Origin of the sequence: Bradyrhizobium sp. SZCCHNRI3043, assembly GCF_032377735.1 — a bacterium.
Lineage (GTDB): Bacteria > Pseudomonadota > Alphaproteobacteria > Rhizobiales > Xanthobacteraceae > Bradyrhizobium.
In genome coordinates this window covers 454,771-499,148 of sequence record NZ_JAUHID010000003.1, presented here as the reverse complement: position 1 = coordinate 499,148, position 44,378 = coordinate 454,771, and the positions used below count along the sequence as shown (strand labels likewise).

Here is a 44,378-nt window from a genome sequence, read left to right as displayed (position 1 = left end):
TCCCGACCGAGAAAGACGCTAGGATGGAAAACTCCAGCAGAGGCGCTTGACGAGCTGCTGTCACGAATGAAAACACTTGGTGTTGCGACCACCGCTTGAGCCCGCCCCGCCTTTCCACCGCGCTGTGGTGAAGCCGAGCACCTCATGCTTTGTGCCGAAGCCGCTCAGCAGGTCGGAGGCGGCCAACGCCGCCCGGGCCGCCGACAACATCGGCTGTCCGCGCATCGAGCCGGAATGGTCGATCAGCAGCGCCACGACCGTGTTGTCGGCATCGGTTCGGACTGGCTTGCCCGCTGATCGCCTCCGGGCGAGCCCCCGTTCGAGCGCGTACAGCGATGCAGGGTCAGTTGCCGGGAAACGCTGGGCCCAGCGCCGTTCATCCTCGGAGAGCGTCGCCAGGAAAGAGTCAACGTTGTCGGCGTCGATCTCCACGTCGAAGTCTCGCGTGTAGATTCGGTAGGGTCGATTTGGATCGAATTTCACCGGCCGGCGGCGGGCCTTGCGAAGCGAAGACACAAAACTCAACGCCACCAGCGCAACGATCGCCGTCAGGAAAACGTCACGCCAAAACAAGCTATCCCCCAGCACTCAGAACCTTGGCCTTCGCGTTGATCGCCCTTGCTGCCTACGGCTTCCGCAACCCCGGATATCACGGGGGCCAGAACGATTTTCAGAAAAATGCGGTTGTCCGCGCGCCGCAACCCAAGGGTCAGGAGCCAATCGCCAGCAGCCGCGGCACCTGCACCTCAATGTCCGCCGTCACGTCGCGGTCGAGCCTGTCGCGCCAGCGCGCAGGGATGGCCGCCAGCCCATAGGTGGCGCCGGCCAGCATGCCCGCGAGAGCGCCCGTCGTGTCGGCGTCGCCGCCCTGGTTGACGGTCTGCACCAGGCATTCTGTGAACGAGTCGATGGCGAGATAGTGGTGCAGCACGGTCTGCATGGTGTCGACGATGAAGGCCGAGCTCTGTCCGGGGTAGGGGACGAAGCTGAAGGCGCGGTGCTTGCCGATCAGAGCTTCGGCTTCGCGGCGGACGGCGTCCTGGCCCTCACCCTGCAGCAAGGCATGAGTCATGCGCACCAGCGCAACGCAGGCGTCGTCCGACAACGGATGATGGTGCGTGGCGCGCGCCTGCGCCAGCGTCCACGTCTCGGCGTTGTCCGGTGCCTCGAGCGTCGCGAGCGCCACTGGCAGTACGCGCATCGCCGCGCCATTGCCGGCGTCGCCTTCGGCGTAGACACCTTCGACCGTGCCGCGCATGACGTAACGGCGGATGCCGCGGCGGCAGGTGTTGCCGACATCGGCCGGCCCGGTCCGAAGCCATGCCGCGAACTCCTCGCAGACGTCGCGTGCGTCGAAGCCGCCATTGCGGATCAGCGAGCGTCCCAGCGCCAGCGACATCTCGGTGTCGTCGGTGACCTCGCCCGGCTTCAGCTTCAGCCAGCCGCCGCCGATGATGTCGCGATGCACGCCATATTGCGCGGCGATCTCGTCTCGGGTCATGAACTCGACGGTGGCGCCGAGCGCGTCGCCGATGGCAAAGCCGAGATAGGCCGCGAGCGCGCGTTCCTCGACATCGAGTGCGGTCATGCTGCGATCCGCTCACACATAGTCGACGCTCACGCGGTAGTCGCCGCCGATCACGAGGTATTCGCCTTCGCCCTTCAGCGCATGTGATGACAGCAGGCCGTTGAAGAACACGATCTTGCTGACGGGGACGTGCGCGGTGAGGATCATGTCGCCGAAGCAGCCGGCGGTGTCGCGGTCGGAGGAGAACGAGACGAGATTGTTGAGCCGGACCACCGCCTCGCGCCGCGTCGTTCGCTCCACGATCCAATGCTCGTCGAACGAATTGACGCCGCGATGCAGCGTCAGATGCGTCTGGTCGGGGAAGGTGAAGCGGCGCATGGCCCATTGGCAGAATTCGAACAGCAGATCGAGCTGCACCCAGATCGCATTGTTGTGGAAGCGGCTCGACATCTTCTCCTCGACATAGGTCGTCCAGGCCCGGCTTGCCACGGCTTCGATAGCCTCCTTGTGGAACGATGGGCCGAGGCCGAACCGGCTCTCGACCCAGCCCTTGAGCACGGCGCCTTCCGGGCCGTTGCTGTCGAAGCCCCAGCCCTGGATCAGCCGCAGGAAGGACGAGCGGAAACGCCGCTGGCCGCCGGACGTCGCGGCGCGTTGCTCGGGATCGAGGCCGAACATCGCCATCATGTAGGTGGTGAAGGCTTCGCCGGCTTCGGCGAGATGTTCGGCCTGATCGAGCATCGTGAACAGGCTGGGGTTCATCTCAGTGACGCCCCAGATGTGCAGCGGCACCGCCGCCTCGTTGAAGGCAGCGCTCGCCAGCCACTCGGAAGGACGCCCCACGAGGTTGGTCGAATGGCCGATGCCGCGGCGGGCGCGCTGTGCTGCGTCGTTCATGATCGGCATGATGCCGGGTCGCGCAGTGTAAGGGAAGCCGTCGGCACTGACATGGCGCAGAGCTTCTGATTGTCAGCTGCAACCGCCCCAGCCGGTGCTACCGTGACCACCGCAACCCCGCCGCTTGGCGCCTTCGAAATCGCCAGCAGGCAACTGCGTCGCTGTTGCGCTGTCGGAGCGGTTCGTCTGTGAAGTGCATCGAGCGCGCCTGCCGAGAGCGTTGTCTTCGATCTATTCGAAACCGGCTGCTCGATCGCGCGCAGTGTGTCAGCACGGAGGGCAATCAGCACGATCGCGTTGAATTCTTCCCGGCCGTACACTGGTGAGATGCCCGCGTCATCTGCGTCCACTGTAATGCTGCGGTAAGGCCGTGACGCTAGCTTCAATGCGTCCTTACGAGCGGCATCACATCGGTTTCGCCATCGACAGCGTGTCACGATGAGCCATGGCTCGCCGTCTCTCGATGTGGTGTTCGATCGGAAGGACATTGGAGCGCCGCCGCAGACCCGAAAGCCCGGCCTGAATCAGGTCGGCTCCGTCCCACCTGCGGCACCTTCCATCATGATCTGGCGCCGCATGGCTTCGAACGTCGTCGGAGTCCAGTGAGCGGGCCGTTCGGTTTGTGTCCCAGCCCCACACGTCCGAACGGCCTGCCATGATGGACCTCGTGGTGACACTCGCGCTCACATGTTGGTCGCATCGTCTTGCGTCTGTAATGATACGGTAAGCCGCGGCCGCGAGTCTCCCGCAGCGACGGCTGAGCTGATCGCAAGGAGAACCCAATGAAACGAATTTGCGCGCTTATGATCGTGGCCTCGACCATCGCAGGCACGATCGCGACGCCGGCCAATGCCGGTGGCAACCGCGGAGCGGCGGTGGCGGCCGGCGTCGTCGGAGGTCTGGCGGTCGGAGCCCTGATCGGGTCTGCGGCAACCGCCCGTTCCGCGCCCACCTATGTCTACAGCTACGAGGATTATCCGCCGCCGCGGGTCGTCTATCGTCGTCACCGCGTCTATGAGTACGACGCGGAATACGGCAACTATGGCGACGGCTATGTGTCCGGCTACCGGGACGGCTATTCCGACGGATCCTGGGACAACGACTGAGACCGCCGCCCAAGCGCAAGGTCCCGCCGACGCGGGACCTTGTCCTTGATCCGAATGTTCGGATCCGCTGACGAGGCTGCCGCGTCCAGCGTTGCCTCGACCTATGGTTCCTTCGGCCGTGTCACCAGGAATGCCACCACCGTTCGTGTGCATCCTGTCCAGCCGAGCAGCCGGGCCTGCACCGCGAACTCGCGCTTGACGTAGTTGCCGGATCCGGCGGCCGCCGCTTCCGCGGCGGCGATGCAATCCGCCTGGTCGCGGAAGCACAGCGAAATCCAGCCTCCGCTGCCAGAGTCCGCACCGGTCTGGTGGGCTGTGGTGGGCAGACCGTAAGCGGGATGATCGGCACTGTAGAAGGTGGTTGCGAGCGCAAGGCTCTCGGTGCCGCCGACATGCTCGAGCGGCTTCCCCGTCAACTCCCGCCATTGTCGCGTCGCTTCCCGCGCGGTCTGCTGGTAGAAGGTACGACCTTCCTCATAGCCGTGCTTGTTGCGATAGAAGGCGTGGAGCGGCGCCGCAACGATCGCAGCCAGGACGGCGATCCCGGCCGTCAGCACCGCGATGTTGACGGTATGAAAGCGCGCGATCGGATAGCTGGTGGCGCAGACGACGACCACGACGAACAAGAACAGTCCCTGCAGCGCCCATAGCGACGGCAGGTCGGTGCCCATGACCAGCGCGTTGATGACGGGCAGGCCGAGCGTGCCGATGGCGATATATGACAACAGCCGGAGGCCGTCGTTCAGCGTGGCCATCTCCGTGGAGAAAGACCTGATCCTGGCGCCGGCGACGATCAGCCAGGTCGCGGCCGGCACGGCCATCGCGGCCGCGAGCCCCAGCAGGAAGAACAGGGAATCCCGTAACGACGTAGACAGGTTGGACCTGGCGTGCAGCAGCGCGTACTGAATGGGGGCCGCATCGTTGGCGACGAGCCAGTCGAGATGCATCGACAGCGCGGCGAGGCCCACGACGCCGGAGATCCACGGCGATGCCGATGTGAAGTAGGCGCGTCGCTGCGGATGCGCCATGGCGGCGAATGCGAAGCTCATCACCAGAAAGATCGAGTAGTACTTGCCGAGCAGCGCGAGCGCGGCCGTCAGGCCGGCGGCCGCCGCCCAGGGCAGCGTTCGCGTTTCGAACGCGCGCAGGAAGCAGTAGGTGGCGAGCGGCCACGTCGCGAGCTGCACCGAGTTGGCGTTGAAGCGCTGTGCGTGAAACTGATAGGCCGGCGTCAGCATCAGCAGCAGCAGCACGATCACCCGCTTGTCCCCAGTGACGAAACGGCGCGAGACGAGATCGACGCACCACAGCGCCAGCGCCGCATTGGTCATCGCCATCAGGTGGAATGACCAGTCGGAGAGAGGGAAGACGGCGGTCCAGGCGCCGGCGATCCAGCCCATCAGCGGCGGATGCTTGTCGTAGCCCCAGGCGAACTGCCGTCCGAATGTCCAGGTCTCGAGAACGTCGGGATGCAGGCCGGCACCGGCATAGGCGATCGAGAGATAGGCCGTCCACACGGCCACGAAGCACGTCAGCAGCAGCGGCACCGCCCAGCCGGCCTCGATGCCGTCCAGCCAGCGCAGGAATGGAATGCGCCAGGCCGCCGGATGGCTGTCCGACCGTTCGGCGACGGTCGAGAACGCAAACTCATGGAACATGTCGATGTTGATCAATGATGAGGCGACGGATGGGACGCGCGATCGGCGGCCCCGCCGATAAAGGATGGCGGATCGTCCGGTATGTCCGGTCGATCATGCGGCAGGCTCCATGCGAGCGAATCCTCGGCGTTTGTTTGAGTGCGCCAGTCTCGGCCAAGACGATTACGAAAGGCTGACGTCGCCGGCTTGCCGGCCGATGGAAAAACGGATCATCGCGGCGGGGCACGTCATACGACCGCAATCGCGCCAGCCGAGAAGCGGTTCAGCTTGCAATCGGAGATGTCGCGATAGGGCCAGTGCCCGCCAGCAGCGTGGAGTATATGAGCTGCGCGCGATCGGCGCTGGCAGAACGAGTCAACTTCGCTTGCGCGATCAAACAAAAGTATCAGAACACCGCCGACGTAGTCCTATTATAATCCCTCCGTAATGATAGGAACAGCCGATTGTCGATGATGCGGGAGAATCGCGTGCGCGTTCTGGTCGTTGAGGATGACCCCCAGCTGGGGATCTGGCTGCGGGATGCGCTCGCGACGGCGTTCGGCTCGTCGGACATCGTCACGACGCTCGACGAAGGGCGTGCGGCGATCGCCGTGCGCAATTTTGAGCTCGTGGTGATCGACCGCGGCCTCCCGGACGGCGACGGGCTGGCGCTGTTGCCGGATCTGCGGCAGCAGAAGCCGAGCCCGGCGACGGTCGTGCTGACCGCGCTCGATGACCCCGCCGACATCGCGCGTGCGCTCGACGAAGGCGCCGACGACTACGTCGCCAAGCCGTTCGAGCCGATCGAGCTGGTGGCACGGGCGAGGGCGGTGCTGCGCCGGCTGTTTCTCGACCGCGGCGCGACGGTCTCCATCGCCAATCTGAGCTACGACATCGTCAATCGCGCCGTCTGCGTCGAGGACGTGCCCATCGTGGTGCCGCGGCGCGAGCTGGCAATCCTTGAGGCGCTGGTCCGCCGCAGCGGGCGGGTGGTCCTGCGCGAGACGCTCGAAGCCGCGGCCTACGGCTTTGAGGACGAGATCCAGTCGAATGCCATCGAGGCCCACGTCTCGCGGTTGCGCCGCCGGCTGCGCGAGGCCAATTGCAAGGCCGCCATCAGGCCGGTGCGCGGCCTCGGCTATCTCCTCAGCGGCGAGTGACGCAGGTGAGGTGGCAGAAGCTCAGCCGTATCCGCCGCTCGATCACGTTGCTCTCGGCGACGTTGATCGGGGTGGTCACCACCATCATGCTGATCTGCGCGGCCGCCCTGCTGATCCGGTTCGGCGGCGACGATGACGGCACATGGGGCGCCGCCGACGTCGCCGATGCGCTGAAGGAGGCCGTATCCCGCGATGCCGGCGGCCACCTGCTCATCAAGCAGACGTCGCGTCTCGACAAGATCATCCAGGATTTCCCGACATTCTGGTATGTCGTCTCCGACAAGAGCGGCGAGGTCAGCTACGGGCCGATTCCGAAATGGCGTCCGCACAAGCCTCCGTCGTCGCAGGACGGCACCAGCTTTCTGGCCTATGCGATCGATGGCGAGACGCGGAATTTCAAACGCATGACGGCCGTTCGGAATACGCCGGTCGGTGAGGTCTGGATCGAGACCGGCGGCGTCGCCTATACGTCGACGCAGCTGATGCTGGGCACGCTGACCGACGCGACGGTCGTTGCGCTTCCAATCATCCTGGTGCTGGTCGTGACGGTATTCGCGGCCCTGGTGTTCGTGCCGACGCTGATCGCGCGCCCGGTTCGTGCGGTGGCGCGCGCGGCCGAGATGATCGACGGCGTGCCGGACGGCCGACGGCTGCCCGAGCGGGACGCGCCGGCGGAATTGCTGCCGCTGGTCACCGCGTTCAATCGCGCCCTGTCGCGCATCGATCATGCCGCGGAGGCGCAGCGCAACTTCCTGTCCAACGCGGCGCATGAGCTGCGGACGCCGCTGACCAATGCGCGGACCATGCTCGAGGCAATCCCGGATGCTGGCTTGCGGGCACGTCTCGTCGGCGAGAACCAGAAGCTGTCGTCGATCGTCACCATGCTGCTGCAACTGGCGCGCATTTCGATGGAGCCGGTCGAGCTGACCGAGATCGATCTGGTGGCGCTGGCCCGGCGCGTCACGGCCGAGCATGTGCCGATGGCGCTGAAGGCCGGCCTCGAGATCGGCTTCGCCGGATGCGATGCGCCGGTCTCGATCCTCGGCTCGGAGCCCGCGTTGGCGGTCGCGCTCTCCAACCTGATCAGGAACGCCGTCATGCATGCCGGCGCCGGCGGTCCGATTCTCGTCGAGGTCGACGCGTCGGCGCGCCTGAGCGTGATCGATTCGGGGCCCGGCCTGCAGGCCGATCAGCCCGAGCGCCTGCTGCAGCCGTTCGAGCGCGGCCGCGCCCATGGCGATGGCATGGGGCTCGGGCTCTCGATCGTGTCGCAGGTCATGGCGACGCATCACGGCCGCGTGGCGTTGCGTGAGACGCCAGGTGGCGGCACCACGGTCGAGCTCAGCTTCGCGCCTGCCGCGCCTCAGCCGGGCGGTGCACCGGCGGCGGCCGAGGCGGCAATCCCGGCGGTCCGCCGCACAGCCGAGAAGGCCGCGCCGCTGTCGCGCTCCGTTTAACGATTCCGCGGCCCGACCTCGCGAGCCTCGCGCGGCCCGCGCTCAGCGCGGCTCCCTGCTCCGCTGCCACTTCAGGAAGTCGCTGTAGAGTCTCGCGGCCTCGTCCGGCGACATCCGCGCCTGCGCCTTGCGCTCGTCGAGAAACTTGCGGAATTCGGCCGGGTTGGCATCCTGGCCCGGCGACTGCATCGTGCGGGCGCCGTCGAGCCATTCCTGCGCCGCCTTGAAGCGGACCAGGCCCTGCACCGGCGCCGACAGCACGGTGTCGCGCCATTTCGGATGCCGCGGCGGCGATTGCAGCACCTGGATCTTGCCGAACAGCGCGTCGACGAACCGCGCCGTGCGGCGATAGCGCTCGCTGTTCTCCGGCCAATTGTAGACCATCAGCACGGTCGAGGCGGCGACGGTCTCGACCTTGGTGCCGGGCGGCACCAGGTTCGGATATTCCTCGGACGAGAACGACGACGGCAGATAGATGTCCTGCAGCGCGTGGTCATAGGGGATCGTCAGGAGATGCAGCCGGCCGCCCTCGTTCTTGATGCCCTTGATGATCGGCGCGTCCTTCGACACCGAGGCGATCCAGGCATCGCCCTGGCCGTCGATCAGCTTCTGCAGCCCGCCGGTCGGATCAGTCTGGGAGTCGATGTCGGCGCGGATGCCGAGCCGGCGGAAGATCGTGCGCGCCGCCGGCAGGCCGATCGAGCGCTCGGCGAACACCCGCCGTCCATTGAGATCCTCCAGCGAGCGGATCTCGCGCCGCGCGACGATGTGGACGTCGTTGTGGAAGAGCTGCGCGATGTAGCGCACGCGCTGCGCAATGTCTGGAATGTTGTATTCCGTCTTCACGAATTCCAGCGCGTCGGTGGTGACGAAGCCCATGTCGATGTTCTTCAACATGATGATGTCGATGAGGTTCTGCGCCGAGCCCCTGCCGAGGATCGGCAGCACACGCAGGCTCTCGCCCTCGTCGAGCACTGCGGCCATGTCGGAGCCCATGACCGACATCGGCCCGCCGATCGGCGCGGTGATCACGGTGACGGTGCCGGAGTTCAGCGCCTCGCGGTCCGGCAGCGTACCGACGGCGCCGCCGGTCGGCGGGCGCGGCGGCAATTGCTGCGCTCGGGCGCTGCCAGCCAGCGCCACGAGGGATGACAGAACACATGCAAATACGAATGCGCCAACAGCTACGCGCGCGACACGATTCACCGAACGCTTCCTCGATACATTCTAACTTGACAGTGGACTTAGCAGTTCGATCCCGGCCGAAGTTTGGCCGTGAGGTGGCGATCCGCGAGATGCTGCAAAGTCGCCCGGCCTGCTTCACGGCTGTGCTGAAAATGCGGTGCAGGAGCAGCGTGATCAAGTGTCGCGATCAAGGACCGGCGCTGAGCGCGCCGAATCCTCGATCACAGGCCGTGTTCGGTGGAGAACGATCGCACTGCGTGCGTGTCGAAACGTCGCATGCTCGGCGCTGAATGATGGCGCCGCGCGCCGGCGCTCACGCGCTGGCCGCGTCGAGCCGCGCGACCTGATCCGCAGTCAGCGCGAGCTGCGTCGCCGCCACCAGGGTGTCGACGTGCTCGGGCCTGGTGGCGCTGGCGATCGGCGCCGTCACCGACGGCTTCGCCAGCAGCCACGCCAGCGCGATCGAGGCCTGTTGCGCTCCGGTCTCCCTTGCGACCGCGTCCAGCGCGGCGAGGATGCGCATGCCGCGCTCGTTCATGTATTTCGGGATGCCGCGCTGTCCGCGCGGGCTCTTGCCGAAATCGGCCTCCGAGCGATACTTGCCGGTGAGGAAGCCGGCGGCCAGCGAGAAGAAGGTGATGACGCCGACGCCGTAGCTCTCGCAGACGCGTTGCAGCGCGCCTTCGTAGGATGCGCGCTCGGCGAGGCTGTATTCCGGCTGCAGGCTCTCATAGCGCGGCAAGCCGCTCTTCGCCGCCAGCTCGAGCGCGGCCTGCAGCCGCTCTGCCGAGAAGTTCGAGGCGCCGATCACGCGCACCTTGCCGGCCTTGATCAGCCTGTCATAGGCCGCCAGCGTCTCCTCCTGCGGCGTCGTCTCGTCGTCCTTGTGCGACTGATAGAGATCGATCACGTCGGTCTGCAGCCGGCGCAGGCTGTCCTCCACCGCGCGCGCGATGTAGTCGGCCTTCAGCCCGACCTTGCCGTCACCCATGTCCATGCCGACCTTGGTGGCGAGGATGATGCGATCGCGGTTGCCGCGCAGCTTCATCCACTTGCCGATGATGGTCTCGGACTCGCCGCCGCTGTGGCCGGGCACCCAGCGCGAATAGACGTCCGCCGTGTCGAGGAAGTTGATCCCGGACTCCAGCACCTTGTCGAGCAGGCGGAACGAGGCCGCCTCGTCCACCGTCCAGCCGAACACGTTGCAGCCGAAGCAGAGGGGCGGAACGTTGAGGCCGGAACGGCCGAGCGGGCGCATCTTCATGGGAGGCTCTCGATCTGAATGATGTTGGCTGCATCCATCGCGGACGCCTGCCGCAGATTGCCGTCATTCGTCGCGCGAGACCAGCGCGGCAGGAGCATGGCGGGCCCGCCCGGCCGCATCCAAACCGTGGCGCGGCTGCCCCGAAGAGGTTCCGGCAGCGTCAGACTTTTCACTCACTTGCCGACGATGGTTGCGGCCTGCGAACGCCTCGCAGCTGGAGACGCGAGGCCATGAGTGAGGAGTCCGTCTGATGAACACGCTGACCTATGACCAGCTCGGGCTGAGCTCAGATGGCCTCATGATGCCCGATCCGGCCGCGGCGGCGAAGAACACGACGACCAATATGGCTGCGGCCGCCCCGCCGGTCGTGCTGCCGCCCGGCGCGGTGTCGGATCCGGTGGTGCATGCCGACGGCTCCGAGACCGTCTCGGTTCACACCGGCGGTCTCACCTTCAACCTCACCTTCGATGCCGCCGCTGCTGCCGCGCCCGAAAGCTTCCGCGCCGGCGTCGAGCAGGCTGCGGCGATTCTGTCCTCGGCGATCACCGATCAGGCCACGGTCAACCTCGCGATCGATTTCGCCGGCACCGGCGGCGGCGCCGGCGCCAATGTCTCCAATGGCGTCCTCGCCAGCTACGCGCAGCTCCGAACCGATCTGCAGGACCACGCGGCGGCTGGCGACACGGTGTTCGACAACCTGCCGACGGGGCGGGCAGTGCAGGGCCATTCCCAGGTGTTCGTCGCCAACGCCCAGGCCAAGGTGCTCGGGCTCATCGATCCAAACAGCACGACGACGGAGGACGGCTTCGCCGTCTTCAACACCGACATCCCGACGCAGTCGCTGGTCGGCGTCGCACTGCACGAGCTGTCGCATGCGCTGGGACGCGTGCCGTCGCCGGGCAATCTCGACATCTTCGACCTGTTCGACTTCACCAAGCCGGGACAGCATCTGATCAACAACAGCATCAGCTCGGCGCCTCCCGCGTATTTCTCGCTCGACGGCGGGCTCACCAAGATCGCCGATTACGGCCAGATGTCGGACCCGGCCGACTTCCTCAACACCGGCATCCAGGGCGCCCGCGATCCCTTGAACGAGTTCTACAATCCGACCACGTCGCAGACGCTGTCGCCGATCGATCTCGTGGTGCTGGAGACGCTCGGCTACAATATCGCGACCCCCGACACGCAGGCGCTGCTCGCCCAGATCCCGCACGCCGCCGGGGTCGCCGCACCGGTGCAGACGCCGCAGCAGGCCGTCGCGATCGCCTCCACCGTGGCCGCCGAGACGGCCGCCAGCCTCACCAAGCTGGGCGATGCCGCCGGCGCCGCGCAGGTGCTGGCGAATGCCCAGGCCGATGCTGCTGCGCTGAATGGCACCGATGCCGGCGCGAACCATGACCACGCAACGGCCTATGCGTCCTATTCCGCCGAGCCGCACCACGATCCGATGATGCTCGCGATGCATCTGCACGCGATCAGTGCGAACTGAGGCGGTCGCTACCAGCAGAGGATTGATTGGGCGCGAGAAGGTCATCGCGTAGTCGATCTAGGTCATGCCCGCCATTTCATCGTCGTCATGGCCGGGCTTGCCCCGGCCATCTCCGTCACACTCGCCTGAACTGAAAGGCGTGATGTAGCCAAGCGATCGGGCGGATCGGAGGTGCGGTCCGCTCACGATCAATCGCCATGTGTCCGACGCGACAGGTCAGGATCGCTCGCGGTCGCGTTGTCGGTTGAGTTGACGCAAATAGCTCAAACCGCAGACGGTCAGCCGGCCGGGATCATCCACGCCCTGATCGGCCATCCCGCGCATGTGCCGCGCCGGCGCGCGCCGCGTCGCCTGGTCCAGATCGTGTCTGGCCATGCGGCGATAGATCTGCATCGCTCGCGAGAGCGGCTTGGCAAGTTCGATCCGAGGCATCGAAGTCAACGGAAGCCGGCGGCGATCGTTCCGAATGCCGGCCCATCATCGGAGCCAACTGGTGCGCCGCTGATTTCGCTCACGCGCAAACGATGCGGATGGTCCCCGCGTTCGGCTCCTACCGATAGACGACGATCGCTGCTGGCGGGTTGACCTCAACCTCAGTCTCCGACCGCCATGTCAAGACATCTCCGGGGCAAAAGCACCAAGTCTGGACGCGTCGCATATTGCATGGTTCACGGGAACTCGCGTATCCTTCAGGTAGCGTGAAGACGACGGTGATCACTCGGGGCGAGGCGATCGTTGGGCGCTGGGGGACGGTTCATGGGAATGAAGTTCGCTTTGCGTGCGGCGCTGACGGCGGCTGCCATGGCGCTGCTCGGTGGATGTGCGACGTCGCCGGAGGGCCTGAATTCGCGCGACGTTGCCGATAGCAGAAGCTTTTCCGAAAGCTACGAGGAAATCTACCGCCGCTTGATCGAGACCGGCAAGCGCTGCAATCCGCCCGTCCCGGTCTTCAGTCCAGGCAACCCGGCCCAGGGACAGATCGAAGCCGAAGGCGAACTGCACCGCGACCGCGGCTTCGCGGAGTTTCGCCTGGTCGCCGGCAGCTATGGGATCCGGATGAACTACTTCGTCGCGGCGCGCATCGAAAAATCCGGCTCTGGATCCCGCGTGACCATCAAGGTCAGCAACCCGATGGGAGCAGGCCCCCTGAGCAGCCGCATCTATCGCTGGGCCGGTGGGGACTCGAGCTGCTAGCGCGGGCGGCGTGCCTTGATCAGGATCGTTATCAGGATCGTTCGCGGCCGCGTTGGCGGTCGAGCTTGCGCAGATAGCTGAGGCCGCAGACGGTCAGCCGGCCGGGATCATGCACGCCTTGTTCGGCCAGCCCGCGGATATGCCGCGCGAGGGCGCGTCGCGTTCCCTGGTCGAGATCGTGTCCGGCCACGCGGCGATAGATCTGCATCGCGCGAGAGAGCGGCTTTACAAGTTCGATCTGAGGCATCGGGTCCAACGGACGGCGACGGCGATCGTTCCGATACATCAGGGCACAGCCGCCGGCTTGGCTGGGCGCAGCGTGAGAACGATGGGAACGGCGATCGCGTAGATGGCGACGACCGACAGCCAGATCGCCCCGGGCCAATCGTCCCTGACGACGAAGTACAGACTCGAGAAGCCGAGCGGCGCAACGATCGATGCGAGGCTGACCGTGGAGGCGAGCACGCCCTGGAGTTGCCCCTGCAAATCCTCGTCCACCTGCCGGGTGGCGATCGACTGCAGGGCCGGCATGCCCATGCCGCCGAGCGCGAACAGCGGCATGGCGCCAAACACCATCCAGCTCTGGTTGGCGAACGCCATGGCGGTGAGGGCCGTGCAGACACAGGTCACTCCGGTCAGGATGGCGCCGCGCTCGGTCAGCAACCTCACGGCCGGACCGGGAAGGAATATTTGGGCCAGCATCTGGCACACCCCGAAGGTGCCGAGCGACAGGCCGATCCAAAGACCGCTCCAGTGGAAGGTGTCGCCGCCCCACAGCGCCCAGCAGACGCCATAGGCCTCGCCGGTCGCGCTGAACAGGAAGAAGAGGAGAACGACCGGAAGCAGGCTCTTGACGGCGAACACCCAGCGCAGTGGCCGCAGCGGGTTCAGAACTGCGATCTCGATCTTGCTAGGGTCCGGTGGTCGCGATTCCGGCAGCATCAGCAACGCCAGCAGGACGTTGCATCCGTTCAAGGCCGCCGCCACGACGAACGGCAGCCGCAGCCAATGGTCGCCGAGCGCGCCGCCAAGCACGGGCCCGATGATGAATCCCATGCCGAACATCGCATTGAGAAGGCCGAAGCGGCGGGCCCGCTCGTCCTCGCGCGAGACGTCGGTGATGTAGGCCGTGGCCACCGAGACGTTGGCGCTGGTGACGCCGGCGATGGCGCGGCCGAGCAGGAGCATCCAGAGATCGGGTGCAGCGGCCAGGAACAGGTAGTTGACGATGGCGCCGGCCAGCGAGACCAGCAGCAGCGGGCGCCGGCCGAGCCGATCGCTCAGCGAGCCCAGCACCGGGGCGCAGATGAACTGCATCGCGGCGTAGAGCGCCGTCATGACGCCGAGAAGGAACGCCACGTCGCCGGCGTGGGTCACGTCGTGCAGCAGCGACGGCAGGATCGGAAAGATCAGCCCAATGCCGACGGCATCGAGCACGATGGTGAGATAGATGACGGCAACAGCCCTGGTCATGGCGCGCTCCGGTTCACGCGAGCCGATGGCGCAAACACGCGCGACCGCTCGCTGGAGCCTGACGATCTGTCAGGCGATCGATGTGTGGGAGACGCTGGGCCGGTCCATGCCAAAAGGCAGATGGACGGCTTGTACTCGGCCGCAGGCAACGACCGCTTTTCGCGACAGGCGCCGTCTACACGCCGAGATCGGGCGGCGCAAGCCGCTTTTTCCGAACGACGATCGGTGCATTCAATGCATATTCATCGATCCATCGCCGGAGCTCTGGCTCAATCTGCAGACCGACTACGACGTCAGATCGCGAGGCGCGATCTCGGCAAGATTCTCGATCGCATCGAGACGGTGAACAAGCCGCTGGCGGTTTGAGCGGACAGGTCGGGCGATGGCAGGCGGACGTGGATGGGCTGCGCGGGACGTCTCGTGATTCGCCCAGCAATGCGCCGTATCTTCACTGCACTCCTGGCCGGTCATCGAGAGTCCCCGTCCTGCCACCATGCGGCTGCGCGTCGTCACGCGTCCTCGGCTGGACGTCGCGTTGGATCAACGGGGTGAGCAGGTGCTCGGCGAGGTAGAGGGACGCAAGCGGTCGCAGGTGCGCATTATCGAAGCTCACGAGACCCTCGCGCCGGTTGCGATCGAGATAGATGAGGCAGCCTTCTCGATTGCAGAAGAAATCATAAAGGCTCTGGTACTCGAACGGTTCGTTGGCCTGGAGCTCGTTTCGAAACGCCTTGTCGATGCCAAGCGCATGCTGGTCGAGGTGCGTCGAGATTCGTGCCGGTGTGAACTGCCAATAGTGCTGCATGACCACCTTGAAGAGGAACGGCTCCCAATGAGGCGCCAGTCCGAGCACGATCACCCGTTTCACGCCGATCCGTTTGATGTCCCGAGATACCTCGCGCAGGTACTCCGTATCGAAGGAGTTGTTGAATGAGATGACCACGACATCAGGAACGACCTTTTTGATTGTCGACAGCGCAAAGGAGTTGGACATCTCGCAGTAGTCGGTCGTCAGTCGAGTCAGATCGATTGGGTGTGGACGGCACCCCGACGCATAAACGAGCAGCAGGGATGTATCGGACGGAAGCGTCTTCCGTAAGCCGTGGAAGAGATGCGCCGAATGAGAGTCGCCCCAGAGCAGCACCGTTCTGCGAGAGTGGCTGGTGTAGCAGTCCGGGCTGATGCCGTCCCGAGGGACGCGCGTGGGAAGCGCACTCTCGAAGTTGTAGAAGTTGCATTGGTTCTGGTTGATTTCCACCAGCTCTTCCCGAGCCGGCGACACGCCCGTGCGGAATGAGTCGAAATAGGCTGCGTAGCTGTTCAGATCGCCCGGCTTGAAGGTCCAGCCGTAGGTCATGGTCAGGGCGCCGATTCCTGCGAGCGTCGCCGAGGCACCGCAGAGCAGTGGGACCGACCGCAAGGGCGATTGCCCAAACCGGATCGGACGTTCCAGAAATCGATAGGTGATCCAGGCCAAACCGGCGCTTAGCGCGATGACGCCGGATCGAAGCGGTGCGGAACCCGCCTCGCGCATCCAGGCGCGAGTAAGGACGAGCAGAGGCCAATGCCAGAGATAAAGCGGGTAGCTGATCAGCCCGATTCCGACCAGGAAAGGATGCGAAAGAACGTGTCGGGCGACCCAGCTATACGGTCCGGCGCCGACGAGTATGCAGGTCGCTGCGACAGGCAGCAGGGCTGCCCACCCGGGAAATGGAGTACTTCTCGAAATCAGGATCAGGCTCGCCGCCAATAGGACCATTCCTGACGCCGCGAGCCGATCGGAAACGGGTGATCGATGCCCCGTGTCAGGGACAGCGCCTAAGAGCGGCCGGGTGTATGGGGACGACGCGATCGCCAGCAGGCCGCCTGCAAACAGCTCCCATGCTCGCGTAAGCGGGGAGTAGAAGGCCTCGGTCGGGCTGGTGCCCATGGCTTTGATGTTCAGCAGAAATGACCCGACGAGCAGCAGCCCCACGAGGTACGGCAGGGCGCGCTTCCTTGTCCGCCAGCACAGCCACAGCAGCACCGGCCAGAGGATGTAATATTGCTCTTCGATGCCCAGCGACCAGAGGTGAAGCAGCGGCTTCGTTTCCGCGGCCAGGTCGAAATAGTTGGCCTCCTTCCAGAACAGCAGGTTCGCGGCAAATCCGGCGCTCGCCGCAACTTGCTTGCCGAGCTCCTTGTATTCGTCGGTGTAAAGAAGAATGCATCCGAGCAGGAGGGTGACGAGAAGAACCGCGATGAGGGCGGGGAAGATGCGCTTGACGCGACGCGCGTAGAAGGTCCGAAGACGAAATGATCCGTTCGCCAGATCCGCAACGATGATCGAGGTGATCAAGAACCCGGATATGACGAAGAAGATGTCGACTCCGATGAATCCGCCGCGAAGCACATGCGGAAAGGCGTGGAAGGCGACGACGGACATGACTGCGACAGCTCTCAGTCCGTCGATATCCGGCCTGTAGGCCGTGCCGACCACGGGAACCGGTTTCGAGCCGGCCACTGGCGCGTGCATGTGCGCTCTCTCCCCAAAAGAACGTTCGGCTTCTAATCGTCTTGGCTGCAGTCAATTTCGCGAAAATGTCTGTTGTACAATTATGGCGGACAGCGCGTGGCAAACGCAATCATGAATGAGCGTCGTGAGGAGGCGGTCGCCATCGGTGGCGAACGTCGGCCTGTCGGTGCTCATCAGTTCTCTGACGGCCCGACGGGCAATTCCCGCATCCCCATCATGCGCAAATTGCCCGTCGAGCCAGTTTGTCGCACGTCGTTCGGCTTGCATCGTCGGGCAAATCGCGACGATCCTCTCGGCCATCCCGCTCGCGATGAAGAGGGGCGTTTCGGCCGATCGTCACGGAGCGTAGCAGCGGGGAGCGTTGGACGTGTCGGGTTCGGGGCTCTGCGCAAGCGGGCCGACGAATGAACCCGGTGCGTACGGTCAAGTCGCGTGGTCCTGGCCTCCCGATGCTGAGGTCAAGCCGGTTGATGAAGCGGAGACGCGTCTCGCCGGTGATGGGGGCAAGACAAGCCCGGTCCCCAGGGAGATCGCGAAGCAGCCGTTAAAACCAGCGCGCGGGGAAGGCCGGGTCGTCCGGCTGAACTCGTGGTACCTGCCGCCTGCATTTTTTTCTGCAGGCGGGCCACGGGCCTCAGTCGAGGTCCGGTCTTCCCCGCGCCCTCTCGTTTGTCGAGGGCGATGTCGGCAGCATGACCTGGGCGCGAATGGCGTCGCGGGGCTTCGGTGGGCTGTTTGGAGAAAATCGTGCAGTGGATGTGGTGCGTGGGAGCGGATACGTCGCGCTCGCGATGCTCATCACGCCTGTGAGGTGGAACGGCCATGCGACACACTCAGTGTCGTCCCGGCCTTGAGCCGGGACCCATCACCACCGGCGGATGTGTGAGGCACGCAGGTGGCTCAGGATGTGCCAACACGTCTCCCTGTGGTTATGGATCCCGGATCTTCGCGCGCGATGCGCGCTCGTCCGGGACGACGGGGGAGTGTGGGGCGCGGGCTTGCCCTTGACGCCGAGATCGGAGGTCGTCCAGCGCGGACTACTTCCTGATCCGCACACCCTTCGTCGTGAAACGCTGCGGTCGCTGCTCCGGGCGCACCGGCCGCCGTGTCGTTGCGGCCTTGCCGGTGCCCGGCGGCTGATGCGCCGGCACCAGTTGCTCGGGGCGCGAGCCGATCAAATCGCTGCGGCCCATCGCCTTGAGCGCCTCGCGCAGCACCGGCCAATTGTCCGGGTCGTGATAGCGCAGGAACGCCTTGTGCAGGCGGCGCTGGCGCAAGCCCTTGATGGCTTCGACCTTGTCGCTGCCACCATGGCGGACGCCGCGCAGCGGGTTGACGCCGGTGTGGTACATCGCCGTTGCGGTGGCCATCGGCGACGGCAGGAAGGTCTGGACCTGATCGGCGCGGTAGCGGTTCTTCTTCAGCCACAGCGCGAGGTTCATCATGTCCTCGTCGCTGGTGCCGGGATGGGCGGCGATGAAATACGGGATCAGGTAGTACTTCTTGCCGGCCTCCTTGGCGGCGGCGTCGAACATCTGCTTGAAGCGGTCATAGCTGCCGATGCCCGGCTTCATCATCTTGTCGAGCGGGCCGCGCTCGGTATGCTCCGGCGCGATCTTCAGATAGCCGCCGACGTGATGCGTGACCAGCTCCTTGATGTAGGCCGGGCTCTCGACCGCGAGGTCGTAGCGCACGCCGGAGGCGACCATCACGCGCTTCACGCCCTTGACCTCGCGCACCTTGCGATAGAGCCGGATGAGATCGTCATGCGAGGTGTTGAGGTTCGGGCAGATCTCCGGAAACACGCAGCTTGGCCGGCGGCAGGCGGCCTCGACCTTGGGGTCCTTGCACGCCATCCGGTACATGTTGGCGGTGGGGCCGCCGATGTCGGAGATCACGCCGGTGAAGCCCGGCGTCTTGTCCCTGATACGTTCGATCTCCTGCAGGATCGAGCCTTCCGAGCGACTCTGGATGATGCGGCCCTCGTGCTCGGTGATCGAGCAGAAGGTGCAGCCGCCGAAGCAGCCGCGCATGATCGTCACCGAGAACTTGATCATATCCCAGGCCGGGATCTTGGCATCGCCATAGGACGGGTGTGGCGCGCGGGCGTAGGGCAGATCGTAGACGCTATCCATCTCCGCCATGGTCAGCGGGATCGGCGGCGGGTTGAGCCAGAGGTCGCGGTCGCCATGACGCTGCACCAGGGGACGCGCATTGCCCGGATTGCTCTCTCGGTGCAGCACGCGCGAGGCGCGGGCATAGGCTTCCTTGTCGGCCTCGACCTGCTCGCAGGACGGCAGCCGGACCACGACGTCGCCCTTCTCGCGCGCAGCGCCTTCGTCGGCGGAGTCGAGATCGTCGGCATGCAGCTCGACAAAGCCCTCGGGCACTTTGCGGAACAGCGCGGTGCCGCGCACCGACTGGATGTCCTTCGGCGCTTCGCCGCCGGCGATCCGGTGCGCGACCTCGATCACGGCGCGCTCGGCATTGCCGTAGATCAGGATGTCGGCCTTGGCGTCGGCGAGCACGGAGCGGCGAACCTTGTCGGACCAGTAGTCGTAATGCGCGATGCGGCGCAGCGACGCCTCGATGCCGCCGAGCACGACGGGCACGTCCTTGAACGCCTCGCGGCAGCGCTGCGCATAGACCAGCGTGCAGCGATCCGGCCGCCTGCCGCCTTCGCCATTGGGCGTATAGGCGTCGTCGCTGCGGATGCGGCGGTCGGCGGTGTAGCGGTTGACCATGGAGTCCATGTTGCCGCCGGTGACGCCGAAGAACACGCGCGGTTTGCCGAGCGCCTTGAACGGCTCGGCGGAGTGCCAGTCGGGCTGCGAGATGATGCCGACGCGAAAGCCCTGGGCCTCGAGCAGCCGGCCGATGATCGCCATGCCGAAGGAAGGATGGTCGACATAGGCGTCGCCGGTCACCAGCACGATGTCGCAGGCGTCCCAGCCGAGCGCGTCCATCTCCTTGCGGCTCATCGGCAGGAACGGCGCAGGCTTCAGGTCCGCGCGATGGCGCGGCCAGGAACTCAGCGGTGGAGCGGTGAGGGCGATGTTCATCGCCCACGCATAGAGCCGCGGCGCTGCGAGTTCAACCGAAGCTCCGGTCGCAGACGAGGGCAGGTGGTCAATTTGTCCGGAATGGTTCCCGCGGCGTTGCGCGGGCGACCTGACGTCGCAGTTCCTGCCGTCTCAGTTGAGGTGGTGCGACGCGCCGTTGCGGCGCTTGAGCCAGCCGTGCCCGAAATAGGCCAGCAGCGCGGCTGCCGCGAGCATGATCCAGATCGAGGGCATCTTCGAGCGCGGGCTGCCGCCGGCCTCGCCGACCGTGACGGGCTCGGTCATCGACACCAGCCGCAGGCCGGCGGCGTCGGTCGCGCGGCGCATGTCGGCGATGGCGGAGTGGGGCAGCGGGTCGGCGGCGAACAGCCGACCTGTCGCCGGCGCGTCGGACGCGGCGAGGTCGCTCGGCGGCGGCTCCATCGAAGACTGCGCGGCCTGGCTGCCGGAGGGCAGCTGGGCGAAGGAGTTCAGGTTGGCCGGCCGATGCGGCTTCGGTCCGTGCTGCGCCATCCGGTCCGGCTTCTCGGCCTTGTCCATTTTCTTGGGCGTCATGCTCTGCGGCACCGCGACCCGCACTTGAGGCCGCGAATAGGACGCCGGCTGGGTGACGGCCAGCATGCGGTTGGACCAGGCCATATAGGCCTTGCAGAGATCGTTGCAGTACTGGCCGTTGACCAAGTCGCCGTTGGCGGATCCGGCCTGCGCGGCGCCGGGCGCGGCAATGCAGATGACGGAGACCAGCGCGGCGACCGCTCCGAGCCTCGACGATGTCAAAACAGGCAATGCGCTCAACTGGCCGATCATCGCAATTTCCCCCGTCGCGGTTTCACGCCGTTTGGGGAATAACGACAGGCGGAATGGTCGAGAGTTGGATCAGATCGCGTCAACATCCGGATGAGTTGAGGTCAATTTGCTGATGCGAGGCGTTATCAATAAGGGGCGGGCTTTGCTGTTCGACATCGACGGCACGCTCGCCGACACCGATGCGCTGCATCTGCAGGCCTTCAACGCGGTGTTTGGGCCGTATGGCCACGTGTTCGACCGCGCGCGGGCGGCCCGCGAACTGCTCGGCCGCTCCAATCTGTCGATCTCCGCCCAATTTCTGCCGGATGAGGCGCCCGAGCGGCGCGCGGCGGTCATGGCGCAGAAGGAGGAGGTGTTTCGCAGCCTCGCCGCCGGCGCGGTGCAGCCGCTGCCGGGCCTGACGGCGCTGCTCGATCGGGCCGCGGCGGCGGCGATTCCAGTGGTGGCCGTGACCAACGCGCCGCGGGCCAATGCCGAGCTGATCCTGCACGGGCTCGGCGTGATGGACCGGTTTCGCGCCGTGGTCATCGGCGACGAGCTGCCGCACGGCAAGCCGCACCCGCTGCCCTATCTGGAAGGCCTGCGTGCGATCGATGCCGTGCCGGAATGGTCGGTCGCCTTCGAGGATTCCCGCGCCGGCATCGCGGCGGCGACGGCGGCCGGCATCGCGACCGTCGGCATGCGCACCAACCTTGGTCACGACGAACTGATCGCGGCGGGCGCGGCGCTCACTGCGGCGGCGTTCGACGAGGCCGACGTGCTCGATCTGGTGATGGCGCGGCTGGGAGAGAGAATGTGAGCCATGACCCGCTTCCGGCGACGATACCGCCGGCGGCGGAGCTGACATGTCGCTGACATCGGGCAACAGCTTGCGGTCACCGTCCTTGCGCGATGGTCTCGACGAACGCGGCCGTCGGGTTGGCCGTCACGAGATCAAGGTGAGACGCATGCGCAAGTTGTTGATCGCGGCTGGTCCCTCGGAACTGTCGTTCCGGCCGATGCTGCAGGTCGATGAAGAGGGATCCGCGTCCAGTCAGCGCGGCCGGCGCGGCAGCGGAGCCGGGCGAGCCAAGCGCGCCGAGGGCCGCGCCAAGCGGTCGGCCTGGCGGTTTCGCTGGGCGCGGCCGTCGCGCGCAATGGCCGCCATCCTTCGCGGCTTGCGGGCGACGCTGCAGGCTCTCTCTCCCGTGGAGATCCCGAGCGATGTGAGCGTACGGCAGGAGAGCTTGCGGGACATGTCGCCGGTTGTGCCGCGGCTTCGCGTCGTCGGCGGCTGCGGAGGAGCGCGCGAGGCCGCCGCCGTGCCGGCCGCCGCGCCCAATGCGATCTTCTGCGCTGCGGCCACGCCCCGCCATCACGTCCGGTCGATGGACACGCCACGCGCCCAGCGCCGGCGGCTGCGCGCGCGCTGATCGCGTCACCGCATGCGTGCCCTGCATGCTCTGTCCGTCGCACCTTGCTTGTCCGCAGCCCGATGCCGTGATTGAAACGGACGGTGCGCGCCAGGCTCGCTGTGCTCGCCTCGCAGGAGGACGGATCGATCATGTTCGTGGCGCGTGTCCTGTCGGTGGCTGCCGCCCTGCTGCTCGTGACCGCTTGCCTCGCGGCCGACACGCCCGGCGAGACCAGGGGCACGGTGCTGGAGCCATCGTCGGCGAATCTCGCGCTGACCTGGAGCCTGGCCCATCTGGTGTTGCCGGCGGCGCTCGTCGGCGGACGGCGCTGGGAGGGGCATGCGGAGGACGCGCCCGACGTGATCGGGATCGCGCCGCTCGTGATCGTGATGCACGGGTCGAGCGGCGTCGCGCCGGCGGTCAAGGAGTTCCAGGCCTGGCTCGCCGATGAGCTCGGCGTGGCGTCGGTGGCGCCCGACAGCCTCGCGATTCCCGACCGGCTGACCTACGCCTCGCCGGTCGACGTCGCGATCTATGAGCGCGTCCACGCCTTGCGGCTGGCCGAGCTGGAGAACGCGCTGAAGGCGTCGCTTGATTGGAGCTGGGTCGACCGGCTGCGGATCGTGCTGGCGGGCACCAGCGAGGGCGCGGTGGCGGTCGGCCGCTACGCCGGCAAGGATGTGGCGGCGCGGCTGATCTATTCGTGGTCGTGCGAGGACAACTACTTCGTCACCGCGCCCAGGCTCGGCATCGGCCCAAAGGAGCCGGTGCTGAACGCGATCTCGGCGCGCGATCCGTATTTCTCGGCTGCCAATCCCTGGAACAAGGACCGCCCCGTCACCGGATCCTGCGCCGCCGCGCTCAAGGACGATGCGAAGGCGGAGGTGATGGTGATCGATGCCGACGTGCACACGATCCTGAACCGGCCGGAGGTGCGCGAGCGGAGCGCTCGATTCCTGCGCGGCGTGCTGGAGCCCTGATCGGGCGGGCGGAGGATTGACGAGTGCTGAGACTGCTCGTGCTCGAAGGCAACTCGCTGGACGGCCGGCGCCGCTGGGCCGAGGTCGCCGGCGCCACGCCGTCGGAGAGCTACGCGGCCGTGCTGCGCGCGCTGGCGCCGGACGCGGTGATCGACATCGCCGCACCCGCCGATGCCGATGCGCGCCTGCCGCAGCCGATCGAGGCCTATCAGGGCATCGTCATCACGGGATCAGCGCTCAACATCTATCAGCGCGAGCCGGAAGCGCTGCGCCAGATCGAGCTGGTGCGGACGATCTTCGCGCGGGGCGTGCCGATGTTCGGCTCATGCTGGGGACTCCAGCTCGCAACCGTGGCGGCCGGCGGCGAGGTGTCGCTCAATCCGGCCGGCCGCGAGGTCGGCTTTGCGCGCAAGATCGCGCTGACGGATGCGGGCCGCGATCACCCGATGCATGCGGCGCGGAGCGCCGTGTTCGATGCACCGGCGATTCACAGCGACATCGTCACCCGGCTGCCGTCGGATGCGACGATCACCGCGCACAATGCCATGAGCGAGGTGCAGGCCGCGGAGATCCGCAGCGGCCACGGCCGGTTCTGGGGCGTCCAGTATCATCCGGAATTCAGCCTGCAGGACGTTGCCTGGGTGATTCGCCGCATCGGCCAGCCGCTGGTCGAGGAGGGCTTCTTCGTCGATCCGGCGGAGCTCGAGCGCTACGCAGCCGATCTCGCCACCCTGCATCACGACCGCGCCCGGCGCGACATTCTGTGGCGGCTCGGGCTCGACCAGGACGTCGCGAATGACGGGGTCCGGCAGGCCGAGATCAGCAACTGGATCGCCTCGCTCGCGTGACGCTGAGAACGCTACCGCATGAACTGAATGATGAGCGGCGCCAGCGCCACGTTCATCAGCCCGACCAGCACCATCACGAGGCCGGCGATCGCGCCTTCCTCGCGCCCGATCTGGTGGGCGCGCGCGGTGCCCGCACCATGCGCGCCGACGCCGAACAGCGCGCCTCTGGCGAGCGTCGAGCGCAGTGGCAGCCGCGCCAGCACGACGTCGCCGACGGCGGCGCCGATGATGCCGGTGAGCACGACGAACACGGCGGTGAGATCGGGGATGCCGCCGATCTCGCCTGAGACTTCCATCGCGAACGGCGTGCTCATTGAGCGCGGCAACAGGCTCAGACGCAGCTCGCCATCGATGCCGAGGACATAGGCCAGTGCCCAACTGGTCGCCACGGCGGTGAGGCTGCCCGCGACCATGCCGGCCAACAGCAGCGGCCAGCGGCGGCGGATCAGCGCGCGTTGCTCATAGATCGGCACGGCGAAGGCGACGGTGGCCGGGCCGAGCAGCGCCACCAGCCAATGCGTGCCGCGGATGTAGTCGCGATAGGAGACGTTGAGCGCGAGCGCCGCGATCATCAGCAGCGCGGGCGCCACCGCCAGCGGCATCAGCCACCAGCGCGGCCAGCGCCGGTGCACGCGCTTCGCCAGCAGATAGAGCAGGATCGTCGCGAGCGACCAGACCGCCGCCTGGATCAGCGGCTCACGCCACAGCGCGGCGAGGGTCATGACGCTCGGTCCAACGGTAGCAGAGGTCGACGGTGAGCGCGGTCACGCACATCACGGCGGTGGTGCTGACGACGATCAAGGCGAAGATCTTCAGGCCGAGCAGGCCGAACAGTTCGCGATGGTCGAGCAGCGCCAGCACCGCCGGCACGAAGAACAGCAGCATCTCGGCCAGCATCCAATTTGCGCCGCGCTTGATGCTGGCGACCTTCAATCCGCCTGCCAGGACCAGAGTGAGCGCCAGCGCCATTCCGATGATGCCGCCTGGCAGCGGCAGGCCAGTTGCCCGGGCCAGCGCCTCGCCGGCAGCCCAGAACAGGCCGAGCAGACCGATCTGCACCAGCCGGTTGCGGCGGAGCAGGCGATGAACCCCAATGGAAATGCTGCGATGCATCATGTGGCGGCGTCCGTAAGTGATTGCGCGATCAAGGTATGCCGCATCGCAACATGTAGAAAGCGAATTGAATGAATGATATCAAGTCAAAAATCGAATACTGAGCCTGATTATGGAACTTCGAACCCTCAGGACCTTCGTCGAGGTCGTCCGCCAAGGCGGCTTCTCGCAGGCTGCCAAGGTGGTGTTTGCGACCCAGTCGACCGTCAGCAAGGCCGTCAAGCAGCTCGAGGACGAGCTCGGCCTACCCCTTCTGGACCGGCTCGGCCACAAGAGCCGCATGACCGCGGCCGGCGAGATCGTCTATCGCCGCGCGATCCGGCTGCTGGCGGAGCGCGACGACCTGCAGGCAGAGCTTGCCGAACTGCGCGGCCTGAAGCGCGGCGTGCTGCGCCTCGGCCTGCCGCCGATCGGGTCGAGCACGCTGTTCGCGCCGTTGTTCGCGCTCTACCGCCAGCTCTATCCCGAGATCGAGATCCGCCTGGTGGAGCACGGCAGCGACCGGCTCAGCGAATTGCTGGCTGCAGGCGATATCGATTTTGCCGGCCTGCTGCCGCCCATCGCCGATGAGTTTGCCGCGCAGATCGTGCGCCGCGAGCCGCTGATGGCGCTCGTCTCTGTCAATCATTCGCTGGCCCGCCGCAAAACGATCACGCTCGCCGAGCTGCGCGACACGCCGTTCGTGCTGTTCGAAGCCGGCTTCGCGCTCAACCGTATCCTCCGAGAGGCCTGCCGCCGCAATGGCTTCGAGCCGGTGGTTGCTGCACGCAGCACGCAGATCGATTTCATCGCCGAGCTCGCCGGCGCAGGTCTCGGGGTCGCCTTCCTGCCGCGCATGATCGCGACCCAGCGCACGCAGGTGCCGATCAGTCTCGTCCTGCTCGACGAGCCCGGCACCGAATGGACGTTGGCGATGGCCTGGCGTCGTGGCGCCTATCTGTCGCCGGCCGCGGCGGCGTGGCTCCGGTTGGTGCGCGAGCGCGGCGAGGCGTGAGCATGAGTGCGGCGATGTCGCTTCATCTGCGAGGAACGTGCGGCGAGACGGTCGGTGTCGCCATGACGATTGGCGAGGACCTGAGCTCTACGCACAACTCGCAATGATCGAGCACCTGTCGCAACGACGCGAAAGCGGAGCCCGGAGAGGCGATCTCGGACGTGCGGACGGGAACGGCAAGAGCTGACGAAGGTTGCCTTCGCGCGCTGACTCGTTGATCTGCGCGAGAGGACAATCGATGAGTGAGGAAGATCACGAGCACCCAGATCGCAAACCGCGAGATCGCAGGGAGCTGCGCGACGCGGATGCTCCGGCGGCGAAGCGGCCAGGCCCGGAAAGCATGCCTTCGGCTGGCCCACATGCGCGGCCCGACCTGACCGACAAGGACAAGACTCCCGGCACTGGCATGTTGCCGGAGCCGGGCGACGCCAATCCCAGTCCCACAGGCTGACGTCCCGTGCGTGACTGAGTGCGCGGGAACCAGGGGGTGCTTTGACGCGTTTCCGCCTGATCCGAAAGAACGTGACACGCGCAGGCGTGCCGCGCGCTCATTGATTGAACCGGAGGGCAAGGATGTGCCGCTGGATCGCGTACCGCGGTGAGACGACCGCCTTCGAGCACTATGTGACCGAGCCGGAACACTCGCTGGTGACGCAGAGCATCCGCGCGCTGGAATCCACCGCAGGCACAAATGGCGATGGTTTCGGTCTCGGTTGGTACGGCGATCATCCCGAGCCCGGCCTGTATCGCGAGACACGTCCGGCGTGGTCCGATGAGAATCTCCGCTATCTTTGCCGGCACCTGCATTCACATCTGTTCTTCGCGCATGTGCGCGCCGCGACCGGCACGGCCGTGACCCGTCAGAACTGCCATCCGTTTGCCTGCGGCCGCTGGCTGTTCATGCACAACGGCTTCGTCGGGAGCTGGAACAGGCTGCGCCGCAAGATCGAGGCTATGATTCCGGACGCGCTGTATCCATCGCGGCTCGGCACCACCGATTCCGAAGCCGTGTTCCTCGCCATCGTCGGCGCCGGCATCGATCAGGACCCGATCGGTGCGACATCGAACGTGCTACGCGCGCTCCGCCTGCTGGTCAACGAGGACGGCCTGCGCGAACACCTGCGCTTCACGTCCGCCCTGTCGAATGGCCACGATCTCTACGCGTTTCGCTTCGCTGCGAATGATCGCGCCAACTCGCTCTACTACCGGGAAGATGGCGATCAAGTGATCGTCGTCTCCGAGCCTTTTGACAAGGAGCCGGACTGGATCGAGGTTCCGCCCGATCACGTGCTGGTCGCGCGCGCGTCCAGACCCGCCGAAATCGTTCCGCTATTTGCCACAGACTCTGCCGGCTTCGTCGCGGAACGCAAACGATCACAGAGGGTTGTCGGCGGCACATAACACAACAGAAACTGGATGATCCGCGATGTGCGGCATTTGTGGTGAAGTCAGGACTTCCGGACAGCCCGCGCTCGCGGCGCTCGGCCGCATCAACGATGCGATGCAGGCGCGCGGTCCCGACGCCGCCGGCCTCTACGTGCAGGGTGGAATCGCGCTCGGCCACCGTCGTCTCAGCATTCTCGATCTATCAGCCGCCGCGCAGCAGCCGATGATCGATGCCGCGCTCGGTCTCGGCATCGCGTTCAATGGGTGCATCTATAATTTCCGCGAGCTGCGCGCCGAGTTGCAGGCGAAGGGCTATCGCTTCTTCTCCGACGGCGATACCGAGGTGATCCTCAAGGCCTATCATGCCTGGGGCAAGACCTGTGTTCAGCGCTTCAAGGGCATGTTCGCCTTCGCACTGTGGGAGCGCGACGGCGGACGCGTCGTGATCGCGCGCGACCGTCTCGGCATCAAGCCGCTGTACTACACCGAGGGGCCGGGCTTCCTCCGCTTTGCCTCGTCCCTGCCGGCGCTGCTCGCCGGTGGTGATGTCGACACCTCGATCGACCGAACGGCGCTGCATCATTTCTTCAGCTTTCACGCCGCCGTTCCGGCGCCGCGTACGATCCTCAATGGCGTGAAGAAGCTCGAGCCGGCGACGTTGCTGACGATCGAGCCCGATGGAGCGCAGCGCCGCGAACGCTACTGGCAGTTCAGCGTCGGCGCGCCGCGTCCATCCGATCGCGCCATGAGTCAGGAAGAATGGTCGGATGCATTGCTGGACGCGATGACATCGGCGGTGGACCGTCGCCGTGTCGCTGACGTGCCCGTCGGTGTGCTGTTGTCGGGCGGGCTGGATTCGTCGCTGCTGGTCGCGCTGCTGTCCAAGCTGGGACACGAGGACATCCGCACCTTCTCGATCGGCTTCGACGCGGTGGGCAAGCACACCGGCGATGAATTCCACTACTCCGACATCATTGCACGGACGTTCGGCACCAGCCACGAGCAGATCAGGATCGGCGGCAACAGCGCGCTCGACGCCTTGCCCCATGCCATCGCCGCCATGTCTGAGCCGATGGTCAGCCACGACGCGGTCGCGTTCCATCTCCTGTCGTCGGAGGTCGCCAAGCGCGTCAAGGTGGTGCAGAGCGGGCAGGGCGCCGACGAGGTGTTCGGTGGCTACAGCTGGTATCCAGGCTTCCTCTCGGCCAACGATCCCGTTCAGCAATATCAGAATGTCTATTTCGACTGGACGCATTCGGATCTGCAGCGGCTGCTGGCGCCGGAGTTGCTCGGCGACGACGTGAGCCTGGCATTCGTGGAGTGCTTCTTCGGAGATCATGCCGGCGCCTCGGCGGCAGACAAGGTGCTGCAGATCGACACCGAGATCATGCTGGTCGACGACCCCGTGAAGCGGGTCGACAACATGACGATGGCGTTCGGGCTCGAGGCCCGCGTGCCGTTCCTCGATCACGACGTGGTGGAGCTCGCCGCGCGCATGCCCGCCGAGCTGAAGGTGAAGAACGGCGGCAAGCACATTCTCAAGGAGGCGGCACGCCGCTGCGTGCCGGCGGAGGTGATCGACCGCCCCAAGGGATACTTTCCGGTGCCGTCGCTGCGCTATCTGCGCGGCCCGTTCCTCGACTATGTCCGCGACGTGTTCAACGACGAGAAGGCGCGCGCACGCGGTCTCTACCAGCGCGACCTTATTGACCACATGTTGCAAAACCCCGAAGCCGAGATGAGCCCCAAAGGACATTCGCGGCTGTGGCAAGCGGCCCTGCTCGAGGCATGGCTGCAGACTCACGGCATTTGACGTCTGACAGGATTGATCACATGGGATTGGATCCACGCATCTTGGAGAAGCTGCGGCTCGGCCTGAGCGATGACGAGCGTCGTCTGGTGATCCGCTCGGCCAGCGGCAGCGAGGAAGTCACGGAATATTCGTTCGGCATCGAGGAGGAGTACTTTCTCGTCGATTCGCAGACGCACGATGTCGCGATCCGCACGCCCGACGATCTGTTCGAGGCCGCCAACTGGTCGACCGGCGGACAGGCCATGCGCGAGATGCTGCAGGCGCAGCTCGAGGTCGCCACCAACATCCATGTCGATGTCGGCGACGCGCGCGAGGAGATGAAGTTCCTGCGGCGCGAGGTTGCCAGCGTGGCGCGTCAGTATGGCCTGACGATCCTGGCCTGCTCCACGCATCCGACCGCGAGGTGGCGCAGCTCACAGCCGAGTCCCAAGCCGCGCTACGCGGAGATGATGGAGGACCTCCGCATCGTCGGCCAGCGCAACATGCTGTGCGGCATGCATGTGCACGTCCAATTGCCGGACCCCGAGCGGCGGTTCGCGGTCATGCGGGCGATGATCCCGCATATCCCGGTGTTCGTCGCGCTATCTGCGTCCTCTCCGTTCTGGAATTCGCGCGAGACGGGCCTGAAGGGCTATCGGCTCGCCGCCTATGACGAGCTGCCGCGCAGCGGCCTGCCCGAGCTGTTCACCTCGAAGCAGCAATATGATCGCTATGTCGCGGCGCTGACGAAGTCCGGCGTGATGCCGGACGAGAGTCATGTCTGGTGGGCGATGCGGCCGTCGCTGCGGCATCCGACCTTGGAGTTGCGTGCGCCCGACGTCTGCACGTCGGTGGATGACGCCGTGGCGATTGCCTCGCTCTATCGCGCTTTGGCACGCTACCTCTCTCTCAATCCCGATCTTGCGGAGACCGTCGGCAATGTCGAGCGCGCGATCGCGGTCGAGAACAAGTGGCGGGCGCAGCGCGATGGCACCGACTGTCTGTTCGTGACCGAGGACGGTCCCGTGACGGGCCAGGAGATCCTCAACCGCATGATCGCGGATGTCGCACCGCATGCGGAGGCTCTGGGATGTCTCGCCGAGGTCGAGCACTGCCGCATCATCATGCAGTTCGGCAGCTCGGCCGACTATCAGCTGCAGGCCTATCGCGAGTCCGGCGGACAGTTGTCGGCCGTGACGCGCTGGATCGAGGCGGCGACGGTGTCGCGCGCCGAGCCGCCGCGCTCACAGGCACCGGTCGAGCCGGCACAATGACGCGGGCCTAGGTCGGCTGCCTGATCACATGGCCGTCGCGCGCGATGAGGCGGCCGTCCTTGTAGACTGAGCGGCCCTTTGGCACGGCGACGACAGCCTGCGGAACGTGCTCGGCATCGAGGGTGACAAAGTCGGCCCGCGCACCGACGCGCAGGCCGTAGTCCGCAAGCCTCAAGGCCTTGGCGCCGGCCTCGGTGACGAGGTCAAAGGCCATCCGCAGCTCGTCATCGACATAGAAGCCGGAGCGATAGCCGACCATCATGGCGCGGTTCAACAGATCGCCGTCGCCATAGGGCCACCAGGAGTCGCGGATGTTGTCGTTGCCGCTGAACACGGTGACCCCCGCCGCACGCAACAGCGCCACGGGCGGGAAGGGCCGCGCGCCCGGCGCGTTGGTCATGATGGCGACGCCAGACGCCGCCAGGACGTCGGCAATCTTCTTCAGCGGGTCAGCAGGCAGGTCGCCGAGGGCGTAGGCGTGGCTGACCGCGACGCGGCCTTGCATGCCGAGGGCGCGCGTGCGCGCCGCGATCTGCTCCAGCTCGAACAGGCCGAGCATGCCCGGATCGTGCAGATGGATATCGACATCGACGCCGTGCTTGTGGGCTGTGCCGAACACGACGTCGAGATGCCTTTCGACGTCGCGGTCGAAGCTGGCGGGATCGAGCCCGCCGACGAGGTTGGCGCCGAGCCTGATGGCTTCGTCGAGCAGCTCGGGTGTGCCCGGGCTCTTGAGGATGCCGCTCTGCGGAAAGGCGACGAGCTGGATCTCGATCAGCTCGCGATACTCGTCGCGGACGCGCAGGATCGTTTCCAGCGATGTGAGGCCGACGGAGCCGTCGACCATCACATGGCTGCGCATCCGCGTGGTGCCGTGGCCGATGCAGAGATCGAGCTGGTTACGGGCGCGCACGTCCATCGGCGCAGCCGCGGCCATATTCTGCGCCTGGAACGTGACGCGCTCATGCACGTCGAAGCCGTTGGTGCAGGGCTTGTGCGGCTTCCAGGCATCGCCGTAGAAGCTGGTGTCGAGATGGATGTGGCCCTCGACGAAGCCGGGCACGACCAGAGCGCCGCCGAGATCGATCACCTCGCGCGCCTCGGGGCGCTCGGTCTCAGCGAGAAGCCCGCTGATGCGGTCGCCGTCGACCGTAATCGCATGGCGCGCGCTGCGGTCGAGCCGCGCATTGATGAACAGCTTGTCGACGGCCATGCGCAATATCCTTCCCATCTATCCGCCAGCATCGGAGCCTCCGGAGGGCGGTCCGATGCTGGTGCCGACGAGACCACATTCTTGGTCAGGAGCCGCGACAGCCGCAAGCGTCTTCAAGCGGCGATCGCCTGCGGCAATCCGGCGATCCAGTCGCGCGCCAGCGCGATGTCCGCCTGCGACAGCTGGTGACCCGCCGGCAATGTCGTATGGGTCACGTCGGCGCCGGCCTCGGTGAGCTGAGTGCACAGCTTCGCCGAATTGCTGGCAGGTACGATCGAATCAGCGAGCCCCGACAGCATCAGCACCGGCCGGCGCGCGAGCCTGGCGGCCGGCGGCTGTGCCAGCGGAACCATGGCGCGGAACAGCACTGCACCGGTCAGCGCTTCCGGCTGCAGTAGCAGCAGCGCGGCGGCGATGTTGGCGCCGTTGGAGTAGCCGACCGCGAGCGGCGCTTCGATCCCGTAGTGCTGCCGCGCCGCGTCGATGAAGGCGCCGAGCTCCAGAGCGCGCCGGCGGACGTCGTCCTCGTCGAACACGCCCTCGGCAAGCCGGCGGAAGAAGCGCGGCATGCCATGCTCGAGCACTTGGCCGCGTGGCGACAGCAGGGCGGCGCCGGGCGACAGCGTGGCGCCGAGCGGCAGCAGATCGTTCTCGTCGCCGCCGGTGCCGTGCAGGAGCAGCAGTGGGGCTGCTCCCGGCGTGTGTCCGGGCTGGAAGCGGTGGGTGAAGGACAATGCCACGGTCATGATGCGGCCTCTTCGAGGTTGGGCAGCACGCCTTCGATCTGCTTGCGGTGCGATTCGAGGAAGGCGGGCAGCTTCAGGTTTCGTCCGAGCTCGGCGACCGGCTCGTCGACCGCGAAGCCCGGGATATCGGTTGCGATCTCGAACAGCACGCCGCCCGGCTCGCGGAAGTAGATCGAGCGGAAGTAGTTGCGGTCCTTCTGCTCGGTCGGATGCAGGCCGTGACGATCGACCAGCCGCTGTGCCATCACGCCCTGTGCGGCATCGTCGGCGGCGCGGAAGGCGATGTGATGCACCGACCCGGCGCCCTGCGCGCCACGCAGAAAGCCCCTGGCCTCGTAGATGTCGACCACGCTGCCCTCGGCGTCGCCGGGCGCCTTGAAGCGGATCACCGAGCCTTCGCGGCCCGTCTCTTCGAAGCCGAACACGTCGGTCAGCACGGCGGCAGTCCTCTCCGCGGAGTCGAGCAGCAGAGTCACGCCGTGGAAGCCGCGGATCGCGTGCTCCGCCGGGATGTCGCCGTTGCCGTAGCCGGGCTCGTTCTCCGCGCCGGGGACGCCGACCAGCGCCAGCGCCATGCCGTCCGGATCGGTGAACGGCAGCACGGATTCACCAAAGCGCTTCTCCAGCGCCTCATAGGCGATGCCCTTCTCGGTGAGGCGCTGCGTCCAGTAGCTAAGGGAGCGCTGCGGCACCCGGAACGCGGTCTGGTGGGTCTCGCCGACGCCGCGGCGGCCCGGCCGCACGCCGGCCCAGGGGAAGAAGGTCAGGATGGTGCCGGGGCGGCCGGTCTCGTCGCCGTAATAGAAGTGATAGGTGCCGGGATCGTCGAAATTGACCGTCTTCTTGACGAAGCGCAGCCCGAGGTCGCGGGTGTAGAAGCCGAAATTGCGGATCGGATCGCCGGCAATCGCAGTCACGTGGTGCAGTCCGGGCATATGGGTCTCCTGTCGATGGACCCCCGAAAGGGCCGTTGAATTCCTGGGTGCAATATTGGCTCGCTTTGATTTGGAGACAATCCGTGCTCTTGTGACGTCTCTGTCTACGATTTGGCGACAATGGCGGCCCTATGGACAAGCTGAGCAGCCTGCGGGCCTTCGTGAAGGTGGTCGAGAGCGGCAGCTTCGCCGAGGCCGGCCGGCAGCTGCGGCTGTCGCGCTCGGCGATCTCGAAATATATCGGCGAGCTGGAGGCGAGCCTCGGCGTCCAGTTGATCGTCCGCACCACCCGCCATGCCAGCCCGACCGAGACCGGCCAGCTCTATTTCGAGCGTGCAGTCTCGATTCTCGCCGAGCTCGACGCCGCCGATCAGGCCGTCAGCCAGTCGCAGGCCGCGCCGCGCGGGCTCTTGCGCGTCAACGCGCCGATGTCGTTCGGCACCATGCGGCTCGGTCCCGTCGTCGCCGATTTCATGGCCCGCTATCCCGAGCTGCAGTTGCAGATCGTGCTGAGCGACGATCTGCTGGATCCCGTGCAGGACGGCTTCGACGTGACCTTGCGGATCGCTGAGCTGGAATCGTCGAGCCTGGTGGCGCGGCGGATCATGCCGGTGGAGCGCGTGATCTGCGCCGCGCCGGCCTATCTCGCGCGGCACGGCACGCCTGGCAGCCCGGAGGAGCTGCGCCGCCACACCTCTCTCACCTACGGTTTCCTGCTGACCGGCAATCAGTGGAAGCTCACCGGCCGCGACGGCGACCACTGGGTCCAGCCGGCGTGGTCGTTGTGCGTCAACAATGCCGAGGTGCTGCGCGACGTCGCCATCAAGGGACAGGGCATTGCGCTGATCCCGCGCTTCATCGCGGCGGACGCGCTCGAGAGCGGCGCGCTGACCGCGATCCTCGCCGATTACGCCGCGCCGCCGCTCGCGCTCTATGCGATCTATCCGCCGACGCGGCACCTCTCGGTGAAGGTGCGGCTGTTCATCGACTTCCTGGTCGAGCGCTTCGGCAAGGAGCGCGACGTGACCAGACCGTAGGCTGCAACTGAACTGGAAATCGCCTCGAACCTTTAACCGGGCGCTGATAGTGTTCCGAGCCGGCAGCAGAGAGGTAACGATGCATGGGGCGGCTGAGCACGCATATTCTGGATACGGTCAGGGGCAAGCCCGCGGCCGGCGTCGCGATCGATCTCGATGTCCTCGAACCGGACGGCTCCTGGCGCCGCGTCAAGCAGGTCCGGAGCAATGCCGACGGGCGCACCGACCAGCCGATGCTGGCGGACGATGACTTCGCCATCGGCACCTACATGCTGACCTTCCATATGGGCGCTTATTTCAGGACCCACGGCCTCGCCTTGGGCGACCCGCTGTTTCTCGATCTGATCCCGCTCCGCTTTTCCGTCGCCGATGCCAGCGCGCACTACCATGTGCCGCTGCTCGCGACGCCCTGGAGCTACCAGACTTATCGCGGGAGCTGAGCCGGATGAGTGCTGACGTCTATCCCCGCGACATGGTCGGCTACGGCCGCACGCCGCCGCATCCGCGCTGGCCCGGCGATGCCCGCATCGCGGTGCAGTTCGTGATCAACTACGAGGAGGGCGGCGAGAACAACATCCTCCACGGCGACGCCGCGTCCGAAGCCTTCCTGTCCGAGATCGTCGGCGCCCAGCCCTGGCCCGGGCAGCGCCATATGAACATGGAGTCGATCTACGAGTTCGGCTCGCGCGCCGGCTTCTGGCGGCTGTGGCGGATGTTCACCGCGCGCAAGCTGCCGGTCACGGTGTTTGCGATCGCCACCGCGATGGCGCGCAATCCGGACGCCGTGGCTGCGATGAAGGAGGCCGGCTGGGAGATCGCCTCCCACGGCCTGAAATGGATCGACTACCGCGATGTCTCCGAGGCCGACGAGCGCGCCGATATCGAGGAAGCGATCCGCATTCATACGGAGCTCACCGGTGAGCGGCCGCTCGGCATTTACCAGGGCCGTACGTCGGAGCGCACGCTCGACATCGTGTTGAACGAGCAGGGCTTCGTCTACAGCGCCGATTCCTACGCCGATGAGCTGCCGTACTGGATCGCGGGGCCGCACGGCCCGCAACTGATCGTGCCCTATACGCTCGATGCCAACGACATGCGCTTCGCCACGCCGCAGGGCTTCAATTCCGGCGACCAGTTCTTCGCCTATCTGAAGGACAGTTTCGATACGCTCTACGCAGAGGGTGCGGAGAGCCCGCGCATGATGTCGGTCGGGCTGCATTGCCGCCTCGTCGGCCGCCCCGGGCGTGCGGCCGCGCTGGCGCGCTTCCTCGACTACATCACGGCTCATGACAAGGTCTGGGTCGCGACCCGGCTCGACATCGCCCGGCACTGGATCCGGACGCATCCGCCGGCCGGCGTGTGGCGGCCGTCGGAGATGTCGCGCGTGCTGTTCGTGGAGCGCTATGGCGACATCTTCGAGCATTCGCCTGAAATCGCCGAGCGCGCCTATCGCGCCGGCCTCACCGCCTTCGACGACGCGGCGGACGCGCTGCATACGACGCTCATGAACGTCGTCCGCGCCATGAGCCGCGACGAGAAGCTGAAGCTGATCCGCGCCCATCCGGAGCTCGCCGGCCGCGAGGCGCTGGCGGGTGAGATGACGAACGACTCGATCGGCGAGCAGGGCCGGCTCGGCTTCACCTCGCTGTCGCGCTCCGAGTTCGAGCGCGTCGCCGACATCAACCGCCGCTATCGCGACAAGTTCGGCATGCCGCTGATCGTCGCTCTGGCGCTGCACGCCGACCGCCCCTCGGTCATCGCCGAGATGGAGCGTCGCATCGGCAACGACCCGGACACCGAGATCGCCAACGCCATCGACCAGATCGGTCACATCACGCGGGCGAGGTTAGCGAAGAAGTTCGATCAGGACTGAGCGAGGATCTGCTCGGCGTCGGCAGCGACATCGAGCAGCAGGCGGTCGCGGCCGCGGGCCGCGATGAGTTGCAGACCGAATGGCAGTCCATGAACGTTGGTGCCGCAGGGGATCGAGATCGCCGGCACGCCGGCGTGATTGGCGTAAGGCGTGAACACCGCATGCGCGCGTGGGCTCGCCGGCTTGCCGCCGATCTTGGATGGGCCGAGCTGCGTGAATGGCCAGGCGACGCAGGGCACGGTCGGCGCCAGCAGCACGTCGGCCTGCGTGAAGAAGCTTGCGAAGGCCCGCGCGATCTGCGCGCTTGCCTCGAGCGCACGCGCGACGTCGGCGCCGCTAAGGCCGAGCCCGCGCTCGATCTGCTTGGCGATATCGGGATCGAATTGCGCCGGATCATTGTGGAAGGCGTCGCCGTAGAGCGCGGCCAGCCCGGCATGCTGGAGCGGCATGACCGCGTCCTCGGCAAGGCCGGCCGGCCAGACTGGATCCTTGTCGACAATCGGCATGCCGCCGGCGCGGAGGCGGTCGACCGCCCGCTGCAGGCCAGCGCTGATGTCGCCATCGACCGCGACGTCCAGCCCGAGCCGCGGCGAGAACGCCACGCGCAGCGGCGTTGCATGATCCGCCACGGCCACGTCGAACGTATCGGGATCGCGTGGGTCGGCGCCGGCCATGATCTCGAACGCAAGCCTGGCATCGCCGACATCGGTCGCGATCGGCGCGATCACCGAGATGCGCCAGAATGGCTCGGGGAATCCCGGCCCGTAGGGAATGGCACCGAACGACGGCTTGAAGCCGACCACGCCGACATGGGCCGGCGGCCGGCGGCTCGAGCCGCCGGCATCGGTGCCGATCGCGAGCGGCACGAGCCCAGCCGCCACCGCAACGGCGGGACCGCCCGACGAGCCGCCGGGCGTGAGCTGCGGGTCCTGCGGATGAACAGTCGGTCCGAACAGCTGCGAGGTCGTCACGCCCTTGCAGGCGAACTCGGAGGTTGCGCCGACGCCAACGATCACGGCGCCAGCGCGGCGCAGCCGCGCGATCGCGATCGCATCCTCGGGCGCGATGAAATCAGCGAACAGCCGCGAGCCCTGCGTGATGCGCCAGCCGCCGACCCAGATATTGTCCTTGACCACGATCGGCACGCCGGCGAGCGGCATTGCTTCGCCGGCGGCCACGCGCGCATCGACGGCATCGGCCTCGGCGCACGTTCGCGCCGGATCTGTGGTGACGACGGCGTTGAGGTCATGGGCCGCGGCGATGCGCGCCAGCGCTTGCTCGGCCATCTCTCTGGCGGTGCTTTGCCGCGCCAGGACGGCGCGTGCGATGTCACTCGCGCGCATGGGATCGCTCCATCAGCAGCACGGCCGCGCCCGCGGCCGCCGTCAATCCGAGTGCGACGAAGCTGCCGCCGAGGCCGACGCGGGGCGTCAGCAAGGCGACGAGCAGCGGCGCGGCGACGAGGCCGAGAAACGAGGCGGTGAGCACTGCACCTGTCGCCTCGGCAACACGCCCGGGCTTGGCGAGATTGGCGATCTCGGCGATGAACACGCCGTTCCAGCCGCTCGCCGTCAGCCCGAACACGATCGTGAGCAGGACCAGGATCGACCGGCTCAGCAGCGGCCCCCAGAGACCGAGCAGCAGCGCGCAGACGGCCATGCCGACGCCTGCCATCACCAGCACGGCCCGCGCCGAGCGCAGCCGTGTCGCCACAACGCCCCAGCCCAGCCGTCCCGTCAGGCCGGCGCCTTGCGCCGAGGCCAGCACCCAGCGGGCCTCGACATGGCTCAGCCCGAGCTCAGACGTGCCGAAGCTGACGAAGCAGGTGTTGAGGATGACCTGCATGCCACTGAACGGAATCGAGGCGACCGCGAGCGCGGCCATGCGGCGGTCGGCGCTGATCAGTCGCAATCGATCGAACAGGCCGAGCCGCGGCATGGCCGGCGGCGTGATCGCATAGGCCGGCCGCAGACGCTCGAAGCCGGCGAAGGCGATGGCGGCGCAGACGATCACGGCGGCATAGGCGGAGCTCGGTGCCAGCAGCACGGCGATCGGCGGCAGCAGCAGCGAGCCGACGACGGCGCCGATCTGGTTGCCGGTCTGCCGGATCGAAAACACCATCGCGCGCTTCTCGGCCGGCACGAGCCGTCCGAGAAGCGCCGAGCTTGCCGGCGTCTCCGGTCCGACCGCAAGGCCGAGCATCAGCCCGGCCCCGAGCAGCGCCCATCCGCTCTCGAACAGCGCCAGCGACATGCCAGCGCAGACGGCGACCGCGCACAGGGCCGCCACGCGCAGCGAGCCGACGCGCTGGACCAGCGTGCCGCCCCAGAACGAGGAGACGAGGCTGATGGTGAAGGCTGTGGTGGAGAACAGCGACAGTTGCTCGATGCTCAGTCCAGCGCGCGGCGCGACGACGCCCGGCGCGAACAGCGCCAGCGACACCAGGGCCTGCAGCGCGGTCATCGCAGCGACTGCAGGCCACAGCGGCGGCGCTGGCGCTGATGCTTGCTTCGCGGCTATCATGCCGCGACAACCTGATGGCGGAGCACGAAATGGCCGGTGGAATCTCGGTTCATGCGGTTGATGTGGCGAACGGGCGCCCCGCGCGTGGCCTGCGCGTCGCGATCTGGCGCGTGACGCCCGATCGCACGCTGCTCGCGGAGGGACAGCTCGGCGCCGATGGCACTCTGCAGGCGCCGGTCGTCGAGGGCGACGGCGTGACCGCCGGCGAGTATGAGGTGCTGTTTCATGTCGGCGAGTTCTTCGGGACTGGCGCTCAGACGAAATTCCTCACCACAGTGCCGTTTCGCTTCGCGATCGACAAGGTCGAGGAGCACTTTCATCTGCCGCTGAAATTCACCCCCTGGGGCTATTCGATCTTCCGTGGGGCCTGAGGTACAGCTCGCGCCGTCGTACGCTGATGGTTGGACGATCCTGCCTGCCAAGGAAATACTCGTCATGCCCGGGCTTGTCCCGGGCATCCACGTCCATCCACGATCGCCGGCCGACGTGGATGGCCGGGACAAGCCCGGCCATGACGGCTTGGAGTTGGACGGGCACGAACTCCCAATTTCAGGAACGGGCACTCAGCCTCAACCCGTCAGCCGCTTCGACAGTCCGGTGGTGCGCTCCATGATCGCCATCAGCGCGATCGTGGCAATGATCAGCACGCTCGACAGCGCGGCGATGGTGACGTCGAGCTTGCCTTCGAGGTCCTGCCACATGCGGATCGGGAGCATGTCGGTGGCGGCGTCGCGCAGGAACAGCGACACCGGCACGTTGTCGAACGATGACATGAAGGCGATGAAGGCACCGGAGATGATGCCGGGGCGGATCAGCGGCAAGACGATGCGGCGGAACGTGTAGAGCCTGGAGGCGCCGAGGATCGCCGAGCTTTCCAGCAGGGTCGGCTCGAGCTGGGCCAGTGCCGCGACGGTGTTGCGGACGACATAGGGCACGCAGACGATGGTGTGGCCGATCACCAGGGTCAGCAGCGAAACCGGTAGGCCGATCAGCGAGAAGAACATCAGCGCCGCCAAGCCGAAGGCGAGTGCCGGCAGTACCAGCGGCGACATGAACAACGAGTCCAGGAGCTTCGCCGTGAGCGTCTTCGAGCGCGAGATCGCCAGCGCCGCGGCGACGCCGAGCATGATCGACAGACCCGTCGACCATAGCGCGACGACGACGCTGTTGCGTGCGGCGAACTGCAGCTGCCAGGCGTTCCACAATTCGACGTACCAGCGGGTCGAATAGCCCGGCGGCGGGAATTTCAGCGAGAAGCCGGACGTGAAGGAGACGATCACCACGACCAGCGACGGCGACACGATCAGGATCAGCGCCAGCACGGCAACCACCGTCATCACGATCTGGAAGCTCAGCGCTTCCCAGTTGCGCTGGCGCTGGCTCATCTGGCGTCTCCATAGCCGCGGGCACGCCGCCCGAGGGTCGAGAACAGCGCGACGATGGCGAGCACTGCGAACAGGAAGATGATCGAGATCGCCGCCGCGAACGGCCAGTTCTGCAGGGTCGAGGCCTGCTGGTAGAGATACATCGGCATGAACAGCATCTGCCCGCCGCCGACCAGGGACTGCGTGATGAAGGCGGTGATCGCGGCGGCATAAGTCAGGGTGCAGCCGGCGATGATGCCGGGCATCGACAGCGGCAGCATCACCTTGACGAAGGTGCGCCAGCTACCGGCGCCGAGTGAGGCCGAGGCGTCGGAGAGATTGGGATCGATGCGGCCGATCGCGGTGATCAGTGGCAGCACCATCAGCGGCATCTGCACCTGCGCCAGCGCCGCGATCAGTCCGCCCTGGGTGTAGATCATGCGCAGCGGCGTGCCGATCAGGCCGAGCGATTGCAGCACGGAGTTGATGATGCCCTGCCGGCCCAGGATCACGATCCAGGCGAAGGTGCGGACGACGACGCTGGTGAGCAACGGCAGCAGGACGATCATGATGATCAGGGTCTGCACCCGGCTGCCCGAGCGCTGATACAGCCAGGCGATGGGATAGCCGAGCACGAGGCAGGCGAGCGTCACCTCGGCGCCGAGCAGCAAGGTCGAGCCGAGCACGGCGAGGCTGAAGGGGTCGGTCAGGAACTTGATGTACTGGCCGAGCCCCCACACCGTCGCCGCGGTGTCGTTGTGCAGCGAGAGATAGAGCAGTTGCGCCAGCGGCAGCACGAAGAAGATCGCGAACACCAGGCCCAGGGGCAGCGCAAGCCCCAGGCTGAAGCTGGTCACGTCTCCAGGTGCTGTCGTGGCGCTCTTCATCGCGTCAGATCTTGATGTCGCGGTTGAACTTCTCGATCCAGGACGCGCGCTGCTCGTTGATCTTCTTCCAGTCCTGGAACACGAACTTCTTCTTCAGCTCCGCGGTGTCCTTGGCCAGCACCTTGGCGATCTCGCCGGTCATGGCCACCTTGGTGTTGGTCGGCACGATCAGATAGGGCGAGTTCATCAGCGTGGTCTGCACTTCCGGCGACAGCGCCGCCTCGATCAGCTTGAAGGCGAGCTCCTTGTTCGGCGAGTTCTTGACGATGTGGATCGTGGTCTTGAAGGCGATGGCGCCTTCCTTGGGCGCCACGAACTCGACCGGCACGCCACGCGCTTTCAGGATCTGGATGGCGTTGAAATTGCCGGGCGAGATGTCGATCTGGCCTTGCTGGAACAGGGTCGCCAGGGCGCCGGGATTGGCGGCGACCGCGGCGAGGTTCGGCTTCAGCTCCTCCAGCGCCTTGAAGCCCTCGTCGACATTGGCCTCGGAGCCGCCGCGCATGCGCGCGATCTCGACCAGCCAGCCGGTGCCGAGCGTCGAGTTCAGATTGGTGATGCCGACCTTGCCCTTGAACTCGGGCTTCCACAGGTCGGCCCAGGAAGTTGGCGGCGTCTTCACCGTCTCTGGATTGTAGGTGAGGCCGACGACCTGGAAGAACGGCGCCGGGCCCATCGCGTCCTGCGCTTCCGGAATCAGGTCCTTGAAGTACGCGCTCTTGTCGGCCGGGAACGGATCGACGAGATCCTGGCCGATCGCGACCAGCGCCGGACCCGGATCGTGCAGCATGACGTCGATCGGCGGATTGGCCTTGGCCGCATTGACCTTGGCGATCTGATCGACCGACAGCATCGGGTCGAGCACGATGGCGGCATCGGCATTGGCCTTGCGGAACGCCGGCACGAGGACCGCCTTGTGCGCCTCCTCCCAACTGCCGGTGAAGGTCGCGAACACCAGCGGCCGCGCCTGCGCGAGGCTCAGGCCAGGGAAGGCGTGCATGGCTCCCAGCGTCAAGGCGCTGGTCAGGAGCCGGCGGCGATCAAGCATCATGTTTCACTCCGATGTGTCTGTTGGTCTATTGCGGGAAGACGGTGGCGAGGCCGGGTGCGATCGGTGCGACCCGCACCGGCGCGCCGGCATCGCGCAGTGGCGTGTCGCCGGTGCGGGCCTGCGAAATCTTGATGCTCGAGCCGTCGCTGGCCTTGATCTCATGGACCACGGTCGCGCCGAGCGGCAGCGCCATGCCGATCTCGCCGGCAAAGCCGGTGTCGTCGCTGACGAAGGTGAGATGCTCGGGACGCAGGCACACGGTGACCTTGTCTGAGGCACGTACCGGGGTGGGGGCGCGCGCGATGATCTCGCCGCCGGCCTCGAGGCCGACCTTGACGCTATCAGCGTCGGTCGCGATCACCGTCCCCTTCATCTTGTTCGCGGTGCCGACGAAGCTGTTCACGAACAGCGTCTGCGGCTGATCGTAGATCTCGGAGGGCGTGCCGAACTGCTCGAGATGACCATGGCTCAGAACGGCGACGCGGTCGGCCATCGACAGCGCCTCCTCCTGGTCGTGGGTCACGATCAAAGTTGTGATCCCGGCCATGCGCTGCAGCCGCTTGACCTCGATCTGCATGTCCAACCGCAAATTCTTGTCGAGCGCGGCGAACGGCTCGTCGAGCAGCAGGATCGACGGTTTGATCGCGAGCGCGCGAGCCAGGGCCACGCGCTGTTGCTGGCCGCCCGACAATTGCCGCGGCAGCCGCTCACCGAACGGGCCGAGCTGCACCATGTCGAGCAGCCGCTGCGCCTCCCTATTGCGCGTGGCCTTGTCGACGCCGCGCGCGGCGAGGCCGTAGCCGACATTCTCGGTGATCGAGAGATGCGGGAACAGCGCGTAGTTCTGGAACACGATGCCGACCGCGCGCCGGTTGGGCGGCAGCGCATCGACGACGTCGTTGCCGATGATGACGCGCCCCTCGCTCTGGCCGATGAAGCCGGCGATGATGCGCAGCAAGGTTGTCTTGCCGCAGCCGGACGGGCCGAGCAGGGCGATGATCTCGCCGCCTTTCACGTCGAGATTGATATCGGATACGGCCATCGTGCCGCTGGCGAAGCGGTGGGTGATCCGATCCAGAACGAGCGACTTGGCTTCCGATACGCTGGCCATGGGCTTCCTGCTCAACTGATCTGAAAAAGCAAGAAGCGTGCCGCCTTTTCAGGCAACGAAGGCGGCTTGTGTACAGAAGAGGAAGTGGGGGTATGGGAGTATGACGGGGTTCGCCCGAGCTCGCAGCTAACAAGATCTGGCTCGCTCTCTCCCCACGTCATTCCGGGCTCGCGCCGACAGCGTCCCGGAATGACGTGGGGAGAGAGCGTTGCGACTCACACGGCCCAACTACCCGTCGCGATGCTCCAGCCGCGCCGCGAGCGCTTCCGTCAGGCCCGTCGTCGGCTTCGCGGCCGGGCGGCGGAAGGTGCCGGCGGTGGCCTTGCGCATCTTCAACGCCAGCAGTGCCTCGGCCTGCTTCACCGCGGCGATCACCTGATCGACCACGGGCACGGGAATGCGGTGCGCGACGCGGGCCGCGAGCCCGGAGAGCGGTGCGCCGGCGAAGATCAGCACGTCGGCCTCGTTCTCCTCCACCGCGCGCAGCGCCAGCTCGACCAGCAGCTCTTCCTTCTCGTGCTGCACGTCGGAGATCTGCTTGAAGCTGCCGTCGAGCATGCGGATGCCGGCGCAGCGCTCCATCAGGCCGTGCATGCGCACGCACTCCTCGTACCAGGGACCCAGCGCCTGCGCGAAGGTGACGATGGCGAAGCGGCGTCCGGCCATGCAGGCGGTCAGCATCGCCGCCTCGGCAAGCCCGATCACCGGCACGTCGAACAGCTCGCGGGCCGCGAACAGGCCGGGATCGCCGAATGCGGCGATGATCGCGGCGTCGAAGCTGCCGTTGCGCTCCGCCAGCATCTCCAGCGCGACGGCGCCGCCGATCTGCGCCTCCGCGCGGGTCGCGATATAGGGCACACCGCGCGGCGCGGTGCAGGGGATCAGGGTCGTGCCGGGTGCGGCAGCGTCGCGGCCGACCTGCAGCATCAGGTCGGTGATGTCGGTGCGGATGTTGGGATTGAGCAGCAGGATGTTCATCGGGCGCCTGATGGTCGGAAATGCAAGATTGCCGGAAATGCGAGCGCCTTGTCCACGCCCGGCGCAGCCGATCATGTCATCAGGATCAGGCGCGTGGGTCGCTCA

General features: G+C 66.5%; 44 protein-coding genes (1 of these 44 running past the window's edge). 18 read left to right on the top strand and 26 right to left on the bottom strand.

All coding sequences use genetic code 11. From position 1 onward, the window contains the following. Positions 1–60: 60 nt before the first annotated feature. From QX124_RS11075 to QX124_RS11065, 3 genes are all read right to left on the bottom strand, one after another. Positions 61–573 carry a cobaltochelatase CobT-related protein gene (locus QX124_RS11075; protein ID WP_315797155.1) on the bottom strand — a complete coding sequence of 171 codons (513 nt, stop codon included), beginning with the start codon at positions 571–573 and terminating at the stop codon, positions 61–63. Positions 574–709: 136 nt separating this feature from the next. Then, a complete protein-coding gene (gene draG / locus QX124_RS11070; protein WP_315797154.1) occupies positions 710–1,588 on the bottom strand; it encodes an ADP-ribosyl-[dinitrogen reductase] hydrolase in 879 nt (292 codons plus the stop codon). A gap of 12 nt (positions 1,589–1,600) precedes the next feature. Further along, positions 1,601–2,425, bottom strand: coding sequence for an NAD(+)--dinitrogen-reductase ADP-D-ribosyltransferase (locus QX124_RS11065; RefSeq protein WP_315797153.1), 825 nt, complete (start codon positions 2,423–2,425; stop codon positions 1,601–1,603). A gap of 782 nt (positions 2,426–3,207) precedes the next feature. Between QX124_RS11065 and QX124_RS11060 the strand changes: the two genes are divergently transcribed. Next, positions 3,208–3,531, top strand: a complete 324-nt coding sequence (locus tag QX124_RS11060) for a hypothetical protein (RefSeq protein WP_315797152.1) — start codon at positions 3,208–3,210, stop codon at positions 3,529–3,531. Positions 3,532–3,632: 101 nt separating this feature from the next. Here QX124_RS11060 and QX124_RS11055 read toward each other — a convergent pair whose 3' ends face one another. Then, positions 3,633–5,189 (bottom strand): glycosyltransferase family 39 protein, encoded by a 1,557-nt coding sequence (locus QX124_RS11055; protein WP_315797151.1) that lies wholly within the window; start codon positions 5,187–5,189, stop codon positions 3,633–3,635. 467 nt (positions 5,190–5,656) lie between these two features. Here QX124_RS11055 and QX124_RS11050 point away from each other — a divergent pair, with 467 nt between their 5' ends. After that, on the top strand, positions 5,657–6,328 hold the full coding sequence (locus QX124_RS11050; RefSeq protein WP_315734907.1) for a response regulator transcription factor: 672 nt from the start codon (positions 5,657–5,659) through the stop codon (positions 6,326–6,328). A gap of 5 nt (positions 6,329–6,333) precedes the next feature. Beyond that, positions 6,334–7,785: a HAMP domain-containing sensor histidine kinase gene (locus QX124_RS11045; protein ID WP_315797150.1), complete on the top strand. Its 1,452-nt coding sequence runs from the start codon at positions 6,334–6,336 to the stop codon at positions 7,783–7,785. A 42-nt stretch (positions 7,786–7,827) separates the two neighbouring features. On the opposite strand, the gene QX124_RS11040 is transcribed toward QX124_RS11045, so the two are convergent. Together QX124_RS11040 and QX124_RS11035 are read right to left on the bottom strand one after the other, a co-directional pair. Further along, a complete protein-coding gene (locus QX124_RS11040) occupies positions 7,828–8,991 on the bottom strand; it encodes a hypothetical protein (RefSeq protein ID WP_315734905.1) in 1,164 nt (387 codons plus the stop codon). Positions 8,992–9,283: 292 nt separating this feature from the next. Next, positions 9,284–10,234 carry an aldo/keto reductase gene (locus QX124_RS11035; RefSeq protein ID WP_315734904.1) on the bottom strand — a complete coding sequence of 317 codons (951 nt, stop codon included), beginning with the start codon at positions 10,232–10,234 and terminating at the stop codon, positions 9,284–9,286. A 250-nt stretch (positions 10,235–10,484) separates the two neighbouring features. Here QX124_RS11035 and QX124_RS11030 point away from each other — a divergent pair, with 250 nt between their 5' ends. Next, positions 10,485–11,723, top strand: a complete 1,239-nt coding sequence (locus QX124_RS11030; RefSeq protein ID WP_315797149.1) for an NF038122 family metalloprotease — start codon at positions 10,485–10,487, stop codon at positions 11,721–11,723. A gap of 216 nt (positions 11,724–11,939) precedes the next feature. Here QX124_RS11030 and QX124_RS11025 read toward each other — a convergent pair whose 3' ends face one another. Beyond that, entirely contained in the window at positions 11,940–12,155 is a 216-nt protein-coding gene (locus tag QX124_RS11025) for a hypothetical protein (protein WP_315773672.1), read from the bottom strand. A 369-nt stretch (positions 12,156–12,524) separates the two neighbouring features. Here QX124_RS11025 and QX124_RS11020 point away from each other — a divergent pair, with 369 nt between their 5' ends. Then, on the top strand, positions 12,525–12,917 hold the full coding sequence (locus tag QX124_RS11020; protein WP_315734901.1) for a hypothetical protein: 393 nt from the start codon (positions 12,525–12,527) through the stop codon (positions 12,915–12,917). Between the two features lie 31 nt (positions 12,918–12,948). Here QX124_RS11020 and QX124_RS11015 read toward each other — a convergent pair whose 3' ends face one another. Both QX124_RS11015 and QX124_RS11010 read right to left on the bottom strand, forming a co-directional pair. Further along, positions 12,949–13,164: a hypothetical protein gene (locus tag QX124_RS11015; protein WP_315734900.1), complete on the bottom strand. Its 216-nt coding sequence runs from the start codon at positions 13,162–13,164 to the stop codon at positions 12,949–12,951. 38 nt (positions 13,165–13,202) lie between these two features. Next, positions 13,203–14,390 (bottom strand): TCR/Tet family MFS transporter, encoded by a 1,188-nt coding sequence (locus QX124_RS11010; RefSeq protein ID WP_315734899.1) that lies wholly within the window; start codon positions 14,388–14,390, stop codon positions 13,203–13,205. Between QX124_RS11010 and QX124_RS11005 the strand changes: the two genes are divergently transcribed. Further along, positions 14,368–14,736 carry a hypothetical protein gene (locus QX124_RS11005; RefSeq protein ID WP_315734898.1) on the top strand — a complete coding sequence of 123 codons (369 nt, stop codon included), beginning with the start codon at positions 14,368–14,370 and terminating at the stop codon, positions 14,734–14,736. The genes QX124_RS11010 and QX124_RS11005 overlap by 23 nt on opposite strands. 102 nt (positions 14,737–14,838) lie before the next feature. On the opposite strand, the gene QX124_RS11000 is transcribed toward QX124_RS11005, so the two are convergent. The 4 genes from QX124_RS11000 to QX124_RS10985 form a co-directional block, all read right to left on the bottom strand. After that, on the bottom strand, positions 14,839–16,905 hold the full coding sequence (locus QX124_RS11000) for an acyltransferase family protein (RefSeq protein WP_315797148.1): 2,067 nt from the start codon (positions 16,903–16,905) through the stop codon (positions 14,839–14,841). A 51-nt stretch (positions 16,906–16,956) separates the two neighbouring features. Beyond that, positions 16,957–17,205, bottom strand: a complete 249-nt coding sequence (locus QX124_RS10995; protein WP_315734896.1) for a hypothetical protein — start codon at positions 17,203–17,205, stop codon at positions 16,957–16,959. A gap of 737 nt (positions 17,206–17,942) precedes the next feature. Beyond that, positions 17,943–19,967 carry a YgiQ family radical SAM protein gene (locus tag QX124_RS10990; protein ID WP_315797147.1) on the bottom strand — a complete coding sequence of 675 codons (2,025 nt, stop codon included), beginning with the start codon at positions 19,965–19,967 and terminating at the stop codon, positions 17,943–17,945. 132 nt (positions 19,968–20,099) lie between these two features. Next, on the bottom strand, positions 20,100–20,774 hold the full coding sequence (locus QX124_RS10985) for a hypothetical protein (RefSeq protein WP_315797146.1): 675 nt from the start codon (positions 20,772–20,774) through the stop codon (positions 20,100–20,102). A 106-nt stretch (positions 20,775–20,880) separates the two neighbouring features. Between QX124_RS10985 and QX124_RS10980 the strand changes: the two genes are divergently transcribed. The 4 genes from QX124_RS10980 (at position 20,881) to QX124_RS10965 (ending at position 23,996) form a co-directional block, all read left to right on the top strand. Beyond that, positions 20,881–21,573 carry an HAD-IA family hydrolase gene (locus QX124_RS10980; protein WP_315797145.1) on the top strand — a complete coding sequence of 231 codons (693 nt, stop codon included), beginning with the start codon at positions 20,881–20,883 and terminating at the stop codon, positions 21,571–21,573. 148 nt (positions 21,574–21,721) lie between these two features. After that, positions 21,722–22,186, top strand: coding sequence for a hypothetical protein (locus QX124_RS10975; RefSeq protein WP_315797144.1), 465 nt, complete (start codon positions 21,722–21,724; stop codon positions 22,184–22,186). Positions 22,187–22,317: 131 nt separating this feature from the next. After that, on the top strand, positions 22,318–23,148 hold the full coding sequence (locus tag QX124_RS10970; RefSeq protein ID WP_315797166.1) for a hypothetical protein: 831 nt from the start codon (positions 22,318–22,320) through the stop codon (positions 23,146–23,148). 23 nt (positions 23,149–23,171) lie between these two features. Next, positions 23,172–23,996 (top strand): type 1 glutamine amidotransferase, encoded by an 825-nt coding sequence (locus QX124_RS10965; protein WP_315797143.1) that lies wholly within the window; start codon positions 23,172–23,174, stop codon positions 23,994–23,996. Positions 23,997–24,007: 11 nt separating this feature from the next. Here QX124_RS10965 and QX124_RS10960 read toward each other — a convergent pair whose 3' ends face one another. Then, on the bottom strand, positions 24,008–24,718 hold the full coding sequence (locus QX124_RS10960) for an LrgB family protein (RefSeq protein ID WP_315775576.1): 711 nt from the start codon (positions 24,716–24,718) through the stop codon (positions 24,008–24,010). Further along, complete coding sequence (locus QX124_RS10955; RefSeq protein ID WP_315753691.1) at positions 24,693–25,112, bottom strand: CidA/LrgA family protein; 420 nt, start codon at positions 25,110–25,112, stop codon at positions 24,693–24,695. Before QX124_RS10955 ends, QX124_RS10960 begins: the two co-directional genes overlap by 26 nt. 109 nt (positions 25,113–25,221) lie before the next feature. On the opposite strand from QX124_RS10955, the gene QX124_RS10950 reads away from it, so the two are divergent. From QX124_RS10950 to QX124_RS10935, 4 genes are all read left to right on the top strand, one after another. After that, positions 25,222–26,103, top strand: a complete 882-nt coding sequence (locus tag QX124_RS10950; protein ID WP_315734888.1) for a LysR family transcriptional regulator — start codon at positions 25,222–25,224, stop codon at positions 26,101–26,103. A 573-nt stretch (positions 26,104–26,676) separates the two neighbouring features. After that, positions 26,677–27,504, top strand: a complete 828-nt coding sequence (locus QX124_RS10945; protein WP_315797142.1) for a class II glutamine amidotransferase — start codon at positions 26,677–26,679, stop codon at positions 27,502–27,504. Positions 27,505–27,529: 25 nt separating this feature from the next. Next, a complete protein-coding gene (locus QX124_RS10940) occupies positions 27,530–29,302 on the top strand; it encodes an N-acetylglutaminylglutamine amidotransferase (RefSeq protein ID WP_315797141.1) in 1,773 nt (590 codons plus the stop codon). A gap of 20 nt (positions 29,303–29,322) precedes the next feature. Further along, positions 29,323–30,555: a carboxylate-amine ligase gene (locus tag QX124_RS10935; RefSeq protein WP_315797140.1), complete on the top strand. Its 1,233-nt coding sequence runs from the start codon at positions 29,323–29,325 to the stop codon at positions 30,553–30,555. A gap of 7 nt (positions 30,556–30,562) precedes the next feature. Here the strand turns inward: QX124_RS10935 and QX124_RS10930 are convergent, their stop codons facing one another. The 3 genes from QX124_RS10930 to QX124_RS10920 all read right to left on the bottom strand — a co-directional run bounded on the left by QX124_RS10930 (position 30,563) and on the right by QX124_RS10920 (position 33,449). Continuing rightward, positions 30,563–31,768 carry an amidohydrolase family protein gene (locus QX124_RS10930; protein ID WP_315797139.1) on the bottom strand — a complete coding sequence of 402 codons (1,206 nt, stop codon included), beginning with the start codon at positions 31,766–31,768 and terminating at the stop codon, positions 30,563–30,565. Between the two features lie 113 nt (positions 31,769–31,881). Then, the gene (locus QX124_RS10925; RefSeq protein ID WP_315797138.1) at positions 31,882–32,514 is read right to left on the bottom strand and encodes an alpha/beta hydrolase; all 633 of its coding nucleotides are present in this window, start codon (positions 32,512–32,514) and stop codon (positions 31,882–31,884) included. After that, complete coding sequence (locus tag QX124_RS10920) at positions 32,511–33,449, bottom strand: ring-cleaving dioxygenase (protein ID WP_315797137.1); 939 nt, start codon at positions 33,447–33,449, stop codon at positions 32,511–32,513. The genes QX124_RS10925 and QX124_RS10920 overlap by 4 nt, the downstream gene beginning before the upstream one ends. A 131-nt stretch (positions 33,450–33,580) precedes the next feature. Between QX124_RS10920 and QX124_RS10915 the strand changes: the two genes are divergently transcribed. From QX124_RS10915 to puuE, 3 genes are all read left to right on the top strand, one after another. Continuing rightward, on the top strand, positions 33,581–34,486 hold the full coding sequence (locus QX124_RS10915; RefSeq protein WP_315783852.1) for a LysR family transcriptional regulator: 906 nt from the start codon (positions 33,581–33,583) through the stop codon (positions 34,484–34,486). 83 nt (positions 34,487–34,569) lie between these two features. Beyond that, entirely contained in the window at positions 34,570–34,926 is a 357-nt protein-coding gene (gene uraH / locus QX124_RS10910; RefSeq protein WP_315797136.1) for a hydroxyisourate hydrolase, read from the top strand. Between the two features lie 5 nt (positions 34,927–34,931). Then, positions 34,932–36,359, top strand: a complete 1,428-nt coding sequence (puuE, locus tag QX124_RS10905) for an allantoinase PuuE (protein WP_315797135.1) — start codon at positions 34,932–34,934, stop codon at positions 36,357–36,359. On the opposite strand, the gene QX124_RS10900 is transcribed toward puuE, so the two are convergent. Both QX124_RS10900 and QX124_RS10895 read right to left on the bottom strand, forming a co-directional pair. Further along, positions 36,350–37,702 carry an amidase gene (locus QX124_RS10900; protein WP_315797134.1) on the bottom strand — a complete coding sequence of 451 codons (1,353 nt, stop codon included), beginning with the start codon at positions 37,700–37,702 and terminating at the stop codon, positions 36,350–36,352. The genes puuE and QX124_RS10900 overlap by 10 nt on opposite strands. Beyond that, complete coding sequence (locus tag QX124_RS10895; RefSeq protein WP_315797133.1) at positions 37,689–38,882, bottom strand: MFS transporter; 1,194 nt, start codon at positions 38,880–38,882, stop codon at positions 37,689–37,691. Before QX124_RS10895 ends, QX124_RS10900 begins: the two co-directional genes overlap by 14 nt. A gap of 29 nt (positions 38,883–38,911) precedes the next feature. Here QX124_RS10895 and uraH (QX124_RS10890) point away from each other — a divergent pair, with 29 nt between their 5' ends. Beyond that, positions 38,912–39,253 carry a hydroxyisourate hydrolase gene (uraH, locus tag QX124_RS10890; RefSeq protein WP_315713684.1) on the top strand — a complete coding sequence of 114 codons (342 nt, stop codon included), beginning with the start codon at positions 38,912–38,914 and terminating at the stop codon, positions 39,251–39,253. Between the two features lie 198 nt (positions 39,254–39,451). Here the strand turns inward: uraH (QX124_RS10890) and QX124_RS10885 are convergent, their stop codons facing one another. The 6 genes from QX124_RS10885 to QX124_RS10860 form a co-directional block, all read right to left on the bottom strand. Beyond that, on the bottom strand, positions 39,452–40,267 hold the full coding sequence (locus tag QX124_RS10885) for an ABC transporter permease (RefSeq protein ID WP_315797132.1): 816 nt from the start codon (positions 40,265–40,267) through the stop codon (positions 39,452–39,454). Beyond that, complete coding sequence (locus QX124_RS10880; protein ID WP_172131291.1) at positions 40,264–41,133, bottom strand: ABC transporter permease; 870 nt, start codon at positions 41,131–41,133, stop codon at positions 40,264–40,266. Before QX124_RS10880 ends, QX124_RS10885 begins: the two co-directional genes overlap by 4 nt. A gap of 4 nt (positions 41,134–41,137) precedes the next feature. Then, positions 41,138–42,184: an ABC transporter substrate-binding protein gene (locus QX124_RS10875; protein WP_315772671.1), complete on the bottom strand. Its 1,047-nt coding sequence runs from the start codon at positions 42,182–42,184 to the stop codon at positions 41,138–41,140. Between the two features lie 25 nt (positions 42,185–42,209). After that, positions 42,210–43,295, bottom strand: coding sequence for an ABC transporter ATP-binding protein (locus tag QX124_RS10870; protein ID WP_315734869.1), 1,086 nt, complete (start codon positions 43,293–43,295; stop codon positions 42,210–42,212). Positions 43,296–43,523: 228 nt separating this feature from the next. Continuing rightward, positions 43,524–44,273, bottom strand: a complete 750-nt coding sequence (locus QX124_RS10865) for an aspartate/glutamate racemase family protein (RefSeq protein ID WP_315797131.1) — start codon at positions 44,271–44,273, stop codon at positions 43,524–43,526. 102 nt (positions 44,274–44,375) lie between these two features. Further along, positions 44,376–44,378, bottom strand: partial view of an amidase gene (locus tag QX124_RS10860; protein ID WP_315797130.1) — the end only. It continues 1,473 nt past the right edge of the window; 3 of the gene's 1,476 nt are visible here — the last part of the coding sequence; its start codon lies off the right edge, out of view — the gene reads right to left on this strand; the stop codon is at positions 44,376–44,378.

Excerpts from the sequence above, each read along its gene's own strand:
- draG (WP_315797154.1), bottom strand. The coding sequence starts at position 1,588 with ATGACCGCACTCGATGTCGAGGAACGCGCGCTCGCGGCCTATCTCGGC.
- QX124_RS11065 (WP_315797153.1), bottom strand. The coding sequence starts at position 2,425 with ATGAACGACGCAGCACAGCGCGCCCGCCGCGGCATCGGCCATTCGACC.
- QX124_RS11060 (WP_315797152.1), top strand. The coding sequence starts at position 3,208 with ATGAAACGAATTTGCGCGCTTATGATCGTGGCCTCGACCATCGCAGGC.
- QX124_RS11055 (WP_315797151.1), bottom strand. The coding sequence starts at position 5,189 with ATGTTCCATGAGTTTGCGTTCTCGACCGTCGCCGAACGGTCGGACAGC.
- QX124_RS11035 (WP_315734904.1), bottom strand. The coding sequence starts at position 10,234 with ATGAAGATGCGCCCGCTCGGCCGTTCCGGCCTCAACGTTCCGCCCCTC.
- QX124_RS11030 (WP_315797149.1), top strand. The coding sequence starts at position 10,485 with ATGAACACGCTGACCTATGACCAGCTCGGGCTGAGCTCAGATGGCCTC.
- QX124_RS11025 (WP_315773672.1), bottom strand. The coding sequence starts at position 12,155 with ATGCCTCGGATCGAACTTGCCAAGCCGCTCTCGCGAGCGATGCAGATC.
- QX124_RS11020 (WP_315734901.1), top strand. The coding sequence starts at position 12,525 with ATGGCGCTGCTCGGTGGATGTGCGACGTCGCCGGAGGGCCTGAATTCG.
- QX124_RS11015 (WP_315734900.1), bottom strand. The coding sequence starts at position 13,164 with ATGCCTCAGATCGAACTTGTAAAGCCGCTCTCTCGCGCGATGCAGATC.
- QX124_RS11005 (WP_315734898.1), top strand. The coding sequence starts at position 14,368 with ATGACGGCAACAGCCCTGGTCATGGCGCGCTCCGGTTCACGCGAGCCG.
- QX124_RS11010 (WP_315734899.1), bottom strand. The coding sequence starts at position 14,390 with ATGACCAGGGCTGTTGCCGTCATCTATCTCACCATCGTGCTCGATGCC.
- QX124_RS11000 (WP_315797148.1), bottom strand. The coding sequence starts at position 16,905 with ATGCACGCGCCAGTGGCCGGCTCGAAACCGGTTCCCGTGGTCGGCACG.
- QX124_RS10995 (WP_315734896.1), bottom strand. The coding sequence starts at position 17,205 with ATGGCCGAGAGGATCGTCGCGATTTGCCCGACGATGCAAGCCGAACGA.
- QX124_RS10990 (WP_315797147.1), bottom strand. The coding sequence starts at position 19,967 with ATGAACATCGCCCTCACCGCTCCACCGCTGAGTTCCTGGCCGCGCCAT.
- QX124_RS10985 (WP_315797146.1), bottom strand. The coding sequence starts at position 20,774 with ATGATCGGCCAGTTGAGCGCATTGCCTGTTTTGACATCGTCGAGGCTC.
- QX124_RS10975 (WP_315797144.1), top strand. The coding sequence starts at position 21,722 with ATGCGCAAGTTGTTGATCGCGGCTGGTCCCTCGGAACTGTCGTTCCGG.
- QX124_RS10970 (WP_315797166.1), top strand. The coding sequence starts at position 22,318 with ATGTTCGTGGCGCGTGTCCTGTCGGTGGCTGCCGCCCTGCTGCTCGTG.
- QX124_RS10960 (WP_315775576.1), bottom strand. The coding sequence starts at position 24,718 with ATGACCCTCGCCGCGCTGTGGCGTGAGCCGCTGATCCAGGCGGCGGTC.
- QX124_RS10955 (WP_315753691.1), bottom strand. The coding sequence starts at position 25,112 with ATGATGCATCGCAGCATTTCCATTGGGGTTCATCGCCTGCTCCGCCGC.
- QX124_RS10950 (WP_315734888.1), top strand. The coding sequence starts at position 25,222 with ATGGAACTTCGAACCCTCAGGACCTTCGTCGAGGTCGTCCGCCAAGGC.
- QX124_RS10945 (WP_315797142.1), top strand. The coding sequence starts at position 26,677 with ATGTGCCGCTGGATCGCGTACCGCGGTGAGACGACCGCCTTCGAGCAC.
- QX124_RS10940 (WP_315797141.1), top strand. The coding sequence starts at position 27,530 with ATGTGCGGCATTTGTGGTGAAGTCAGGACTTCCGGACAGCCCGCGCTC.
- QX124_RS10935 (WP_315797140.1), top strand. The coding sequence starts at position 29,323 with ATGGGATTGGATCCACGCATCTTGGAGAAGCTGCGGCTCGGCCTGAGC.
- QX124_RS10930 (WP_315797139.1), bottom strand. The coding sequence starts at position 31,768 with ATGGCCGTCGACAAGCTGTTCATCAATGCGCGGCTCGACCGCAGCGCG.
- QX124_RS10925 (WP_315797138.1), bottom strand. The coding sequence starts at position 32,514 with ATGACCGTGGCATTGTCCTTCACCCACCGCTTCCAGCCCGGACACACG.
- QX124_RS10920 (WP_315797137.1), bottom strand. The coding sequence starts at position 33,449 with ATGCCCGGACTGCACCACGTGACTGCGATTGCCGGCGATCCGATCCGC.
- QX124_RS10915 (WP_315783852.1), top strand. The coding sequence starts at position 33,581 with ATGGACAAGCTGAGCAGCCTGCGGGCCTTCGTGAAGGTGGTCGAGAGC.
- uraH (WP_315797136.1), top strand. The coding sequence starts at position 34,570 with ATGGGGCGGCTGAGCACGCATATTCTGGATACGGTCAGGGGCAAGCCC.
- puuE (WP_315797135.1), top strand. The coding sequence starts at position 34,932 with ATGAGTGCTGACGTCTATCCCCGCGACATGGTCGGCTACGGCCGCACG.
- QX124_RS10900 (WP_315797134.1), bottom strand. The coding sequence starts at position 37,702 with ATGCGCGCGAGTGACATCGCACGCGCCGTCCTGGCGCGGCAAAGCACC.
- QX124_RS10895 (WP_315797133.1), bottom strand. The coding sequence starts at position 38,882 with ATGATAGCCGCGAAGCAAGCATCAGCGCCAGCGCCGCCGCTGTGGCCT.
- uraH (WP_315713684.1), top strand. The coding sequence starts at position 38,912 with ATGGCCGGTGGAATCTCGGTTCATGCGGTTGATGTGGCGAACGGGCGC.
- QX124_RS10885 (WP_315797132.1), bottom strand. The coding sequence starts at position 40,267 with ATGAGCCAGCGCCAGCGCAACTGGGAAGCGCTGAGCTTCCAGATCGTG.
- QX124_RS10880 (WP_172131291.1), bottom strand. The coding sequence starts at position 41,133 with ATGAAGAGCGCCACGACAGCACCTGGAGACGTGACCAGCTTCAGCCTG.
- QX124_RS10875 (WP_315772671.1), bottom strand. The coding sequence starts at position 42,184 with ATGATGCTTGATCGCCGCCGGCTCCTGACCAGCGCCTTGACGCTGGGA.
- QX124_RS10870 (WP_315734869.1), bottom strand. The coding sequence starts at position 43,295 with ATGGCCAGCGTATCGGAAGCCAAGTCGCTCGTTCTGGATCGGATCACC.
- QX124_RS10865 (WP_315797131.1), bottom strand. The coding sequence starts at position 44,273 with ATGAACATCCTGCTGCTCAATCCCAACATCCGCACCGACATCACCGAC.